The 57671-nt window shown below is 67.7% G+C and carries 35 protein-coding genes (1 of these 35 running past the window's edge); 21 read left to right on the forward strand and 14 right to left on the reverse strand.

Annotated elements, in window-relative coordinates:
* Positions 1–138: 138 nt before the first annotated feature.
* The 8 genes from QHF83_RS31055 (at position 139) to QHF83_RS31090 (ending at position 11172) form a co-directional block, all read left to right on the forward strand.
* On the forward strand, positions 139–2478 hold the full coding sequence (locus QHF83_RS31055; RefSeq protein ID WP_282421606.1) for a hypothetical protein: 2340 nt from the start codon (positions 139–141) through the stop codon (positions 2476–2478).
* A gap of 188 nt (positions 2479–2666) precedes the next feature.
* On the forward strand, positions 2667–3839 hold the full coding sequence (locus tag QHF83_RS31060; RefSeq protein WP_282421607.1) for a hypothetical protein: 1173 nt from the start codon (positions 2667–2669) through the stop codon (positions 3837–3839).
* A 132-nt stretch (positions 3840–3971) separates the two neighbouring features.
* The gene (locus QHF83_RS31065; protein ID WP_282421608.1) at positions 3972–4856 is read left to right on the forward strand and encodes an AraC family transcriptional regulator; all 885 of its coding nucleotides are present in this window, start codon (positions 3972–3974) and stop codon (positions 4854–4856) included.
* Positions 4857–5033: 177 nt separating this feature from the next.
* Positions 5034–5768, forward strand: a complete 735-nt coding sequence (locus QHF83_RS31070) for an SDR family oxidoreductase (RefSeq protein ID WP_282421609.1) — start codon at positions 5034–5036, stop codon at positions 5766–5768.
* 263 nt (positions 5769–6031) lie between these two features.
* Positions 6032–7759 (forward strand): sigma 54-interacting transcriptional regulator, encoded by a 1728-nt coding sequence (locus QHF83_RS31075; RefSeq protein WP_282421610.1) that lies wholly within the window; start codon positions 6032–6034, stop codon positions 7757–7759.
* A 143-nt stretch (positions 7760–7902) separates the two neighbouring features.
* On the forward strand, positions 7903–8823 hold the full coding sequence (locus QHF83_RS31080; protein WP_282421611.1) for a hypothetical protein: 921 nt from the start codon (positions 7903–7905) through the stop codon (positions 8821–8823).
* Between the two features lie 128 nt (positions 8824–8951).
* On the forward strand, positions 8952–10064 hold the full coding sequence (locus QHF83_RS31085) for a serine/threonine-protein kinase (RefSeq protein WP_282421612.1): 1113 nt from the start codon (positions 8952–8954) through the stop codon (positions 10062–10064).
* Between the two features lie 166 nt (positions 10065–10230).
* Positions 10231–11172, forward strand: coding sequence for a hypothetical protein (locus tag QHF83_RS31090; RefSeq protein WP_282421613.1), 942 nt, complete (start codon positions 10231–10233; stop codon positions 11170–11172).
* 22 nt (positions 11173–11194) lie between these two features.
* On the opposite strand, the gene QHF83_RS31095 is transcribed toward QHF83_RS31090, so the two are convergent.
* Positions 11195–14440, reverse strand: a complete 3246-nt coding sequence (locus QHF83_RS31095; RefSeq protein ID WP_282421614.1) for a serine/threonine-protein kinase — start codon at positions 14438–14440, stop codon at positions 11195–11197.
* A 219-nt stretch (positions 14441–14659) separates the two neighbouring features.
* On the opposite strand from QHF83_RS31095, the gene QHF83_RS31100 reads away from it, so the two are divergent.
* The 6 genes from QHF83_RS31100 to QHF83_RS31125 all read left to right on the forward strand — a co-directional run bounded on the left by QHF83_RS31100 (position 14660) and on the right by QHF83_RS31125 (position 29201).
* Positions 14660–15535, forward strand: coding sequence for an ATP-grasp domain-containing protein (locus tag QHF83_RS31100; RefSeq protein ID WP_282421615.1), 876 nt, complete (start codon positions 14660–14662; stop codon positions 15533–15535).
* 197 nt (positions 15536–15732) lie between these two features.
* Positions 15733–16443, forward strand: coding sequence for an SDR family oxidoreductase (locus QHF83_RS31105; RefSeq protein ID WP_282421616.1), 711 nt, complete (start codon positions 15733–15735; stop codon positions 16441–16443).
* Positions 16440–17153, forward strand: coding sequence for an SDR family NAD(P)-dependent oxidoreductase (locus QHF83_RS31110; RefSeq protein WP_282421617.1), 714 nt, complete (start codon positions 16440–16442; stop codon positions 17151–17153). Before QHF83_RS31105 ends, QHF83_RS31110 begins: the two co-directional genes overlap by 4 nt.
* 244 nt (positions 17154–17397) lie before the next feature.
* Positions 17398–19320, forward strand: coding sequence for a glycosyl hydrolase family 8 (locus QHF83_RS31115; protein ID WP_282421618.1), 1923 nt, complete (start codon positions 17398–17400; stop codon positions 19318–19320).
* A gap of 275 nt (positions 19321–19595) precedes the next feature.
* Positions 19596–24359: a pentapeptide repeat-containing protein gene (locus QHF83_RS31120; RefSeq protein ID WP_282421619.1), complete on the forward strand. Its 4764-nt coding sequence runs from the start codon at positions 19596–19598 to the stop codon at positions 24357–24359.
* 48 nt (positions 24360–24407) lie between these two features.
* Entirely contained in the window at positions 24408–29201 is a 4794-nt protein-coding gene (locus tag QHF83_RS31125; protein ID WP_282421620.1) for a pentapeptide repeat-containing protein, read from the forward strand.
* A 16-nt stretch (positions 29202–29217) separates the two neighbouring features.
* Here the strand turns inward: QHF83_RS31125 and QHF83_RS31130 are convergent, their stop codons facing one another.
* The 3 genes from QHF83_RS31130 to QHF83_RS31140 form a co-directional block, all read right to left on the reverse strand.
* Positions 29218–30903 (reverse strand): helix-turn-helix domain-containing protein, encoded by a 1686-nt coding sequence (locus QHF83_RS31130; protein WP_282421621.1) that lies wholly within the window; start codon positions 30901–30903, stop codon positions 29218–29220.
* 121 nt (positions 30904–31024) lie between these two features.
* Entirely contained in the window at positions 31025–31783 is a 759-nt protein-coding gene (locus QHF83_RS31135; RefSeq protein WP_282421622.1) for a hypothetical protein, read from the reverse strand.
* Between the two features lie 202 nt (positions 31784–31985).
* Positions 31986–33686: a sigma 54-interacting transcriptional regulator gene (locus QHF83_RS31140; protein ID WP_282421623.1), complete on the reverse strand. Its 1701-nt coding sequence runs from the start codon at positions 33684–33686 to the stop codon at positions 31986–31988.
* A 255-nt stretch (positions 33687–33941) separates the two neighbouring features.
* Here QHF83_RS31140 and QHF83_RS31145 point away from each other — a divergent pair, with 255 nt between their 5' ends.
* Positions 33942–34421, forward strand: a complete 480-nt coding sequence (locus QHF83_RS31145; protein WP_282421624.1) for a hypothetical protein — start codon at positions 33942–33944, stop codon at positions 34419–34421.
* Between the two features lie 12 nt (positions 34422–34433).
* Here the strand turns inward: QHF83_RS31145 and QHF83_RS31150 are convergent, their stop codons facing one another.
* Positions 34434–36446 carry a caspase family protein gene (locus QHF83_RS31150; RefSeq protein WP_282421625.1) on the reverse strand — a complete coding sequence of 671 codons (2013 nt, stop codon included), beginning with the start codon at positions 36444–36446 and terminating at the stop codon, positions 34434–34436.
* A gap of 214 nt (positions 36447–36660) precedes the next feature.
* On the opposite strand from QHF83_RS31150, the gene QHF83_RS31155 reads away from it, so the two are divergent.
* Entirely contained in the window at positions 36661–37341 is a 681-nt protein-coding gene (locus QHF83_RS31155; RefSeq protein ID WP_282421626.1) for a hypothetical protein, read from the forward strand.
* A 43-nt stretch (positions 37342–37384) separates the two neighbouring features.
* Entirely contained in the window at positions 37385–40588 is a 3204-nt protein-coding gene (locus tag QHF83_RS31160) for a serine/threonine-protein kinase (RefSeq protein WP_282421627.1), read from the forward strand.
* Positions 40589–40600: 12 nt separating this feature from the next.
* On the opposite strand, the gene QHF83_RS31165 is transcribed toward QHF83_RS31160, so the two are convergent.
* Positions 40601–41863, reverse strand: coding sequence for a PAS domain-containing protein (locus tag QHF83_RS31165; RefSeq protein WP_282421628.1), 1263 nt, complete (start codon positions 41861–41863; stop codon positions 40601–40603).
* Between the two features lie 1098 nt (positions 41864–42961).
* On the opposite strand from QHF83_RS31165, the gene QHF83_RS31170 reads away from it, so the two are divergent.
* Positions 42962–43195, forward strand: a complete 234-nt coding sequence (locus QHF83_RS31170) for a hypothetical protein (RefSeq protein ID WP_282421629.1) — start codon at positions 42962–42964, stop codon at positions 43193–43195.
* An 87-nt stretch (positions 43196–43282) separates the two neighbouring features.
* Here the strand turns inward: QHF83_RS31170 and QHF83_RS31175 are convergent, their stop codons facing one another.
* From QHF83_RS31175 to QHF83_RS31205, 7 genes are all read right to left on the reverse strand, one after another.
* Entirely contained in the window at positions 43283–45793 is a 2511-nt protein-coding gene (locus QHF83_RS31175) for an MMPL family transporter (RefSeq protein ID WP_282421630.1), read from the reverse strand.
* Positions 45777–47045: a GtrA family protein gene (locus QHF83_RS31180; protein ID WP_282421631.1), complete on the reverse strand. Its 1269-nt coding sequence runs from the start codon at positions 47043–47045 to the stop codon at positions 45777–45779. Before QHF83_RS31180 ends, QHF83_RS31175 begins: the two co-directional genes overlap by 17 nt.
* A complete protein-coding gene (locus QHF83_RS31185; protein WP_282421632.1) occupies positions 47042–47971 on the reverse strand; it encodes a phosphatase PAP2 family protein in 930 nt (309 codons plus the stop codon). The genes QHF83_RS31180 and QHF83_RS31185 overlap by 4 nt, the downstream gene beginning before the upstream one ends.
* Positions 47972–47999: 28 nt before the next feature.
* Positions 48000–49316: an inositol-3-phosphate synthase gene (locus QHF83_RS31190; protein ID WP_282421633.1), complete on the reverse strand. Its 1317-nt coding sequence runs from the start codon at positions 49314–49316 to the stop codon at positions 48000–48002.
* Positions 49317–49598: 282 nt separating this feature from the next.
* A complete protein-coding gene (locus tag QHF83_RS31195; RefSeq protein WP_282421634.1) occupies positions 49599–50795 on the reverse strand; it encodes a FecR domain-containing protein in 1197 nt (398 codons plus the stop codon).
* The gene (locus tag QHF83_RS31200; RefSeq protein ID WP_282421635.1) at positions 50792–51373 is read right to left on the reverse strand and encodes an RNA polymerase sigma factor; all 582 of its coding nucleotides are present in this window, start codon (positions 51371–51373) and stop codon (positions 50792–50794) included. Before QHF83_RS31200 ends, QHF83_RS31195 begins: the two co-directional genes overlap by 4 nt.
* Positions 51370–52257 carry a hypothetical protein gene (locus tag QHF83_RS31205; RefSeq protein ID WP_282421636.1) on the reverse strand — a complete coding sequence of 296 codons (888 nt, stop codon included), beginning with the start codon at positions 52255–52257 and terminating at the stop codon, positions 51370–51372. The genes QHF83_RS31200 and QHF83_RS31205 overlap by 4 nt, the downstream gene beginning before the upstream one ends.
* A gap of 194 nt (positions 52258–52451) precedes the next feature.
* Between QHF83_RS31205 and QHF83_RS31210 the strand changes: the two genes are divergently transcribed.
* Positions 52452–53546: an isoaspartyl peptidase/L-asparaginase gene (locus tag QHF83_RS31210; RefSeq protein ID WP_282421637.1), complete on the forward strand. Its 1095-nt coding sequence runs from the start codon at positions 52452–52454 to the stop codon at positions 53544–53546.
* Between the two features lie 89 nt (positions 53547–53635).
* On the forward strand, positions 53636–54619 hold the full coding sequence (locus tag QHF83_RS31215) for a hypothetical protein (protein ID WP_282421638.1): 984 nt from the start codon (positions 53636–53638) through the stop codon (positions 54617–54619).
* A gap of 3 nt (positions 54620–54622) precedes the next feature.
* On the opposite strand, the gene QHF83_RS31220 is transcribed toward QHF83_RS31215, so the two are convergent.
* Positions 54623–55756, reverse strand: coding sequence for a hypothetical protein (locus tag QHF83_RS31220; RefSeq protein WP_282421639.1), 1134 nt, complete (start codon positions 55754–55756; stop codon positions 54623–54625).
* Between the two features lie 796 nt (positions 55757–56552).
* Here QHF83_RS31220 and lanKC point away from each other — a divergent pair.
* Positions 56553–57671, forward strand: partial view of a class III lanthionine synthetase LanKC gene (gene lanKC, locus QHF83_RS31225; RefSeq protein ID WP_282421640.1) — the 5' portion only. The gene runs 1533 nt beyond the window's last position; 1119 of the gene's 2652 nt are visible here — the first part of the coding sequence; it begins with the start codon at positions 56553–56555; the stop codon falls past the right edge of the window.

Here is a 57671-nt window from a genome sequence, read left to right on the forward strand (position 1 = left end):
TTCGCTCCGCAGTACGCCGACGTCGACCTCCACATCTCGCCCTGCTTCGGGGTTTGTCCACGGGACATGCCCCCCGCCTTACACCATCGCGCGATGGTTTGGTAGAGAAAAACACCAGCCATCTAGGGTCGCTCACCCATGGATCCCAATGCAGCGTTGCACGACGCCCTCGCCGAGTTTTTCGCGGCTTTTTCAGCGAATTTCCTCCAAGGACCGCGCGAAATCCCCCCGTTCACTGCGAGGCTCGTCGGGACGTCGATCGAAGTGACCCTCCAGGTAGGCGAGGGCGAGCCGACCGTCATCCGCCAGCGGGGCTCCGCCCTTTACCTCCTCGCCGGGCGGCTCTGGGCCGTGGCCCGCGCGAGCGAGGGGCACGGCCAGCGTTGTCTGCTGCCGACACTCACCCCCTACCCCCTCAATTTCCCGACGGAATGGAAGAACTGGCAGAATCTCCAGAATGCGGCGCTGCCCGCGGTGGGCCGGATCGCGTTGGCGCTCGATGACGATGCGCACGACGAGGCGGTCCTCCTCGTCCGACACGTCCTCGACGTCGATTCCGGCTATTGGCTCGAGCTCGAGCGCGCCGTGCCGAACGAGCTCCGGAAGGAGGTGCTCGCGAAGCTGTCCGAGCTCAAGCAGCGGACCAACTCGACCTCCTCCCTCAGCGGCCACTTGAAAGTGCTCGCGTCTCATACCGGGAGCAGCGATCCGCGCGAGCGCCTCTTCGTGGCCAAGCATTATCGATACACCACGAAGCACCTCTCGAGCGACAATCACCTCACGTTCCTAAAAATTATCCAGCCTGCGCTCGAGGCGTGGCTGAAGGAAGAGGACGGCGCCATCTTCGAGACGGCGGTGGGGATCGCCGAGATGCTCGGGTACAAGCTGTTCGAGCGCGGCGCCTACGCCGAGGCCGAGCCATTGCTGTCGGCGGCGCTCGACGCGGGGATTGCCGGCGCGGAGCTGCTCCGCGCCCGCTGGGAATGCCGACTCTATCGCGGCGACGAACGCGCGGCCGCGGAGGACTGGCGCGCGGCCGAGCCGATCGACGACCCGGCGCAAGGACTCTCGTTCGGCTTCTTTCATCGGGGCGACCGGCAGGATCGAAAGGCGATGGGGCTCGGGCGGGTGGCGCGATCCCTCGGAAAACTCGCGAGCGGGGAAGACCCCTGCCGCGATCGGCCCAAGACCAAAAAGCCCAAGGCCATCTCCGCGACGGAGCGTTCGTCGCTCCTCGCGAGGGCGCGCGTATTCGCCGACGAGGCGGTCGCCCTCATCGACGAGCGCGCCCGAGGCGACGAGGCTCGCGCCCGCGCCGGCCAGGGGGTCACGGATCGCGGCTTCGAGTCGCGCATTTTCGCGGCGCGGGCGTTGGTCCGCGAGGCGTCGGGGGACGCGGCCGGCGCGCTCGACGATTATCGCCGGGCGCGGACGCTCGGCACCGCCGCCGGGCTCTCCTGGCAAGGTGACCTCCATGGAGAGGACATCCGGCGCCTCGAGGGTGCGGGCAAGGTAAATGGCGGCGCGATCCCGGAGAGCTTCGACCCCGTCTGGTTCCTTGCGAGCGAGCGCAACGACGACGAACGCAGCCGCGCGGCCGCCGCCTGGTGCGCACAGCCCTGGCGCGTGGTCCCCGATGCTCGCCAGCGCGGCACATCCATTCCGATCGCGTTCGCCCTGGTCAAGGCCATCGTCGATCATTCGGCGGCCCTGTGGAAGCTCGGCGAGGCGGACGGCGTGAAATTGCCCGATCGGCTCGAGTTCGTGCAGCGGGCCCGACCGCTCCTGGATCGCTTCGCCGACCGGCGCGACGCAGACCGTCTGGAAAGCGTCCTCGACGACGCGCACGAGATCGCGTTCGATGTCTTGCCCCGCAATGAAACGGCCGAGCGCGTGCCTTTCTTCACTTTCCTGCGAGCGCTCGGCGACGCCGAGACGATCGATGAGGAGCGTGTCCTCTCCGCGCTCGGCGACGACGCGTGGAGCCGCTTGCGGCGGCAACTCGAGGCCAAGCTCGACAAGCTCGACCCGCTGCGTGACGTCTTCGACGCGACCGTCCGCGCCGGCGCGCCGATGGCTGCGGTCGCCGCGGCGCTCGCCGCCTACCGGGAGCTCTTCCGGAACGATTGGGGATCCTTTGCCACGCCGCGGCCGCCCTGGGAGAAGCTCGCCAAGCCGCTCGAACAGGCGGACGGCGCGAAGCTCGCCCCGGCGCTGATCGAATGCATCCGCCGCGAGCAATCCGTGCCAGATCATTACGGCCTGACGCGCCTGCCGGCGAAGTCCCTCTGGCCGCTCTTCTACGCATGGCACCCCTCGACCGAGGCATTCCTGCTCGAGGTGCTCAAGGGGAAGCTCGACAATGGAAAGAGCCTCTCCGCGACGCAGCGCAAGACACGCCACGAATGCCTCTCCTGGTTTGCAGACGAGAAGAAGCTCGCCAAGCTCGGCGCGGCGCTGGCGAAGAGAGGCCGATAGCAGGGACGGTCGATTTTTCCCGTGATGGAGGAGGGCTCGGGCCCATTGTCTTCATGGGACCTACGAAAAACGCAAGCGCGATGGACCGTTCTCCGGCAAGGTGCGTGTTTCCAGGCCCCCGGAGCAGCATGGTTCCTGCGGCTCGGGAAAACGTCTCGATCTTTCACCACGAAACAGAGGTCCTTTTCATGAACTACGTTCATCGAGGAGCGTCCGGCGGAATCCTCATCGCCGCGCTGGCGACGCTCGTGGCATGCGGCGGCGGCGGCAGTAACCCCGGCGCCGGTGGCTCGGGTGGCTCGGGCGGCACCGGCGGCACTGGCGGAATGGCTACAGGGGGCAGCGCCGGCATGGGCGGCGGTGGGGGCGACATGCCCGACGCGGGGCCCGATGCATCGACGGGCGGGGGCACGCCCGGCGGCACGGTCGAAGTGCTCGCGGGCGCTGTGGGCGAGGCGGGGCACGTCAATGGCCCCAAGGGCACCTCCCGGCTCCGCGATGTCGGAGGGATGGTCTATATCGCGCCGACGCTTCATGTCGCCGACCGCCATGCTGCCATCCGCAAAATCGATGTGAACACCGGCGTCACGACCACCGCCCCCAACGACGACGGCCTCGACGCCGAGTTCTTTCAGCCTATCGCGCTGGCGACCGGCGGCGGGAACTCGCTCTACGTGCTCCAGGGGCTCAAGACCATGATGAATGGCGTCGTAGGGCAGGTCTCGCGGTACAACGTGGGGAGCGGCGTCATCGAGGCGGAAATCACGCTCGATTCTTACCAGGAGCTGCCTTATGACCTGTTCGACCCGGTGCCCTTCGCGGTCGAGCCGTCCGGGAACGTCCTCGTCGGGGAGAAGGCGCGCGTCTCACCTTCGACGCTCATGGTCTCGAATATCGGGATCCGGGAGGTCTGGGGCACGAGCGCATCGCTGACCGCGTGGGTGCCGGCGAATGGCACGATGTACACGGTGCATCGAGCGCCATCGTTCGTGCTCGAGAGCGATCTCGCCGCCAAGACCTGGAAGCTCGTCGCCGGCACCGACATGAACCAGGCCGAGCCTGCCGTCGACGGCCCCAAGGAAACGGCGCGATTCTCCAATCGCGTCGGCGGAGCGTCCCACGACGGCAATGGGCACCTCTACGTCGCCGACACCAACGCGAACGCCGTGCGCAAGGTGGATCTGGCGACGGGAGCGATCACCACCGTCATCGGCGAGCTCTCGCCCGTCGGGAGCATCGTGACCGGGGACCTGAAGACAGCACGATTGCACCACCCGCAATGGGTGACGTGGCTCGGCGACGGCAAGCTCGCCATCGGCTGCCCCGAGGATTTCGTCGTACTGATCGCCACCGGCCTTTGACCAAGCGGTCGTACGGGCGCTGCTGCAGACCCGTTTCCCCGACGTACGGCAATTCTCTTTACCGTATCACGGGCTGCAGTACGATCGGAGGTTGGGACGGCCATTCCCGTCACGCAGCGCGGAGCCCGATTCATGACGAGCCTCAGCCCCAGCCTGCACGCCCACCGCCACTTGCGCGCCGCGATGACCCTGTCGAGCTGGGAGGCGGGCTGGCGCTCACTGCTGCTGCGCGGGTATGTCGATCCGCCCGAGGTCGAGGAGTTCAAGACGCCCGCCACGGCCGATCACCTCATCGTGCTCGTCACGGACGGCGCCTGCGACATCGAGGCGCGCTACCGCGGACGCTGGCAATCGGCCCACTACGAGCCGGGTCACATCGGCATGACCGCCCCCGGCCAGGAGGCGACGCTCCGCTGGCGCGGCCAAACCACGCACAGCACGCTGCAACTGCACCTGCCCACGCCGACGCTCCAGCGCGTGTTCCGTGATCTCTCCGCCGGCGATCCCGAGCGGCTCGAGATGCCGAGCATGCTGGGGAGCGTCGATCCGCTCGTGCAGCAGATCATGCTCGGCCTCGCGCGCGCCCTCTCGGCCGGCGTGCCCGATCTTTACGCGGAATCGGCCGGCGAGCTTCTGGCCGCGCACCTCTTGGTCCACCACGCATCCCGGCCGGCGCCGCGGCCGGTGAGCGCGCGTGATACGCTGCGGCTGCGCCGGGTCGAGGCGTTCATGCGCGAGCACCTCGGCGAACCGCTCTCCCTGGAGACGCTCGCGCAGCAGGCGGGCGTGAGCCGCTTCCATTTGCTGCGGCTGTTCAAGCGCGCGAACGGGGAGACGCCGTTCGCTCGCCTGACGCGGCTGCGCATCGAGGAAGCGCAGTGCCGCCTCGCGCGCGGCCGCCAGTCGGTGACGGAGATCGCGCTCGCCTGCGGCTACCAGAATCCCGCGCACTTCGCCTCCGCGTTCCGCCGGCTGGTCGGCGTGTCCCCTACGAGCTACCGGCGCGGCGCCCGCTAGAACATCGAGCGGTTTGCAACCGGTCGATGCTCCAGCTCTCGCGCCCGTCCGGGCGGCGAGACCGCGCACGGCAATCGCGCGGTGCTCCACGGCAATCCCGCGAATGCCGCGGCGCGCGCGCGGACGCAGGATCCTCTCATCGAGACGCGGCAAGCGCTCGATCAGGAGAATGACGACATGGCAACCGAGAGAGTGGCGATCGTGACCGGTGCGTCCCGCGGCATCGGCGAGGCGGTCGCGAAGCGTCTGGCGCGCGACGGCTTCAGCGTCGCCGTCAACTACGCGGGCGAGGCGGCAGCCGCCGAGGCGCTTTCGCAATCCATCGAAGCGACGGGCGGCCGCGCGCGGGCGATCCAGGCGGACGTGAGCGATCCGGCCGCGGTGCGCGCGCTGTTCGACGCGACGGAGGCGGCGTTCGGCGGCGTCGACGTGCTGGTGAACAACGCCGGCGTCATGGTGCTCGGCGCCATCGCCGACGTCGATGATGCGACGTTCGCACGGCAGGTGGCGGTCAACCTCCAGGGCACGTTCAACACGCTGCGCGAAGCTGCGCGGCGCCTGCGCAGCGGCGGCCGCATCATCAACTTCTCCTCGAGCGTGGTCGGCCTGCTCCAGCCGACCTACGGCGTGTACGCGGCGACCAAGGCGGGCGTGGAGGCGATGACCAGCATTCTGGCCAAGGAGCTGCGCGGCCGCGACATCTGCGTCAACGCGATTGCGCCGGGCCCGACCGCGACGCGGCTGTTCCTCGACGGCAAGTCCGAGGAGGCGATCGATCGGCTCGCGAAGCTCGCGCCGCTCGAGCGGCTCGGGCAACCGGAGGACATCGCGGCGGTGGTCTCGTTCCTGGCGGGGCCGGATGGGGCGTGGATCAACGGACAAACGCTGCGCGCGAACGGCGGAATCATCTGACGTGCGCGCGAACGGCCGCCGCTCTTCGGGCACCGGCGCCACGACGCAGACGGTGACGTTCGGCGCGCAGGTGGGCGCGCGCCCTCGGCCTCCATGACACGCGTCGGCTTCGAGCGGACGCCGCAGCACGGAGCCTTCGGTGGAACGGGCTTGAACGGCGCCCGTGGAGATGCGAAGGTCGAACGGACGCGCGAAGCCGCCGCACGGCGCTGATCACCGTCCTCGCGGCGAGCGTCGACGACCACGGCGAACCGGTGTTGAGCATGGCCCCCAAGCAGCTACGGAGCTTCATCGCGCGCCTTTACGAAGCGAAACATTTCGAGGACGCGGCATTCCTGATCCTGCGCGAGGCGCTCGACGTGGCGAAAAGAGCGCTCTCGAAGAGCCCCTTCGTGAAGCACGGCCGCGTCCTGCGCGGCATGGTCCATTTGCGACCCGCGGACGGATACCAGCGGCTGGTCGTCGTGGACGAGCCGTCGCCGAGGCCCGCAGGCTCCGCTTCGCCCATGCATTTGCCGTCCGCGAGCGCGTGGCGATGGGTCGCGCGCCGCGTCGCGCCCGTCGCCATCGACGTGCCGCTCGGGCGCGTCCGCGTGTTCGCCGACGGGAACATCGACGTCGTGGCGGAGGGGGGTTTTCTGGAGAGCGAGAGCATGCAACGGCTGACGAGCCGGGAGGCGAGCCACCTCCTCGCCGTGCCGATACGATCCATGCGCGGCGTGGTCGAGGGAATGGCCACGGTAGAGATCGGCTGCCCGCGGGCCGTGGGGGAGGACTTCATCTTCGCGGCCGTGAGCGAGGAGCTTCAAATCCTCGCCGACGTCGCGTCACCCTACCTGGTGGGCCTACCGCTGCGGCCCGCCTCGACGTGCCCGACGGACGACCTCTTGCCCGTCGTCGGCCCGGCCATGGCGGCGCTCGTGGAGATGCTCCGGATCTTCGCGCAACAGGAGGAGACGCTCCTCATTGGCGGGCCCACGGGCGCGGGCAAATCACGGCTGGCGCTCTGGTGCCACGCGCAATCGCCGCGGCGTGATGGTCCGTTCGAGGTCCTCGACCTCATCACGGTCCCCGAGGATCTCCAGATGGCCGAGCTCTGCGGGTGGCGAAAAGGCGCTTTCACGGGTGCGGCGCGCGACGCGCCCGGCGCCGTCGCGCGCGCCCTCCGGGGCACGCTCTTCATCGACGAGATCGACAAGCTGTCCTTGAAGGCGCAGGCAGGGCTCCTGCGCCTGCTCGAGACCAGGAAATACCGTACGCTGGGGGATACGGGGCGCGAGCAGAGCGCCGATGTGCGGTTCATCGTCGGGAGCAACGCGAACCTCCTCGAGCTCGTGGAGCAGGGGCGGTTCCGGGAGGATCTTTATTACCGGGTCAATGTGCTACCTGTGAAGCTGCCTTCCCTCGACGAGCGTCGTGACGAGATATCGCAATGGGCGTGCTTCATGGCCCTGCGCCGGCATCGCGAGTCGGTCCCCAATGGGCACATCCGTGTCGCGGCGGGCGTCGATCGGCTCCTCTGCGAGCGAACGTGGCCCGGCAATCTACGCCAGCTCGATAACGTGGTTCGCCGCGCCTACGCGCTCGCGTTGATGAGCCAGGGGGCCACGGCCACCGAGATCGTCCTCGAAGAACGCCATTTCATTCGAGCGTTGGGCTACGAGGCCGGCGGCGGACGGCGCTCCCTGCTCGAGAGCATGCGGAGCGCGGCGGCCGCGTTCGTCGAGGAGGCCGAGCGGCTCGAAGAGCGGGGCCTGGGGCTCGATCTGGATCATGGGGATGCATTCCGGGGTTTCATCCTCGGCACCGCCGTCGAGCGGCTCGGCAACCGGGAGTCCGCGTTCCGGATGCTGGGCAAGGCGCAGCAGGTACAGAGCCGCAACCACCACAAGATGCTGCGCCGCGAGCTCGAGAAGGTGGACGCGCTCTGCAAGGCCATCCGCGAGGAAGACACGAAGCTCTTTTCAGCGCTCTCGGACGACGAGTCCTGAGCGAGGAGGGCCCCTTCCCGGCGCCGATGCGGCTTGAGGCTCACCGGAGGCGCGCCGCCGTATTCGCCGACAGGAGGGCTTGGCGGGGCAGGCGCGGAAGCGCCCCGGAAGACGTGTTGACAGTCGCTTGTCGGATAGGATACATGTTCAAACAAAACATGAACGACATTCTCTCGTCGAACCGTCCCAATCTCCTCGCTCTCTTTTTCGCCTGCCTGAGCCTCTACGGCATGGGTTGTGCGCTCGACAATGGCGAGAGCCAGGCCGATCCCGAAGATGTTCTGCTCGGCGTCGCGGAGCAGGGCGTTGGAGGGGATCCAAACACGGGTAACCACCTCCGGCCTGCATGCTTCTGGGATCACGGCGCCCAGCAGACCGCCCGGGACCTCAGCGCCGCCGCGCTCGTGGGAAGCACCGACCAGTTGCCTCCCATGCCCTACCTGCTCGCGCCTGACACGACGGGTGACCTGGAGAATTGCCGGCAGGACTTCCTGGAGGTCCTCGTTGGGTGCGCTCTTCCTGTGGGGGACCTCGTCGAGGATACGAGCGATGACAATGCGGTCAGCGGATACAAAACCTACGCCGGGTACGTCGGGATCGCTCCGGACTGGAAGACGCGAGCGCTCAACGCGACGGAGAAGGCGTTCATCACGGGCTGCATGCTCGAGCGCATCAATGCTCTTGGAATGCTCAACCCCATTCTCCTCCAGGGTGATCATGACGTGCTCGAACCTGATGACGAGCTTCTCGACCTTTATCCCATCGTCGAGTCCACCGCGTGGGGAAACCTGTTCGACTCTACGGTCACGCTCAACCCGATGCGTGACCCCGAGGAGCCGACGCTCCCGGCGTTCGGCGCATTCGTATGCAGCCACCTGGACACGTGCGCGACCATCCCGACGCTCGGCCGGACCTGCTATGAGGACGGCTGCGGCATGACGGCGCTTGGCTCGTGCGACGACGTCGACGCCTCGTGCCAGGCGAATCCGAATCAAGCTGCCTGCGCGGGGCGAACGAATGCAGTCAGCACGCGCCTTCTCGAAAGCGCGGTCGTTTGTGACTGAGGATCCGTAGGCCATCGAGCGGATCGGCAACCGAGAGGCAGCGACGAGTCTCGAGGGGCCAGGGCCACTCCCCTGCGCCGATGCGCCTTGATGTCCGCGCGAGGGTCCGTTACGTTCGTCGAAGCATCTTGGATTCCTTGTTGCTCGATAAGTACGAGATCCTGCGCGTCCTCGGGCAGGGCGGGATGGGGACCGTCTACGAGGCGCGCGAGGCCGGCTCCGGGCGCCGCGTGGCAATCAAGTGGATGCACACGCGTCCGTTCACCCAGGATGATCCGGACCTCCTGCGGTTCAAGCAAGAGGCGCGCATCGCGGGTACGCTCGACTCGCCGAACGTGACGGCGGTCCTCGAGCTCGCGCGGGACCCGAAGACGGATATCGTTTTTCAGGTGATGGAGCTCCTCGAGGGCGAGGACCTGCGGTCGCTCGTCGAGCGCGTCGGTCCGCTTGCGCCGGACGTCGCGCTCCGTATCACGGCGCAAGCGTGCTCGGGGCTTGCTGCAGCGCACGCGGCGGACGTGGTGCATCGGGACATCAAGCCGGAGAACCTGTTCCTCGCGCGGAAGGGGGACGGCGAGGTGGTCGTCAAGCTGCTCGATTTCGGGATCGCGAAGATACGCCGCTCGCACGGGGATGCGAGCGGGTCCGGTGGGAGGTCGGCACCTCCGGTGCCCATGACGACGACGGGACAGATGCTCGGGACGCCGCTGTACATGGCGCCGGAGCAGATCGACGCGGCGAAGCACGCGGACGCGCGCAGCGACGTGTATTCGATGGGCGTGACGCTTTACACGATATTGACGGGGGCGCCGCCGCGCGCGCACATAAAATCGCTCATGCAGCTCGTGCACGCCATCCTCACCGAGCCCGTCCCGCCACTCGCGGATCGCGCGCCCTGGGTGCGCCCAGAGGTCGTGGCGATCCTCGAGAAGGCGATGCACGCGGACCGGGAGGCGCGGTACGCGAACGGCGCGGAGCTTGCGGCGGAGCTCACGCAGCTCCTTCCGGGGGGAACGGCGCTCCGCGAGGAGATGCTCGTGGGGATCGGGGACGAGCAGCGGAAGGTGGCGGCCGCGTCCGCGGAGACGCAGCGGCGGGCAGAGACGGCGACGGCGCGAGGCAAGCCGGTGGAGGCGGCGCTGAGGGAGAGGCGCTCGCTGCCGCGGTGGGCTCTCTGGGCGGCGCTGGTCGCGGTGATGGCGGGCGGGATCGTGGCCGGGATGTTCGTCGTCGGGCAGTAGCGTACCTGAGGGACGCGGGTGGACGCAGGCTGCGTACCCAGGGGACGCAGCCGACCCGCGTAGCGCTCTTCATGCGGCGAGATGCTCTGGCGCGGCGCGGGTTTCGGGGCTGGCACGCGTCCTGCTCATAGGCCCGGCCGTGGGGCAACTTCGAGGAGCAATGGCCATGGCACACGCATATTCTTTGCATTTCCGCAATCTGATCAACCTCGGGCTCGTCGGGATGGCGCTTTATGGAATGGGGTGCGCCCTGGAAGACGCGGCAGTCGACCCCAACCTGTTCGATGATCCGACGCTTCACGGAGCCGGGGGCGAGCCGAACACGGGCAATACCCTCCTACCTGGATGTCTCAATGATCACGGCGTCCAGCAGACCGTTCGAACCCTCGGCGCTGCCCGGCTCTCGAGCTACCTGCTCGACACCTTGCCCTCCATGCCGTACATGCCCGCGGGCGACGCGGCGGGCACGCTTGCAGGCTGCCGGCGCGAGTTTTTGAAGGTCCTCGTCGGATGTGCGTTGCCCACGGGCGCGTCGGTCGTCGACTCGAACGACCCCATCGTGATAGGCACCGGGACGGTCACGAGGAAATACTGGGGACAGATCGGGCTCGCCCCGGACTGGGAGACACGAGCGCTGACCACGGAGGAGAAGGAGTTCGTCACGGCCTGCGTGATGGCACGCACGAACCGATTCGGGGAAGAGATCGATATCTTGCTCGACGGAGATCACCCGGAGATCGAGCCCGACTCGGCCTTACAACTCACTTATCCCTATGTGGAGTCCACGGTATGGGGAAACATGTTCGACTCCACCGTCCCGCTCAATCCGACGCACGACCCGAACCACCCCACCCTGCAGCCCTTCAATGCCCACGTGTGCAAGAACTACTCCGACTCGACCTGCCCGGATGCGGCCTTCCGAGTCTGCGACGAGAGCGACGACTGTGGTTTCATCAATCACGGCCCTTGCAGCTTGATGAATTGCATACCCATCCTGGGTGGCTCCGTCTCCGCCAGTTGCACCGCGTGGCCGAATCGCATCACGATCTATTTGACGGACCACGCGACGGTCTGCCCTATCCCGATCGATCCCCCGATCGATCCCTGAGCGGCCCGGACGCGCCTCGGCGTCACTCCACCAGCGAGGCTTCCTTGGCCTCCCGCGCGTACCTCACGGCGAGCCGCGGGTTTTCCCGAAATGATGCGGCGAATGCCTCGCTCGCCGCGCGCGCGGCCTCCCGTCGCGCCTCCCCCCGCGCGCTCCTCGCCCGGACGAGCAAGAGCAGGCCGCGCGATGCGAGCGCCATCGGGTGACGAGGGTTGAGCGCCAGCCCCTTCTCCACCATGCGCAGGCCCGCCTCGACGTCCCCGGCCGGGCTCTTCCTCTGCTCTTCGAGCCAGAGAGCCCGCTGTACATGAATCTCGGCGAGGAGCTGGTAGAGCCTCGGCTCGTCACGCTTCTTCGACAGGAGCGGCCGGAGGGGCGACATCGCGGCCTCGAAGCTGGCCTCGCTCGCGCGTTTTTCCTTCATGGCCACACGGGCCACGTAAAGCTCCATGCGCGCGAGCAACGCGGATCCGTCGATCGCCTCGCCGTCGGTTATGGATCTCCGGACGCTCTCCCGCTCGGTCGAGAGCTCCGGCAAGGGCGCGCGGCCCATCGCGAACGCGTGCTCCGCCTCGACGAGGCGGATCTCCGCCATCTCGCGGACGAGGAAGCCGCCCTCTTCGGCCTGACCCATGAAGGGCCGCAACGCCTCGACCGCCTTCGTGATGGATGGCCCAGGATCCATGCCGGCCGAGAGCTCGTACGTCGCGCGAACACGAAAGGCCTTTGCACTCCAGAACGCGGTGATCCAACCGCCGAGCTTCTGCCGCTCGAGCTGCGCGACGGCCTCCGACAGGATCACGAGCGCAGCCTCGGCGTCCGCGCCGATGTCTCGCTCGTACTCGACGCGATGAAGCCCTGCGCGGACCATCCCGTAGACAGGCAACGAGAAGCTCGGATCCACTACAATGGCACGCTCGAACTCCTTCGTCGCGCGCTCGAGCATGGGTCGAGGAGCGGTCCCGTACAGACGATCGACGGCCGACTGCAGAAGGTAGGCTTGCCCGAGCTCGTTCAAGGCCCACGAGAAGCGCGGGTCCACCTCGAGCACCCGCTGGAATGCGTCGATCGCCGCCGCGAACGACGCTCGCCGGCCGCGATCGCTCTGGAGCAGGGATTGCCGCATCAGCGTCGCCGCGCGCGCATAAAGGGCCATGGGGTCACGCGGGCGGACACGAACGGCGTCCTCCGTGGCGGAGAGCGCCGCGCGCTCGGCTTCGTCGACGTCGCCCCTCGTGTCGACTGCAACGGAGAAGCGCGCGTTCATCGCTTGCGCGCGCTGCACACGCGCCCGCGCGTCCCTCGAGCTCGAGGTCACCGCGCGGGCGCACGCCGCGTCGGCGGCCTCGAACTCGCGTAATGCCTTGCTCCCCTTCGCATAAGCCGCCCACCCCATCTTCTCCCAGAGCTCACACTCGGCCCGATACACCTCCGGATCGCTGCTCCCGATCTCCCTCGCCACCCTGTACGCCTCGGCCGCGGGCTCGAAGTACGACTTCATCTTCTCGTGATCGAAGGCGGCATCGTGCCGGTATTTGCTGCCCTCGGCGAAGAGCGCGTCTCCCTCGAGCTTCTTCGGCTCGTGCATCCACGGCGCCTGCTCGAACGCCATCTGCGCCTTCGCGATCGCCTCCTCGTTCTTTCCCTCGTACAGCGCGACGAGCCCCTCCGCATACGACGGCGATTCGAGCCTCACCCCCGTCGCCGCGCGGAGGTGCGCGAGCGCCGGATCTCGCAGCGACCGCTCGAGCTTCGCCACCTCCGCCTTTCGCTCCGCCTCGTTCGTGATCCGCTTCGTCTCCTCGACCGCCCGCCGGAAGAGCTCCCCGAGCGCGTGCCCGAGCGCATATTCGAGATCGGCCGACGAATACCCCGCCGCAATTGCGCGCTCCAGGTGCTCCCGCGCCTGCTCCGGATCCCCCAGCGCGAGGTGCCCCCGCCCGAGCGCATAATGCCGGGGCCCCTCCCCCACGCTCCCCGCAGAGACCGCGCGCTGCTCGATCTCGCGCAGCCTCGCGCGCACCACGTCCCGCTCGCGCTCGACATCGTGCACGGGCAGCGCGTACGCGGCGCGCAAGAAGAGCTCCATCTCCTTCACGCTCTCCCCGAGCTCCTGCGCCAGGCGCTCGCGCGCCGCCGCCTGCCTCTGCGCGCGCGCATAAACGCCCGCGACGGCGAGCGCGCCCAATGCGAGGACGACGAGCAGCGCCGTGAGCAGCTTGTTTTTCTTGACCTTCTTCAGGAGCACATACCCGAACGAAGCCCGCTTCGCCAGGATGGGCTCGCCGTCGAAGTACCGCTGCAGATCCTCCGCCAGCGCTCGCGCCGATTCGTAACGACGCGCAGGATCGCGCTCGAGGCATTTCATCACGATCGTCTCGAGCTCCTCCGGCACCCCCGCCTTCACCTTCCCGAGCGGCGGCGGGTCGTCATAACCGACCATCAGGAGGAGCCTCAACTGGCTGTCCGCGACGAAGGGAGGACGCCCCGCGATCACGTCGTACAGCGTCGCACCCAGCGAATACACGTCCGAGCGGCGATCCAGCGCCCGCACGTCCCCGCGCGCCTGCTCCGGCGGCATGAACGCGAGCGTCCCCACCACCGCCCCCGACTGCGTTTGCCCCTCGTCTTCGATCTGACGCGCCAGCCCGAAATCCATCACGTAAGGTTTCTTCGTCCCGTCCTCGCGCTCCTCGACGAGGATGTTGCCGGGCTTGATGTCGCGGTGGATCATCCCGACACGGTGGGCTTCGTGCACCGCCAGGCAGACTTCCTTCATCAAATAAACGCACTGCTCCAGGGCCAGCCGCTGGCGCACCACGGAGAGCGGCTCGCCGTCGATGAATTGCATCGCGATGTACGGCTCGCCGTCTGCCTGGCCGGCCTCGTAGATGGGGCAGATATGCTCGTGCTGAATACGCGCCTGCGAGCGCGCCTCGCCGATGAAGCGACGCCAGAGCTCGGGGTCGTCCCCGTGGAGGAGCTTCAGCGCGACCTTCCGACCGAGACGAGGATCCACGGCGCGGTACACCGTCCCCATGCCGCCTTCGCCGACGAATTCGATGTCCTCGTAACGCTCGAAGAGCGACTTGGGCACGGCCCGACGCGCAGGGCGTAGCTCGGGAAGGACGATAGGGGCCGGGTCTCTCCGCAGGCTCTCGTCGGTGCCCATGTCGCTCACGAAGACGGCATATCGACCCGGACTCGGGTCGTGGACCCTCTGGATCCAGTTGTGAACGGTAAGCCGGCCGATGTCGAGCGCGGACACGAGCCTCTTTCCCCTCGCGCGCTGTGACGCAAACCAGCAAACGTGGGCTGCCTCGCGTAGCCACCAGCTCCAGGGGAGCACACGCGGACGACCCGTTGAGCCTATCCTCTCGCAAATCACCAATCTTTACAAGACTGGTTCTTCGCGAACGTGGACCCACCTTGGTGAACCTCGCTGCGCCGACCCAGAGTCGGACGCGGCGCCACCCTGGAGGACTTCATGAGCGACGTCACCATCCTCTTCGGAAGACCCCATGTCCCTCAGTTCGGCGACGATCGTTTCGAGATCGACGTGCTGGCCGCCGAGGAGCTCGGCATCGAGTCGTACGCGATCCCGCTCGATCCCGTCGTGAATGGCGAGCCGGAGCGCGCATTGCGTCGGCTGCCGAAGCCCCGGTACCGGACGTGGCTTTACCGGGGATGGATGTTGAGCGAAGAAGAATACACCGGCCTGTACGAGGCCATGCAGGACCGCGGCGAGGAGCTCATCGTCGATCCCGAGAGCTTCGCAGAGACGATGTACATGCCAAACTACGTCCCGCTGCTGGGCGACGACACGGCGCCCACGCGTTGGACCGAAGACGAAGACATCCGGGAAGCGTGGGAGATAGCCCTGGAGCTCGGGCCTCCGCCGTGGGTGGTGAAGGACCACGTGAAATCGGTCAAAGAGCTCTGGCACCGCGCGTGCTTCGTGCCCGAGGGCGCCACGTACGATGATTTCGCCGAGGTCTGTGAAAAGATCCTGGAGTACCGCGGCGATCGCTTCGAGCGGGGGTTCGTCGTGAGAAAGTACCTCGACCTCGCGACGTTGCCCGGCTGGGCGCCAGGCCGCCGCCGCGTCACCGACGAACACCGCCTCGTGTTCTGGGAGGGGCGACTTGTGGCGCACGCGCCGTATTACGATGTGGAGTCGACACTGGAGGAGCCGGGGCAATTCGCCCATCTCGGGCAAACCATCGGCTCCCCATTCTTCACGGCGGACGTGGCCCGGCTCGAGCGGGGTGGGTATACCGTGATCGAAATCAACGATGGCGGCTGTTCGGTCTTCCCCGAGCAGATGGATCCGCGCGATTTCTACCGGGCGGTGCTGGGTTGATCGGTCGCATTCCCCTCGTGCGTTGCCTCGAAGGCCTCCAGCACCTCGCGAACAGGTCGCTCGCCCGGGCGGCAACGCTCGTTTGGGAAAAGGGCGCGCCGAGGAAGCCGCCCAACGCTCTTCATCGAAGCGCAGAGCCAACGCGACCCGAAGTCGATTGACGTGGACGTCCACGCGTGGTAACGCGTCTTCCCTTCATGTTACCCGGACTTCGTGACAAAGTCGCCATCGTCACTGGACATCGCAGCGGAATCGGCAAGGCGGTCGCGTCGTTGCTGAAAGAGCACGGCGCGCGTGTGCACGGTTTCGACCTCCCCGACGTCGACCTGCGTGATCTCGGGGCCATCGACGCCCACGTGAAGCGCGTCGCCACGCTCGAGGGGCGGATCGACATTCTCGTCAACAATGCCGGCGTCACGCACCTCGGCAATCTCGTGGACACCTCGCTCGAGGCGATCGACGACGTGCTCACCGTGAACCTCAAGGCGCCCTTCCTGCTCATGCAATCCGTGATTCCTTTCATGTTGCAGAACGGCGGCGGCGCAATCGTCAACAACGCGAGTGACCAGGCCTTCATCGGCAAGCGCGACAGCGCGATTTACGGCGCGTCGAAGGCGGCCATCGCGCAGCTCACGAAGAGCGCAGCCCTCGACTGGGGTCCCCGCGGCATTCGCGTCAACTGCGTCGCGCCGGGCAGCACCGATACCCCGATGCTGCGCCAGGTCCTCTCCGTGCTCTCCGAGCGAATGAAAGTGACGAGCGACGACGTCTACAAGGCCGCCGTCCCGCTCGGCCGTTTCGCGGATCCGAGCGAGATCGCCTGGGCCATCACGTTCCTCGCCTCGGACGCGGCGTCTTTCATGACGGGCGTCGTCATGCCGGTCGACGGCGGCGGGGTGGCGCAATGAGCGCGCGTGTCGCCCTCGTCACGGGCGCGTCGAGGGGGATCGGCGCGGCCCTCGTCGAGCGATTTCACGAAGGAGGGTTTTCCGTCGCGGCCCTCGCGCGATCCCGCGTGGATTCACCCCACGCGGCGGAGAGCTACGTTTGCGACGTCAGCGACGCGGGCGCGGTCGCGGAGACCGTACGCGCCATCCTCGCGCGCTTCGGCCGTATCGACGTGCTGGTGAACAACGCGGGGCTCGCCGGGGCGAATTCGCTCGATCCCGAGGGCGACGATGCGTTCTGGCACCAGGTCCTCGCGGTCAACCTGAATGGCACGTACTACCTGTGCAAGCACGTGCTTCCTCACCTGCCCGACGGGACGGGGCGAATCATCAATATTTCGTCGGTGCTGGGGCTCAAGGGCGCGCCGGATCAGACCGCGTACACTGCGGCCAAACACGGCGTGATCGGCTTCACGCGGGCCCTCGCGCTGCACGCCGCTCCGCGCCGCATCACCGTCAACGCGATTTGCCCTGGCTGGACACGCACGGCAATGGCCGAAGGCCGCATGCGCGAGCTCGGCCTGGACGAGGCGGCGCTCGCGAAGAGCGTGCCCCTCGGCCGCATGATCGAGCCACGCGAGGTGGCGAACCTGGCGTTCCATCTGGCGGCGGAAGATTCCGCCGGCATCACGGGACAGGCCATCACGATTGATGGTGGGGCCCTCGTTTAGGTCCTGGGACGAACTCCGTCGACGAATCCGGTTCGAGGTTTACGGGAAGAGCACACGCGCGCGTCGCAGGGGTGATCGAATCGATCACCCCTGCGATCGAGCGGATCGCAGGTCCCTCGCGGGGCCGCCGACGCTCCTCGTGAATCCCCGGTGATCTGGGAGGCTCTGGGCATGGCACGGGAGCTGCTCACGCTCCGCGCCGACGCCGGCCCGGAGCGGGCCGCCCGAGCCCAAGGAGCCTCCCATGAAGACGAATCGTGCCCTCTTCCACCTCGCGACGTACAGCCTCCTCGCGGCGACCACGGCGATTGGCTGCGGCGATATGGATGCGACCGAGCTCGACGAGGACGTGTGGGAGTCCGAGAGCCTGCTCATGGCGCCGAGCCAGGCCGACGCGGACAGCGCGATTAGCAGCGCTTACAGCACGTGGAAGACCCGATACGTGACGTCCTCGGGAGCGGGCGGCTTCCTGCGCGTGCAGCGGCCCGAAAATTCGAACGACACCGTGTCGGAGGGCATCGCGTACGGAATGCTCCTCGCAGCATACCTGGGCGACAAACCCACGTTCGACGGCCTGTGGGGTTATGCGAAGAGCCACCTCGACGGCAATGGCCTGATGCACTGGCAGATCAACGCGAGCAACTCCGTCATCGGCTGGAACGCGGCCACCGACTCCGACGAGGACATGGCGCTCGCGCTCATCGTGGCGGAGAAGGCCTGGGGCGCGGCGTACGGGGTCGACGCGAAGACGCTGCTCGGGCGCATTCTGCAGCACGAGGTGGAGAGCGGGACGAACGTGCTCAAGCCCGGCGACGCGTGGGGCGGCTCCTCCGTGACGAACCCGAGTTATTTCGCGCCCGGCTATTACAGGGCATTCAAGGCCTACACGGGTGATGCGCGGTGGGAGAGCGTGGCCGCGTCGTGTTATCAGATCATCGCGAACCTGAACGCCAACACGGGCGCGGGCACCACGGGCCTCTTGCCCGACTGGACGACCGCGGCGGGCGGTCCGGCCTCGGGAATGGGCTTCGATTACAAGTACGACGCGGCGCGCGTGCCGTGGCGCCTCGCGGTCGACGCGATCTGGTACGGGACGCCGCAGGCGATCGCGCAGCTCGACAAGATGAACACGTTCTGGAAGGGCGTGGGTGTCGGGAACATCAAGGACGGGTATACCGTGTCCGGGAACCTCATCGGTCAATGGCACAACGCGACGTTCGTGGGAATGGCGGCGGCCGGGGCGGCCGTGTCGCCCGACGCGGCCTTCAAGGCGGCGATGTGGAACGAGACGAAGAATTTCCAGGCCGAGAATTATTATAACGACTCACTCCGCGTGCTCGCGCTTCTCTTCATGGGCGACCGGATGCCGAACCCGGTGGGCGGGAGCACGCCGCCGCCTTCGCAGAACGCCGCGCCCTCGGTGAGCATCACGGCGCCCTCGAACGGGGGCAGTTTCACGGCGCCCGCGAGCATTTCGATCCAGGCGGCGGCGAGCGACAGCGACGGAACGGTGAGCAAGGTGGAGTTCTTCGCGGGCGCGGTGAAGCTCGGGGAGGACACGACGGCCCCGTATTCGTATACATGGAGCAACGTCGCGGCGGGCTCGTACGCGATCACGGCGAAAGCGACCGACAATGCGGGCGCGACGACGACGTCGAGCGTGGTGGCCGTGACGGTGAACGACCCTGGCCAGCCGCCGCCGGTCGGGGGCGGGTCGCTGTCGGTGCAATACAGGGCGGGCGACACGAACGCGAGCGATAACCAGATCAGGCCTCACCTCAATATCGTGAACACCGGGGCGAGCAGCGTGCCGCTGAGCGAGCTCAAGATCCGGTACTGGTACACGAGCGACGGCGCGAACGGGCAGCAGTCGGCGTGCGATTACGCGGTGGTAGGAAGCTCGAACGTGACGCGACAGTTCTCGGCGGTGAGCCCCGCGCGGACCGGGGCCGATACGTACGTCGAGGTGGGCTTCACGACGGCGGCGGGGAGCGTCCCGGCAGGCGGGCAGAGCGGCGAGATTCAGCTTCGGTTCAACAAGGACAACTGGTCCAATTACAACGAGGCGAACGATTACTCGTGCGATCCGGCGAAGACGAGCTTCGCGAATCACACGAAGGTGACCCTCTACAGGAACGGCGCGCTCGTGTGGGGGACGGAGCCGTAATCACGCGCGTTCCCGTTCCTGTCGTCAGCGAATGCTGCCTCGCTACCGCTCGGCGACGAGCAGGGTACGTACCTACGGCCCCCTGCTCGTCGATGCCCTCGAGCTCGCGGTACGTCCCCTCCCCGCCAAGCTGAAACACGGCGAATCAACGCCCCTCGGGCGTTGATTGCGCTTCCCTCGCTCGCGCAGGCTGAGTACGCTTCCGCGATGGCGCGCGGGGAGCCGTCCGAGGTTCGTCGCGAGCCGAGCGAGGCTTCTCCATCATGCCCATCGCCATGCCCTCGAAGATTCGGATCCTCTTCCTCGGAGCGAACCCTTCCGATACCACACGCTTGGCGCTGGGACGCGAGGTCCGCGAGATCACGGAGCGCCTTCACGCAACACCCGAGGGCGAGCGCTTCGAGATCGTGCAGGCGTGGGCCGTTCGCGTCAGCGATCTTCAAGCGGCGCTGCTTCGGCATAGGCCGCAGGTCGTCCACTTCTCCGGGCACGGACGAGGCGACCGGAGCGGAAGCTCCCCCGATTCGGTCGGCGTCAGCCGGGAGATGTTGCCCGCCGACGAGCCGCGCGCGAAGGATGTCGATGGCGAGATTCTGGTCGAGGACGATGCGGGGAGAGCCAAGCCGATCCCCGCGTCTGCATTGGCAAACCTGTTCGGCATCGTGGGCGGTGTTCGTTGTGTCGTGCTGAACGCCTGCCATTCTGCCGTACAGGCGGAGGCGATCCGGCAGCACGTGGATGCCGTGATCGGCATGAGCCGCAACATCGAGGATGCAGCGGCCATCAACTTCGCGTGGGCGTTCTATCAGGGGCTCGGGTTCGGGGAGTCGCTGAGCAATGCATTCGAGCTGGGCAAGAACCAGATCGAGCTCTCCGGATTCGGGGATGGTGAGGTGCCGAGGCTCCTGACACGAGAGGTCCTGAGCCGTGCCGGAGTCGTCGTGGCCGACATGCATCCCCGGGCGAGCCGCGACATGGAGGAGGACCGCGTCGATCCATTCCTCGCGAGTGTCGAGCGCGTGGCACGCTTGCGCCACGCTGGGGCGCGCGTCACGCGTCACGAGGGGCCCGCGCCATGGGCGGGCACGCTCGACATCGAAGTGCAGGAGGGAGCGATCTTCGAGCTTCGTGTCGTCGGCGCCATCGACAGGCCGATCACGGAAGAGCTCTTGACGCAATACATCAAAGAGGTGGTGCAGCCGCTCCGGCAGCGAGATCCCTACGGGGGAAAACCCACGCTGGTTCACGCGGGTGCGCCCGCCGCTTATGCCTTTCAGATCGAGGCAGCTCGCCGAGGTGTGCTCCTCAAGAGCTTCTCCGAGTACCAGGGTCTCCTCGATTTCACGCGTTACCTCGAACGACAAACGGAGCGCCTGGAGAGCGACGGCATTTATCCCCCGTGGCTTTACGTCGATCAGCCCGCGCGCGTGAGCCTCGCGGGGGCTCGCGAGGAGAGGCGGGTCGAGAGCGCGCTCGCGACGTTGTGGCAGGAGCTCGACACGCCCCTCCATCCGCGGTTTGCCCTCGTGCTGGGCGATTTCGGGGCCGGCAAGACGTTCCTGCTCCACGAGCTCGCGCGCCGCATGGCGACGGAGAAGCATCCGCTCGTCCCGGTGCTGGTCGAGATGAGCAAGCTCGAAAAGGCGCAGACGCTGAAGACCCTGCTCGCTCAGCATTTCGCAGCGACGGACATGGCCGGCTTCGATTTCGCGGCGTTCCAGTACATGCTCGCCGAGGGGCGGATCGCGCTGCTGTTCGACGGCTTCGACGAGCTCGCGTTGCGTCTGCCCTACGACCGAGCGGTCCAGCATTTCGAGACGGTCTTGCAGGCGGCGCACGGCCTCGCGAAGGTGGTCGTGACGAGCAGGCGGCAGCATTTCTTGACCGACCACGACGTCAAGCGCGCCCTGGCGGAGCACGCCGAGCGGACGCAGGGATACCGGTTTTTCCTCCTGGAACGCTTCGAGGAACCGCAGATCCGGAGGTTCCTGCAGAACACCTTGCAAGATCCGGCCGAGGCCGACGAGCGTTACCGGCAGCTCGACAACGTGAAGGATCTGCTCGGGCTCTCCCACAACCCGCGCATGCTGGGGTTCATCGCGAAGATCGACAAAGAGAAGCTCCGGCGGGCCGAGGAGAACGACGAGGAGGTCACGGCGGCGAAGCTCTACGAGTGGCTCGTCGATCAGTGGCTCGATTTCGAGTACGAGCGGGCGAACCCGCCCGGAGCGCCGCGAGGCGTGTCGCGAAGAGCTTTGCGGTCGGTGATGTCCGACCTCGCGCTGCTTTTGTGGGATCGGCCCGTCAAGACGGTCGAGATTCACGAGATTCGCGAGTGTGTGGTGTCGAGGATGCGGGCGCTCGGGGAGCCGGCGCTCGACGCGGGGATCCTGGAGCATCTCTTCGGGTCAGGGTCGCTCTTCGTACGGGATCGGGACGGCGTGTTCCAGTTTGTGCATCGCTCCGTGCTGGAATGGCTGGTCGCGGACGTTGCGGCGCGAGAGGTCACGGGGAGAAAAGACTCCAAGGCGCTCGCGCTCGACGAGATGAGCGAACTCATGGCGGATTTCTTCGCCTCGATGGTGGGGAAAGATGCCGCGCTGGAGTGGGCGTCGAGCAAGCTGTCCGGCGCGGCCGAGGGGCACGCCAAGAAAAACGCGGCGCTCCTGCTGAAGCGAATCGAAAAGACATGGGGACCGCTGCCAGAGGTCCAGGTCCCCGTGACGATGGACCTCGAAGGCCAGGATCTGCGGGGAGGCGATTACTCGGGGGTCGATTGGAGCGACGCCAACCTCGCGCGGGTGGATCTGCGGGGCGCGACGCTCGTGGGAGCCAATCTGTGGGGGGCTTCGCTGGTTTCGGCCAACCTGTCTCGCGCGAATCTGCGAAACGCCAACCTCGCGCGGGTGGATTTGAAGGAGGCCGATCTCTCGTTCGTCCGAGCGGAAGGCACCGACTTTTCAATGATCGGTCCCCTCGACCCGGCTCGGTTCCGCGGCGCGAACCTGCTCCGAGCAAAGGGCATTCCGGACGAAACGCAGCACGCCTTGCTCGCCGTAGGTGCCGTTCCGCCCGTGCTGCGGCATGTCGAGCCGATGTGGACGACAGCTTCGGCATGCCAGAGCGTCGCCTGGAGCGCGGATGGATCCATGCTGGCGACGGCGTACGCGAATGGCACGGTTTGGCTTGTGGACCCGGTCGCGTGTAAGGTCCTGCGTGTCCTGTCGGGACACGCAGCCGCGGTCCGCAGCGTGGCGTTTGCCCCGGGCCACGAGACGCTTGCCTCCGGTTCGGATGACAAGACCGTTCGTCTCTGGGACATCAGAACGGGCCGCGTCCTGGGCATCCTGGAAGGGCATGCGGACACGGTGAGGTGTGTGGCGCTCGCCCCCGATGGCAAGACGCTCGCCTCTGGTTCGTCCGACAATACCATCTGGCTCTGGGATGTCGTGACGAGGCGCGTCGTGCGTACCTTCGAGGGACATACGGCTCCGGTGAGGAGCATCGCGTTTGCTCCCGACGGCAAGAGCCTCGTGTCCGGTTCGTCCGACAAAACCGTTCGGCTCTGGGATGTCGTGATGGGACGCATGATCGGCGTCCTGAAGGGGCACGCAGGTGCGGTCACGAGTGTTGCGTTTTCTCCCGGCGGCAAGAGAGTCGCCTCGGGCTCGAACGACAGAACCGCTCGGCTCTGGGATGTCGCGACGGGACGCGAAATACGCGCCTTCACGGGCCAGGTAGAGCCCGTGAATTGCGTCGCATTCGCGCCGGATGCCAAGAGCCTCGCCGTCGGCTGCGACGACAAAACGGTTCGGTTGTGCGATGTCGCGGAGAAACGCGCCCGGGTCCTCACGGGTCATTGGAATCCGGTGACGAGTGCCGCGTTCGCGCCTGATGGCCGAAAACTCGCAACCGGCTCGGATGACAATTACGTTCGGCTCTGGGACGTCACGACGGGACGCGCGACGCATGTCTTCGATGGGTGCAGGCACTCCGTGACGAGCATCGTCTTCGCGCCCGATGGCAAGACACTCGCCTCCGGTTCGCATGACAAGACAGTTCGTATCTGGGACGTCACGACGGGACGCGTTCTGCGGACCATCAAGCGACATTTGCTGACGGTGACGAGCGTCGCCTTCGCGCCCGATGGCAAGGCACTCGTATCTGGCTCGTACGATAACACCGTTCGGTTGTGGGAAATCGCCACGGAGGGTGTTCCGTGCACGTTCACTGGTCAAAAGAGCCTCGTGACGAGCGTCGTCTTCGCACCCGATGGCAAGACAATCGCCTCGGGCTCACGTGACGACACCGTGCAGCTGTGGGACATGGGCACCGGACGCCACATATGCACGCTCGAGGGGCATGAAGACTCGGTGACAAGCGTCGCTTTCGCGCCCGATGGCAAGACCCTCGCCTCGGCTTCGAATGATACGACGATTCTGCTCTGGAATGTCGTCACGAAACGACCCTCGCGTATTTTGTCGGGCCACGCGAGCATCGTGACGAGCATCGCGTTTGCCCCGGATGGCAAGACCCTCGTCTCTGCTTCCGAGGACACGACGGTTCGGCTGTGGGACATCACCACGGGGCGCGAAGATCGGATCTACGAGGGGCACTCGGATTCCGTGACGAGCGTCGCGTTTGCCCCCGACGGCAGCCAGATCGTCTCCGGTTCGGCGGACAATACCATTCGGCTGTGGGAACGGTCGACGGGTCGCGCAAGGATGGTTCTCGCGGGGCACTTGTCTCCCGTGAGGAGCGTCGCGTTCTCCCCCGATGGCCGGACGATCGCCTCCGGCTCGTCCGATAACACCATCCGCCTCTGGGACGTCGCCACGGGCCAATGCCTCGTGCTCCTCCTTGCCGCGCCCGAAGGCTGGGTCGCCTTCACCCCCGACGGCCGCTACAAGCTCGGCGGCGACATCGCCGGCTCCTTCTGGCACGTCGCCGGCCTCTGCCGATTCGAACCCGGCGAGCTCGACGAATACCTCGATCTCCGCCTCCCCGACGACGCGCCCTTGCTCCCTGCCAAACCCTGACGGGTCGCCCGTTCCCCGAGTGAGCCTTCTCCCATCATGCCCATCGCCATGCCCTCGAAGATTCGGATCCTCTTCCTCGGAGCGAACCCTTCCGATACCACACGCTTGGCGCTGGGACGCGAGGTCCGCGAGATCACGGACCGCCTTCACGGAACACCCGAGGGCGAGCGCTTCGAGATCGTGCAGGCGTGGGCCGTTCGCGTCAGCGATCTTCAAGCGGCGCTGCTTCGGCACAGGCCGCAGATCGTCCACTTCTCCGGGCATGGTCGAGGCGACCGGAGCAGTAGCTCCCCCGATTCGATCGTCGTCAGCCGGGAGATGTTGCCCGCCGACGAGCCGCGCGCGGAGGATCTCGATGGCGAGATCCTGGTCGAGGACGATGCGGGGAGAGCCAAACCGATCCCGGCGTCTGCATTGGCAAACCTGTTCGGGATCGTGGGCGGTGTTCGTTGTGTCGTGCTGAACGCCTGCCATTCTGCCGCCCAGGCCGAGGCGATCCGGCAGCACGTGGATGCGGTGGTCGGCATGAGGCGATCGATAAAGGACGCGGCCGCCATCAGTTTTGCATGGGCGTTTTACCAGGGGCTCGGGTTCGGAGTGTCGTTGAGCCAGGCGTTCGAGCTGGGCAAGAACCAGATCGAGCTCTCCGGATTCGGGGATGGTGAGGTGCCGAGGTTTCTGACCCGCAAGGCCCCGAGCATGGTACGCGATTCCGTCGCCGAAGGCGCCGTGCCGGGCCCACCGGTGCAGGACGGGCCGGTTTCGAGGCGTGTCGTGACAGGTCGCGAGGAGGAGGACATCGTCGATCCTTTCCTCGCGCGTGTCGAGCGCATCGCGAAGCTGCGCCATCCGGGCGCGCGGATCACGCGCGGGGGCGCGCCTCCGCCGTTCGCGGGCGTGCTCGAGGTCGAGGTGGATGCCGGCGGGTTTTTCCGGATGAGCCTCGTCGCCGCGCTGGACCACGAGATCACGGAGGAGCTCGCGGCGCGTTTTTCCGCGGAGATCGACGGGCCCTTCCGCCGGGGCCATCCGCTGCTCCGCTCGACGCTGGTGCATCGAGGCCAGGCCGCGTCCGTCGCCCTGCGCGCAGAGCTCGATCGCCAGGGGATCGAGCTCAAGACGTTCGACGGGTACCAGGGGCTCTTCGACCTCGAACCTTATCTCGCCTGGCAAACGCGCGAGTTCGAGAAAAACCCGGCGTACATCCCGACCGCTTACGTCGATCCGCCGGCGTGGATCAAGGTCGCGGGCAATCGCGAGCTCCAGCACACCGAGAACGCGCTGCAATCGATGTGGGAGCTGCTCGCGACGCCGACGCAGCGGCGCTTTTTGCTCGTGCTCGGGGAGTTCGGGGCGGGCAAGACGTTCTTGCTCCGCGAGCTCTGCCGGCAAATGGTCAAGGACAAGCACCCCGTTTTGCCCGTGCTGCTCGAAATGAGCAAGCTCGAAAAACAGCACAGCCTCGCGGAGCTCCTCGGCGCGCATTTCTCTCGCGCGGACGTGTCCGGGTACAACTACAAGGCATTCGAGTACATGCTCGAAGAGGGGCGTGTCGCGCTGTTCTTCGACGGGTTCGACGAGCTCGCGGACAAGGTCACGTACGACAGCGCGACCGGGCACCTCGAAACGGTGCTCTCAGCCGCCCGCGGGCAGGCGAAGGTGGTGCTCTCCAGCCGTCGCCAGCATTTTTTGACGGAGGGCGAGATTCACAAGGCCGTGGAGCGCGAGTTCGCGCGGAAGGCCGAGAGCGCGGTGCAAGGGGGGTATCGGCTCATCATGCTGGAGCCGTTCGGCGAGCCGCAAATCCGGCGGTATCTGCGCAACGTGCTCACGTCGGCGGAGGCAGCGGACGCCCGGTATCGGTTGATCGGCGAGGTGAAGGATCTGCTCGGGCTTTCACACAATCCTCGCATGCTCTCGTTCATCGCGGAGATCCCGGAGGAGTCGCTGCGGGAGGCGAAGAAGGAATGGGGCGAGATCACCTCGGCGAAGCTCTACGAGCTGCTCGTGAAGCAATGGCTCGACTTCGAGCACGAACGCTCGCGACGTCAAGGCTGGTCGAAGGGTATCTCGCGGGAGGCGCTTTCGCGGGGCGTGGCTTCGCTTGCTCTATCCATGTGGCATGCGCGGGTGAAGACGGTTTCGGTGGGCGAGATTCACGAAGGGCTCGGGCAAGCACTCGCAGCGCTCGGGGAGCCGGCGTTCGATCCGGCGTTGCTTACACACGTGTTCGGGTCGGGATCGCTGCTCGTGCGGGACGAGGAGGGGCGGTTCTCGTTCGTGCATCGGTCGGTGATGGAGTGGCTCGTCGCGAAGCAAGCGGCCGATGAGCTCGTTTGGGGCCAGGATCCGCCAGCGCTCGTGGTGGACGAGATAAGCGCGCTGATGGCGGATTTCTTCGCAGCGATGGCGGGACGCGAGCACGCCGTGCCGTGGGCGCGGGAGAAGATGGCCGGCACCGACGAGGGCATCAGTCGGAAAAATGCAGCGCTCTTGCTCACGCGAATGAAAGAGCGGGTCGATCGGGTGAATTTCGAGGGGCAAGATCTCCGCGGGCGAGACTTCTCCGGGATAGATTGGCGAGGCGCAAACCTTCGCGCGGCGGACCTGCGTGGGGCCATGCTGAAGGGGGCAGACTTGCAGGGGGCCTCGCTCGTCGGAGCCAACCTGTCTCGCGCGGATCTGCGCGGCGTGAACCTCACGGAAGCAGACCTGGCGGAGGCGGATGTTTCGTTCGTCCGAGCGGAGGGCGTCGATCTATCCATGGCTGCGCACCTCGACCCGGCTCGGCTCCGCGGCGCGCACTTGCTTTCGGCGAAGGGTATCCCGGATGAACGGCACGACGCTTTGCTGGCCGTAGGAGCCGTTCCGCCGGTTTTGCGACACGTCGAGCCGATGTGGACAGCAGCTTCGCCGTGCAAGGGCGTCGCCTGGAGCCCGGATGGATCGATGGTCGCCACGGCGCACGAGGATGGCACCGTTTGGCTCGTGGATACGGTCGCAAACGCGGTTTTGCGGATCTTGCCTGGGCACAAGGGTGGGGCCAGCAGTGTCGCCTTCGCCCCCGATGGCAAGACGCTCGCCTGTGGTTCGTCCGAGAAGAGCGTGCGGCTCTGGGACGTCGCTACGGGTCGCATGCTGCGCGCCTTCGAGGGGCACGCGTCAGCGGTGTTGAGCGTCGCTTTCGCCCCCGATGGCAAGACACTCGCCTCTGGTTCTTATGACAACACCGTTCGGCTGTGGGACGTCGCTACGGGCCGCAAGTTGTACGCCGTCGAGGGGCACGCGTCCCCGGTGTGTAGCGTCGCTTTCGCCCCCAACGGCGAGACGCTCGCCTCGGGCTCCTATGACAATACCGTTCGGCTATGGGACGTCGCGACGGGCCAGATGCGGGGCACGTTTTTCGGGCATGTGGATCCCGTGTGGACCGTCGCGTTCGCCTTCGATGGCAAGACCCTCGCTTCAGGTTCGTCGGACAATACGGTTCGCCTGTGGGATGTCGCGACGGGTCGCGAGCTGCGCACCTTCGAGGGGCATACCTATCCGGTGCGGTGCATCGCGTTCTCTCCCGATGGCAAGACTGTCGCCTCCGGCTCGGAGGACAATACGATTCGGCATTGGGAGGTCGCAACCGGCCGCGCGCTGCGCGTCCTCGGGGGGCATACCTATCCGGTGCGGGGCATCGCATTCTCCCCCGATGGCAAGAGGCTCGCCTCTGGTTCGTCGGACAAGAGCGTGCGGCTATGGGACATCGCGACAGGCCATACCCTACATGCGTTCGAGGAGCATGCATCTCCCGTAAGGAGCATCGCGTTTTCCCCCGACTGCAAGACGCTCGCCTCGGCTTCGTATGACTCCACGATTCGCCTCTGGGACGTCATGGCGGGACGCGCTCTGTGCGCAATCCGGGGACATGTGTCTCCGCTGTGGAGCGTCGCATTCGCTCCTGATGGCAAGACGCTCGCCTCAAGCTCGTCCGACAGCACGATTCGTCTCTGGGACGTCGCGACGGGTCGCGAGCTGCGTTCGTTCGGGGGGCATGCGGCTGCGGTGTACAGTGTCGCATTCTCCCCCGACGGGAAGAAGATCGCCTCCGCATCGAAGGACAGTATCGTTCGTCTCTGGGACGTCGCGACGGGCCGCGCCCTGCGTTCCTTCGGTGCGACATCTGTTTCGGTGTACAGCGTCGCATTTGCCCCCGACGGGAAGGCGCTCGTCTCTGGTTCGGACGACGGAACGGTACATGTCTGGGACGTCGTGACGAGCCGCCCCCTGCGCGCCATCGAGGCGCATACATCCGCCGTGGCGAGTGTCGCGTTTGCTCCCGGGGGCAAGACACTCGCCTCCGGTTCGGATGACGATACCGTGAGGCTCTGGGACATCGCGACGGGTCGCGCATTGCGTGCTTTTGAGGGGCATACATCCGGCGTGAGGTGCGTCGCGTTTGCTCCCAACGGCAAGACGCTCGGGTCCAGCTCCGCGGACAATACCATTCGCCTTTGGGACGTCGGGACAGGGCGTGTTCTGCATACCTTGGAGGGGCATGGGTCCGAGGTGTTGAGCGTCGCGTTTTCCCCCGATGGCCGGACGCTCGCCTCCGGTTCGTCCGACAACACCATCCGCCTCTGGGACGTCGCCACCGGCCGCTGCCTCGCCATCCTCCTCGCCACCCGCGAAGGCTGGGTCGCCTTCACCCCCGACGGTCGCTACAAGCTCGGCGGCGACATCGCCGGCTCCTTCTGGCACGTCGCCGGCCTCTGCCGATTCGACCCCGGCGAGCTCGACGAATACCTCGATCTCCGCCTCCCCGACGACGCGCCCTTCCTCCCAGCAAACCTCTGAAGCGCCCGCCTCATCCTCACCGCATTCGGGCGAGCGCCGCGCGGCCCGCGTCCACGAAGACCTCCACCCAGCGCTCGACCTCGTCGCGCGAGACGCCCATCCGTGAGGCCATCGTCGCCGCGGTCGCCATGCCCCGCAGCACCGCGAGCACGGCGTCTTCCCTGCGAACGCTCTCCTCCGTGCTCGTCGAGGTCACTCGTCCCGGCGCCGCATGTCGAATGCCCGGGGGGCATCGCGCGATGGGGAGCCGCGCGGCCGGGTCGCCGAGGAGCACGTAGGCCGAAAGATCCTGTCTTTGCATCCAAAGGTTGGCACGACGTACCCGGCTCGCCTGGTCCTCCACGAAATCGGAGGAAAGGCTCGCTCGATGGGCGCGCTCCTCGTCGTAGATCGTGACCTCCGTGCTCACCGAACGAAAGAACCGGGCGAGCTCGTGGTGCGCGACGCCGAACCGATGCCCGTGCACGAGGGCTTGCAAGATCCCCTGGAAGCGCTCGGCGCGGCTCTTCGGGACGAGGCTTCCGCCCTCGATGTCGTAGTCGAGAAAGCTCCAGGTCCACGCGAGATCCACGTGCCCCACCACGCCGAGCGGCCCGTCGGGGTTCGCGAGCGCGGCCTGCGGCAGGGCCGCGACGAAGGGCGGATCGCCGCCTCGGGGCAATGCGGCGAGCACTTGGTCCGCCGCGCTCCCGATGACGCCGAGCTCGTGGAGCCTGCTCAGCCAAGGGAGATACGCGCTGCGCGAAGGGGTGCCGGCGCCATAACAAGCGAACATGAACCAAACGCCGCCGGGCAAAAATGGGCCGCGGCGAATGTCGTTCGCCGTGAGGAGGTCCCCCTCGCGGCCGAGGACCATCGCGCCTTGGTGGGCGTATTGCTCCTCGAGGGATCGCCATCCCGCCTTCGGGATCCCCGCGCCGTGGCTCATGGTGAAGAGCATCCCGGCGCGCGTACGTGCCGCCTCGCGCAGCAAGACGCCGGCGGCGCTCGACGAATCGAACGCCGTGCCCGCGGGATCCGTTGGGATCTCGACGATTTCATCGGCGTCGAATGTGCCCGCAGCCTGGCCCTGCCGCGCGATGGCGAGGCTGGGCTGCACGAGGTAACGATCTCCCTCCTGCATCGCGCGCGTGCCGTCCAGCACCGCATGATAAAGGACCCGCGCGCGCGGGACCTCCATCACGTCCGCAAAGCGAATCGCCTTGTCGACGTAGGCCTCGTATCCGCTGTCGTCCCTGAATGCGAGTCGACCGACGAACGCCTCGCCGCCGAGCATCCGTTGGAGGTCCCACGAGATGAGCTCGGGGCCTCCGAGCAGGAGGAGATACCGAGGCCGCTCCGCCTCGCGCCGACGAACGGCGTCGCGATATTCTTTTTGAATCCAGGCCCCGGCCGCGACGGGATCCATTCCGGGATCGACGCGGTACACGATCGCCTCCTCCCCCTGTTCTTCCTCGCGCTTTTTTCGGAGCGGCGCGAGGAGCGAGAGCAGGCGGTCGCCGGCAAGGCCTTTGGGAGCGACGAGGGCCCAGCGCTGTCCCGGCAGCGCGTCCGGCGACGCCTGGAGGTTTGCCACGCGCCGCAGAGTCTCGGGCGGCGCGTCGAGCCCCGGCGCATCGAGGGTCGCGGCGAGCGGGAGGCCGCCGTCGAGGACGGGGCGTTGATCGTCGGCGTGAGCGAGGAAGAGCTGCAGTTCGTTCAAGGGGCCCTCGAATGCAGGCACATCGTCGTCGAGACGGGCGGCGCGCGCAACAGATTCGTGGGGGACCGCGGAAGCCCGAACCTCGGGCGCCCGCGGTCCCCCATTGCACGGAAGCCGTGCATCAGCCGCAAAAACCGCTCCAGGACGACATGATGCCCGGAGGCGAGACGGACGCCGCGGACGAGCAGCTCGCGCCGTAGGTGCCGCTCTGCGTCACGCCATAGGTCCACGGGGTCGAGCAGACGAAGCGCGACGAGGAGTAGACCGGCGAGCAGCCGAAGTTCGTGCAGGCTTGCGCCGAGATCGTGAACATCTCACAGCCGCCGGTGCACGAGACCTGCGCGAGCGCCGCCGCGCCGTAAGAACCCGAAACGGGCGAGCTCGGGCCGGTGTAAAACCCGATGTTGCACGAGACCGTCAGCGACGCAGGGGCGGCCGCGATGTTCTTCGCAGTCTCCTGGAGGTTCGCGAGCTGCGCCTGGAGACGCTCGATCGCGTCGTTCGCGGCAGGATCCTCCTCCGCCTGCGCCTGGAGCTCCGAGAGCTCCTTTTCGGCTTGCTCGATCGCCCATTTGTGCCCCTCGGCGCCGGCGATGATGCGGCCCGCGCCTTCCTGCTCCCCGTTCTCCCAGACGCCCGGAGCGAGCTCCTTCCACGCCGCATTGGGCACGAGCGCGAGGGAATCGCCCGTCCGCTCCAGTTGCATTTCATTCTGCCCGGGGATGGACCGCGCCCCGCTCTCGTCGATGAGCGCCTCCGTGGCGCTGTCGATCGCTTCCTCGGGCTCCGAGGAGGCCACACAACCGGCCATCACGAAGCTGCCGGCGACGAGGGCCACGGAGAAGAAACGGACGGCGAAGATCGAATGTGCATTGTTCATGGCTGGACTCCTGTTTTTTGCTCGGCCGTGGTTGCGACCGCGTGTCCCTCCTATGTGCAGCGACCGTGCCAGCCGTGCCGTGGCGCGCCGCCACCGCTTTTCGTGCGCGCGACGGGCCTGACGCCTGGCGCTGACGCGTCAGAAGCCGAAATGGGTGTCTGTCGAGGGGGATTGTCGCGTCAGCGCGCGCGGACGCGTGGTGTCAGGCGAGGCCGAGCTCGCGCACGCGGCGCAAGAGCGCCCGCTCGGAGACCTCGAGCCGCTCGGCCATCCGCGCGAGATCGCCGCCGAGCTCACGGTGGCATTGGGCGATCTCTTGCTCCGTGAGGTCACCCGCGGTGCGAAACCCGGGGAATCGCTCGATGAGCAGGTACAGGGATGCCCGCGAAATGCCGAGTCTCTCCGCCGTGGCGGCGAGATCCCAGCGACATATGCGCAGGGCCTCGCGGAGCTCGGCCTCGGTGACGTCGGCGGGCCTTCGCCGAGCGACATTCCGTGGAGGAAGAGGCGGCGGCGCGAGATCGTCGTTCGGGGCCTTGGCTGCGGCCGGCGGCGGATCGGAAACGTGCACGTGCGGCGGTTCCGGCGGCGCCGGTTCGATGGGCCGCGGTTTTTCCGACTCGCGCGAAGGTTGCCTCACGAGAAGTCGCTCGACGGCGGCCGTGATCTCCGCGCGATTGCGCCCACGATTGCCGACGACGATCTGCCGAACGACGTTCCGGAGCTGCCGCACGTTGCCGGGCCAGTCGTAGTCGACGAGACGCGCGACGAGGGACGCGGGGAGCCACGGCTTCGCGTCGCTGGCCGGGGACGCGAGGCGGTGCGATTCCCCGATCTCCGCGAGCTCCTCGCGCAAGAACCGTACGAGCAGGCGCCCGATGTCGTCTCGACGGTCGCGCAGCGGCGGGATCCATATCTCGTACGCCGCGAGCCGGTTGAGCAGCGGCGCGCGAAACGAGCCCGTCGCGACCTTTCCTTCGAGGTCCGCGTCCGTCGCGGCGACGACACGCACGTCGGTTTTTTTTAGCTGCGTGGAGCCCACGGTCTGGATTTCGCCCGTCTCCAGCGTGCGCAAGAGCGCGACCTGGAGCTCGACCGGAGCCTCGCCGATCTCGTCGAGGAAGAGCGTTCCGCCGTGCGCCTGCTCGAAATACCCAATCTGACGCCTGACCGAGCTGGTGAACGCCCCCCTCTCCGCGCCGAAGAGCTCGGCCACGGCGAGCGATGGCGAAATGGCGCCCAGGTTGACCGGGATGAACGGCTTGTCGCGCCGCAGGCTCGCCCGGTGAATCGCGCGGGCCACGAGCTCCTTGCCGCTGCCGGTCTCCCCACGAAGCAAGACGGGCAGAGCGAGGTCGGCGACGCTGCGGATGTCCCAGAGTACGCGGCGGAGGCCGTCGCTCGCGCCGACGAGCTCGCGGGCGTCGTCATTTGCGCCTCCGTCGGGGACGTGCTCGGTCGTGCTCACGTGATGTGCGAGAAGGACAATCCGATGGCCGAGCTCGAGCACGACCCCGCGGGCGAGCTCCTTGGCGGAGAGCGTGGCACTGCCGAGGACGCGCTGGCCGCGCAGATTCAACGCGGTGCTGCTGTCGCCGATATCGATGCGCAGGCCGCCGTCGGGGGTGCCCGTGAAGTGGATGGGTTTGCGGCTGAGATGTTCGTCGCCGAGGGGCGCGCCGTCGCCGGGGGTGGCAGGAGGCGCGAACACGGGTTCGGTGCGGGAGAGGGCGAACGGCCGACCGGAAGAGCCGTCGACGAGGACGCGATCCCCCACGCGGTCGAGGACCGGGTGGTAGAGGATGGTCAACGCGAGGGCGGGCGTGTCGTCGCCGGATGCGGTGGCGGTGCCGCGGCCCACGAGGGTGGTGCGATGGAACCCGGTTGTCCTGCCAGTAGGCATGCACCGCCGATGGTAAGACGGGGCGTGCGGCGGGGGCAAGGGGAAGAGGAGCCCTCGCGGCATCTGACGCGTCAGCCCGCTCCTCCGCTGTCAGGTCCGTCCACGAACGCGTCAGCAATCGCTTGACGCGCCACCTCACGCGGCTAGGGCGCGAAAACCGTCGTGACCTGCCAGGCACGGAACCTGCTCGGGGGAGGACAACAACGACGCCCCCGTTCTTCGAGAGGTTTTATGCTCCACGACATTCGCAATCCGATGATGCTCCTCTGTGCCGCCTTCGCCGCGCTGGCGACGGGCTGCGGCACGACCGCCACCATTTCGCGGTTCAACGAGCCCGCGATCGAGGGAAAGATCATCTCCGCCAACGATGGCATCCTCACGGTCGAGACCCGGGCGGGAAATGATTCCATTGCGCTTCAGCGCGTGACGGACATCGATCATCCCGGAAACGTCGCCGGCACGATCGGCACCGTGCTCACCGGCTACGGCATCGCGAACATCGCCATCGGCGCAGAGAATTGCGAAAGGGGCGGGCCCGCGTACTGCCTGGGCGTGTTCCTGCCGGCGGCGATCGGAGTTCCGCTGATGGCGTGGGGCTTCGCGACATGGGGCAGGTCCGTCTACGCCGCGAGCCCAAGCACGAAGAGCAATGACGTGAGCTTCACCGTGCTGCCGACGGCGGCGATTCAGAAGAATGACAAGTTTTTGGGGGTGAACGCGACGGTCACGTACTAAGCCGCTCTCGGGCTACGGCCCTCCAATGCCCCGCACGATCTCCACCGTCACGAGCGTCGCCGTCCACCGCTCCGCGGGCTCGTCGTCCGGCACCATTTCCCTCCTCGCCACACCGATCGCCTCCGCGAGCGATTCTTCGACCCGCAAGAACCGCAGATCCACCTCCGGCGACGCCGTCCCCACGACGATCAGCCGATCCACATTGGATTCCCGCCCGGCCGATACCATGCACCGAAACGCCCGCCCAAGGTGCCCCCGGAGCCAGAACGTCTGCCGTCGCCACGGCGCGATCTCGAGCTGCGTCGTCCCGAGGATCTCCACCCTCCCGCTCGACGGGCAATTGAGCACCTGCGCATACATCGGCTCGCTCGAACGGTTCTCCACGGAAAAACACACCGGCTGCCCGTCGATCAACCGATATCGATACCGCCCGTGCGGGTCCGGCTCCGCCTCGGGGAGCGGCGGGTCCGCGAGCTCCTCCGGATCGAGCCTCCCCACATCCCGTGCGTCGAGCACCCGCACGCGCAGCACGCCCGGCCAATCGCGACATCGACGCGCGAGGCGCAGCGGCAAGTTGTATCGCGCATGATGCCAGAGCCCTCGGACGAGCGCTGCACGATCCCCTGACGGCACCCAGGCGAGCGGCGCCTGGTCCCCGATTGCACCCGCCCCGAACCCGTGTACGTCGTCCCCGATCCAGAAACGCCCATCCGGCGAGCGCCCCACGACCGCCTCCACCTCGCGCTCGCCATACGCGGAGACGGGCACGATCGAGAACGGCGCCTCCGCCTCCAAAAAACGCGAAAGATCGGCGTCGAACGGATCGAGCCCCACGACCAAAGCGTCGCCTTTCCCAGGTGCCACGAGGCGCCCCCGCGCCCCATCGCCGAGGACGAAATCACCTCCCACGGGCGAGGCCAGCGCCGAGGACGCGGTGGCGCTCTCGACTTGCAGGAGCCCGCGCCGGGCGGCGAACTCTTCCAGGGAATGAATCGGCGGGAAAAACGCCGGGCTCGGCCCATACACGGCGACCTTGGCCCCCACTCCGAGCCCTACCATCGTGCCCGCGTGGATACGGTAAAGCCCGCCTTCCCGGGTGATCGCATACCCGGGATCCTGCCTCCGAAATGGGCCCCCGAACAGGCGCCGCTCGGACCGACCGAGGAGGCACGGATGCTGGCCCGGAAATGCGGACGTGACCCGCGCGCGGAGGTTCTGCCAGAGATCCGCCCATCGCAGGGAGCGGAGCCTCTCGTCGGGCTCCGCGGCGAGCAGGTCGAGCAGCCCCGCGGTGAATGCGCCGTGACGAACACCGCCCGCGGATTTGCCCTCGCTGGCGGCTTCGCCCGATTGCGCGGATGCGACGACCAAGAAGCCTGGATCCGAGGGGTCGAGGGACGAAAAAAGCCCGGTGTCGGCCTCGCTGCCGCTCCGCTTGTTGGAGACCGAAGGCAACATCGGCGGATGTTCGATCGAGCAAAACCGAACCGCGCTCTCGCGCGTACGCAGCGCGCTGCGCGTCGCGCCCGCAGAGCAGCAGCAATCGAGGATGACGGTGAGGTCGTCGGTCCGCGCGGCGATGCGACGCAATACGTCGTTGATCCAGTGGTCGAACAAGAGCTCCCCGCCCGCGAGCGCGTCGACCGGGACGAGCGCCTCGCGCGCGGTCCGCGTGCCCCGCGGGAGCACCTGCGTGCCGTGGCCCGAATAATGAATGAATACCCGATCGCCCGGACGAACCCCCTCCCCTGCGAGCGCTTCGAGCGCGGCGCGGAGGTTCTCCGACGTCGGTTCGCGTTCCGGCAGGCGCGGTCGCCTCGACGATCCCGGGTGAGGCGCGACGAGCTTCGTGATCGAATCGGCCGGGACCGAGAGGCGGTCGAGGAGGAGCGCCTCCAGCGCGTCGACATCGTTGACGCAGCCGTAGAGCGGATCGACGCGCGGATAAGCGTCGATGCCGACGAGAAGGACGTGGAAGCGGGGTGATGCCTCGCTGGAGTCACCCTCTCGCGTTCGGTCGATCACGGTCATTTGTGTTCGATGGAAGCAAACGACGAGCCTCCCGTAAAGAAGGAGGTTCGGGTCAATCAAGGGTGCGTTGACACACATTGACATCGCTGACGCGTCAGACGTCAACCTCTGACGCGTCAGCCGGGGCCGCGCAGGCCGCGTTCCTGGGTGACAATCCAGGCACGAACGCTGCATGATGGTCCATTCAGACACGCCACGCGATGCAGGCGTGGACACGTCCGAACAGGAGAAGGACATGACGACGACGGGCCTGCTCGATCTCGGTGCTTCCGAGATCGTCGATCGAAACACGGGGGAGCTCCTCGGGTACGCATTCACCGTGGAGAACGGCAAGGGGCAGCTCCAGCGCTGGCTCTTGTTCCGGAACCCGCAGAACGAGCTCGAGATCCGGCCGCCCGCCCCAGCCATGGCAACCTGGTCCCTCGCGGACTGGCAGGCGAACGTGCCCAACCTTTGGAGGCCCAACGGATTTTACGTGTGGGCGCAGGCGAACGTGTATCGGCACGGCGAGACGCACAACGGCGTGACCTGGAACCAGATCCCGCCGCCGGCGCAGCTTCCCAGAGCCACGTTTCCGGAGCGCCCCGGGAGCAACTACCAGCTCGATTACACCGGCGGCAAGGTGATCGACGTGCTCCAGGAGGATTGGCGTGGCTCGGCGTACGTCGTCCGGGGTCTGTCGGAGGCGTCGAGCATCGAGTACTGGTCCTTGCCTGCACGATACGGCTCCGCGGGGAACAAGCGCGCGGTCGTCTCCGTCGGGACCGACGAAGTGACGTCGCTCGACGCGTTCGTCCGGCTCGCGAGCGGGTCCTGGGGGCCCGGATGTTCGTTCGTCATCACCGGCTGCCTCAATCACCACGGCGCCGCGGCTCCCTTCGCTCCCTGAGCTTTCGATTGCCTCTCCGCACGGAGCCCAGTAGCCTCACGGCATGTCGTCGGGGATCGACGCTGCCGGGACGCTGGCGGAGAACGAGGAGCTCGCCCGAACCTTCCCCGTCGAAGAACGAGCGCGCGCGAGTGATCCAGCGGTCGCTTCCACCGCCTCGCTGACCACGAACGTCGAGCCGCCCCCACCCAGCGACACGCAGCCGGGGCGCGTCCTCGAGGACCGCTACACCCTCGTCGAACGTCTCGGCAGCGGCGCGCACGGCGACGTCTGGGCGGCCGACGATCGTGTCCTCGGCGAGCGCATCGCGCTCAAGTGGATGCGCGTCGCGCACGGGTCGGCGCTGGCCCGGGTTCGCCGCGAGATCACGACATTACGCATGCTCCGCTTCCCGGGCGTGGTGCGGCTCATCGACGACGGGGTCGCGGACGGAAGGCCCTTCCTCGTCATGGAGTTCGTCGAAGGCCGACCCTTCCCCGGGGCGGAGCCCGGCGCCTCCACGCCGCGCCTTTCCTGGCAAGCCCTGGCGATCCCGACGCTGGCGCTCCTCGAGACGCTCTCGCACGTCCACGCGGCCGGCGTCGTGCACAGGGATCTCAAGCCCGAGAATGTCCTCGTTCGCCCCGACGGGCGCCCCGTGGTGCTCGATTTCGGGATTTCACAGCTCCACGCCCCTGGCTCCGAGCGGCTCACCGGCGCAGGGCAGATCGTCGGCACCCCGCTTTACGTGGCGCCCGAGCAGATTCTCGGGCGAACCGTCGATGCACGAACGGATCTCTATGCGATCGGCGTGATGCTCTACGAATCCCTCACGGGCCGCGTGCCTCACGAGTCGCCGGACGTCCCTTCGATGCTACGTGCGCGCCTCGTGAAGCCGGCACGACCTTTGCTCGAGCTCGCGCCGGATCTGCCTCCGGTCGTGGGTACCGTCATCGATCGATTGCTCGCTGCTCGCATCGAGGATCGATTCGAGTCGGCCGCGGACGTGCTGGCAGCCCTTCGAGGCGAATCGATGTCCGCTTCCGCGACGCTCCCTTGGCTTGGCCCGCGCAACCCCGTGCTCGAAATCATCGAGGCCGTACGAGCCAGGTGCTCCATCGACATCATCGGACCCCGAGGATCGGGGCGCTCCCGCTGCATGAGCGAGGCAGCGGAAGAGCTCGCCGCCCGAGGCTTCTCGGCGCTCTGGACACGTCCTTCCCGGGCGCCGCTCGGCAGCCTCCTTTCCATCGTGGGGGAACCACCGGGCGGGGACGAGCTGCGGCTCGAGGGCGCGCTCGCGCACGCTGAAAGCGCATTGAAGACAGCGCTGGGCGCGGGGACCGTGCTGTTCGCCGACGATGCGGAGCGGCTGGATCTCTGGTCGGCGGAGATCTTGAACCGGCATCGCAAAGGGTCGGGCGTCGTGATTCGCGCGGTCCTTTCGCCCTCCGCCAGCGCATCGAAGGACGAGAGCGTGGTTCTACCGCCTCTCGACGAGGCTTCGCTCGCGCCGCTCTTCGCCGGACCGGACAGGCTCTTTCATTTGCGCGAGGATGCCGCGCGTATCTTGTGGGAGCGAACCGACGGGCTTCCAGCGCGAATCGAGACGGAGCTCGTCATGTGGACGCGCCTCGGCCTCGCTCGCCGCGAAGCCGGGGTCTTCATGGTGGACCGAGATGCCCTGGGTCGGCTCCAGGCAGGGCTCGCAATCATCCCGGGCGCGCACACGGCGGCTCACGACCTCGTCGAGGACGACGTCCACGTGGAGGAAACGCAATCGTGGCTCTCGATCGCCGGGCGCCCCATGACCATCCTCCAGCTCGCGCGTGTCATGGGCTCTGCGCCCTGGCGCGTCGAGGCAGCTTGCCATGCGCTCCTGTCCCGCGGAGCCGTGAAGCTCAGCGGCTCCGAGCGATTCGAGGGGCGCGGGCGCATGCATCTGCCCTGGAGCGAGCAGCAACGCGTGGAGGCGCACCGCGCACTTGCAGCCGTCATGCAGCCCGGGGACGAGAAGCGATTGCATCATCTCCTGGCCGGGGGGTTCGTCCGCGAATCCGCGCGAGAGGCCGTCGATGTCGCGCAACGTCATGCCGTCGAGGGAGACCTCGGCGCCGCGACGGCAGCGCTCGCCGAAGGATTACGGGCGACACGTGAGCTCGGATCCGGCCCCGAACAAAGCCGGATCCTGACGGCATGGGCGAAGGTCGCATTTGCAGGGGGCGCGCCGCGCGAGCTCGATCGTGTCCTGTACGAGCTTTCACGGATACGCGATCGTGACGCGGCGCTCGATCGGCTCGAGGCCCTTCTCCGAGCGGCGATCGCCGCGCCCGGGGCAGGCGGGCTCAATGCCCTCGAAATGGCCGACGACATCGGGCCTTTCTCGGATCCGGAGCTCGAGCGGCTACGGCATCGAATCCGCGCGGTCGCGGTCGCGGCCCAGGCGTCGTCGTCGCTCATCGCGAAGGTGCTCGAAGAAATCGAGGCATGGGCGGAGAGCAGCGAACATCCGCTCGCCTTGCTCAGCCTCGCGGAGGGGCGCGCGCTCCAGCGATACCACGAAGGGCGCTTCCAGGAGGCGGCGGCTCTGCACGCGCAGGCCGCGGCGCTCGAACCGTGGACGACGGGGCGCATCGCGGCGATGCTCAACAGCGCCTCGGCATTGCTGGAGGCATTCCAGCACGAGGAGGCGGCCCTTCGAGCCGCGGAAGCGCAGGCGCTCGCGGCCCAGTGCCGAAACCCCTACTGGGAAGGCCGCGCCGAATGGCTGGCCCGGTCGGCGAAATACCGTACCGGCCAAACCCGAGGACCCGACCTCGAGCTCGTGGACGCCATTGCACGTGTCGGAGCGCAGGGCCTGGAAGCGCTGGTTTGTCTGAACGAGGCAGCAGCGGCCATGCGCGCGGGAATGCTGGGCGAGGGCGCGGCGCTCGCGACGCGGGCGGCCTCGATCTGGCACGGAATGGGGCGGCCCTTCGCGACGATGCTGGCCCGCGCGCTCGCCATCGCGTGCGGCGCGCCCCCGGACGCAGGAGAGGTGGAGGCGCTCGCCGAACGGGCGGTGGCATGCAAAGGCCCGGGCGTCGGGATCCAGGCGCTCGGCCTGCTCGGTCGAGAGTTCCCTGCGATGAGAGGTCGATGGCAGGATGCCGTCGCGGGGCTCGTGCGGGAGATCCCGAGGACGAACTGGGATCGGTGGATGGATGTGCTCTCCGTGAACGAGTCGCTGGAGGGAGCGATCGGGAGGTCGGAGGAGATCCTCGATTAACGTTTGGGTCGATCACGCGTTGACGCCACGCCGAGGCGCGGACGTTCGTCCCTTTCCTCGCACCGCATAAGCGATCCCGTCCTGCAACGACGCGAGCGTCACCACGCCGCCGAGATCGGCGCCGAGGTCGACGAGTGCCTGCGCCACGGCGGGCCGGATTCCCGTCATGATGACCTCCGCGCCGAGCAGGTTTGCCGCCCGCGCGGCGCGTACGAGCACCTCGGCCACGTGCGTGTCGACCGTGCTCACGCCGGTCACGTCGACGACGATGATATGCGCCCCGCGCTCCTCCACCCCGCGCAGCATCGTCTCCACGAAATGCGCGGCGCGCACCTCGTCGACGGCCCCGATGAGCGGAATGGCCACCGCCTTGTCCGTGAGCGGGACGAGCGGCGTCCCGATCTCCTGGATGGCCAAGCGCTGCGCCTCGATGACCTGCTCCTGGAGTCGCAACTGCTCCTGGGCAGCGCGCCTCTGTTCGGTCACGTCACGCCCATAAATCGCCAGGCGCGCGAGCTGTCCGTCCTCGCTCCGCACCGGATACGCGGTCACCTCGAACCAGCGCTCGTCACGCGCGGCGTCGAAGCGCGCAGGAGTATCGGTGCGCCGTATCTCCTCCACCAAAGAGGTACGGCGGGCGGGCTCATCGAGCGGGAATACGTCGCGCATCCCGGCCACCTCCGTCGGGATGCATCCAAGCCACCCCGCGGCCGCCCGGTTGGCCGTGACGACGACGCCCTCGAGGTCCACGAGCAGGAGCAGGTCCGTCGACGCGTCGAGCATGGCCTGCGCGCGCGCCTGGCTCTCGCGCAGCCGCTCGTCGGCCCGGCGCTCGGCCGTCACGTTCGTCGCGATGCCGCCGATCCAGCGAATGGTCCCCTCGCTGTCGCGTACGGGGAACTTGATGGATCGGTAGAAGTGGATGCCGTCTTCCCTCGGACCAGATTCCTCCGCCACGATGGCTTCGCCCTTCGCGGCGACGAGGCGATTGTTCTCCCTCCAGGAATCGAATACCTCGGGAGGAAAGAACTCCCTGGCGTTGTGCCCGACAATCTCGGAAATCTTCTCACGGCCCATGAAGAGCGCGCAGGATTGGTTCGTGTGACTGTACGTGTCCTCGAGATCCATCACGAAGATGAGCGCCGGGATGTGGTCGATGACCGTCTGCATGACCCGATCTCGTTGCCGGACGGTCTCCTCGAGCTCGGCCACACGCTTGCGTAGCGCATCGTTTTCGAGCGTCACCCTCTCGATGGTTTCCATCTCTTTCGTCATCACGTCTCCCGAGATGATGACTTTACCAGGCCCTTCCCCGACGCAACAGAGCGTAGATCACGATTGCGTTGCTCCTGCGGCCCGTGCGTTGGCGACGCATCCGTCATTGGAAGGGAAGGCACAACCAGACCTGCGTGTCGCATTTCGCCGTGCACGTGCAGTACCCGAAATTGCATTTCAAGCCGACGGGAAAATCGGTGCAGGTGGTCCCGAGGATGAACGGACCCAGGGCCGGGCATGGCCCTCGTGCGGCGAGCAGCCCCTGCGTGGTGCAGCAGATGTTCTGGCCCGGGGGGCGGCGACGGACAGGCCGCTTGGCATTGCTCGTGCGTCAGGCACGCCGTGCCGAAACCAGAATCCCGAGAATGATTGCGGCAAAGCGAAGACGATGGTTCATGGCGTTCTTGTAAGACTGTGGTTGGGCGCCCCATTGCACTCCATGCACGGCTGCACCCTTTTTCTGCGTACGAAATCGCCTCGTGAACCGTCGGTGCTTGACGGTACGCATGGCCTACGTATTTACCCTTCATCGGACACGTCATCGCCGCGAGAGCTGTGCGCTCTCCGCCGGCTGGGTGGGATCATGTCATCGGTCGCCTGTAGCGCTGGAAATACACGCGGGCGGATGCCGCCGCGAGATCGAGGATGTTCCCGAACACGAGGAATGGACTATGAAGCACGGTATGACGAACGTGTTCTCGCTCACGGGCCTCCGAGGGGGAGAAGTGGGTACGGGGCTCCAGGACTTGAAACGCGGGGACACGGACGACGGGTGAAGCCGAAAAAGGCTACCGCTGACCTCGTTGTCCGGGCAGAGGTCAGGTATGGGCGAGAGCCGCGACATAGAGCGGAGGCTAGAGGAAGCGAAAGGTATTTACGACGAGCTCGTGGGAATCCCGACGGCCCGTCAGGGGGCAATCTCGGTTGCCTTGCGGATGGCTGCGCGGTTCGGGCCAGCCTGCTTGGTCATCGTGATTTCCGTCATCGCCTACGTCATCCTGGGGGTCGCGAGGACGACCTGCTTGTTGCCGTATGGTGGGATCCTGGCAATGGCGGTGTCCTTCGTGCTCGTCGAGGCCATTGCACGAGGGAGGGGACATGCCGAGAATGGCCAGCAAAGACGAAAAAGTTCGGCTCAACCTGGAGGTACCGAAGCGCGTGCGAGAGCGGCTCGAGCGCGTGCAGGAAATGAGCGAGGCCGATAGCCTCACGGAGGTGATCAGGCGGGCGCTGACCCTGTATGACGCGCTGCTCATGACGACGCGCGAGGACGGGGGCAAGCTCCTGGTTCGATACGAAGATGGGTCGGAGCGCGAGCTGATGCTCGTCTGAGCGACCTCGCCAGCACAGCCGCGACGTCGAGCCCGCGCCGGTCCCCGCCGGTGGCGGGCTCGACGCTTTCGAGCGCTTCCGCGAGGGTCAGGACCCGGCTTGCGAGGGCGGCGCCGCCGAGGGCTCGGACGGGCGTTCGGCGGCGTTCGCGACGCGAGGCAGCGCCTTCCAGGCCGGGAGCAGGGCGAGCAAGGCCGGGAGCAGCACCACGCAGGCGACGAGGTTCACGCCGAGGCCGAGCAATGACAGCTTGCCGACGCTGGCGAGGCCCGGGTGCGTCGCGAGCGCGAGCACGCCGAACCCAAAGCCGTCGGTGAGAATGGCGCCCGTGACGTCCCAACCAGTATGTTGCCACACTTTTTCTAGCGACTCACCCGCGTCCACGCGCGCGAGCAGGTGCGCGCCGTCGTCCACGCCGATTCCGAGGAGGATCGGCAGCACGATCATGTTCAAGTAATTCAGCTCGGCGCCGAAGACGGGGAGCAGCGCGATCGTCACCGCAAGGCAGAGCAGGGCCGGCCCGAGCGCGAGCAACGCGAGCCGGAGACGACCAAGCGTGAGGTACAGGACGAGGAAGACGAGGACGCCGGTGGTCACGAGGATGCGCGGGGCGTCGCGCTCGATCGTCTCGAGCATGTCGGCGAGCACCATCGGCTCGCCGGCGGCCGCGCGCACCTCGCCCCCGGGCAGATCGACGCGGCGGAGCTGCGCCGCGAGCCGCTTGATCGCAGCGGCGTCGGCCATGCTCACCGTGGGGTAGAGCAGCACGAAGTGCACGGGGTCGGCGCCAGGCTTGGGCTCGAAGGTGTGCCGCAGCGCGGGCGGGAGGTCGGCCGGGCCGAAGGGCTCGGCCGCGGCCATGCGGCGAAGGCGCTCGAGCCGGCCGCGCGCGTCCTCGTCGAGGCTCTCGGGGCGGATCCGGGAGGTGATCTTGGCGATCTCGCGCAGGAGCGGGCGCTTCGCCTCCTGGTCTTCCGGGAGCAGGTCGGCGCGCGTGGCGATCAGGCCGATGGTGGCGCCTTCGCCGAGCGCGGTCATGCGCGCGCGCACGGCGGCGGAGACCTCGCGCGCCTCGGCCTCGCTGCGGGCGAGCACGACGAGCGGAGTCTGCGAGCGGCCGAGCAGCGCGTTCACCTCACGGTCGCGGCGGAAGCTCGGCAGGTCGGCGTCGTCGAGGTGGGAGAAGTCGGCGTCGAAGCGAGCGTGGGGGAGTTGCGTGAGCGCGAGGGCGCATGCGACGAGCAGGCCCCCGAAGAGCGCCGGGGCTGCGCGGTGCATGAAGCGCACGCCGGGGAGCGACACGCCGGCGCGCACGGGCGAGAGGCGCGGGGCGTGGCGCGCGAGCACGCCGAGCAGCGCGGGCAGCAGCGTCAGGTAGGCGAGCAGGACGAGGAGCGTGCCCAGCGCGGCGAGCAGGCCGAACTCGCGGAAGGCGCGGAAGTCGGTCCAGGTGAGGCAACAGAAGGCCGCGGCGGTGGTGAGCGCGGCGGCGAGCGAGACGCGGCCCGCCTCGCCGAAGGCGCGACGGATCGCCTCCTCCTCGGCAGCGCCGGCGCGGCGCTCCTCCTCGTAGCGGCCGAGCAGGTGGACGCCGTGGTCCATGCCGATGCCGACCAGGATGGCGCCGATGAAGGCGGTGAGGATGTTGAGCGTCCCGAAGAGCGCGCCCGCAGCGCCGTACGCCAGCGCGAGGCCCGCGTAGAGCGGCGCGAGCACCAGGCCGATGGCGAGCAGGCGCCGGAAATGGAAGGCCAGGTAGGCGACGACCAGGCCGAGCGCGAGCGCGGAGGTCAGCGCGAGGTCGCGCCCGAGCACCGCCTGGAGGTCGACACGCTTCGGGTACCGGCCGGTGAGCTCGACGCGGAGATCCGGCGCGTAGGCCGTGGGCTCGGCCTCGCGGAGCACACGCTCGACGTCGGCGACGACTTGCTTCGCGAAGGTGAGGTCGGAGGCGAGCCGGGTCGGCCGGACGAGGATGGCCAGGGTGCTGCCGGTCTCGTCCTCGTGGTACGGCCCGCGCCGCGCGCCGCCGCTGTCCTCGAGTCGCTTGCGGTACTTGGCTTCGAGGTCCGCGACGTCGACCGAAGGCGGCGGCTCGTCGTCGAGGTCGAGGTAGGAGCGCTCGATCTCCCAGCGCTGACGCGCGGCGAGGCGATCCCGGAGCGCCGTGAGGTCGGCCGGGTCCGCGAAGTAGAGGCCGCGGTCTTCGAAAAACTCCGCCGGGAAGCGGTGGTCGACGTACTGCACCGTCTCGAGCTTCTCGAGGCGGGGCGCGATCTCGTCCGCGAAGCGCCGCCGCGCGGCCCGATCCCCGCCCTCGACCAGCAAGACCACGTACCCCACCCCGCCGAAGCGCGCTCGCAGCGCCTCGATGCCCTGCACGCTCGGGTAGCTCGGCGGCAGGAGCTGGGTGATGTCGGGGTCGAGCTTGAGCCTTCCAGCGGACCAGGTGCCCAGCGCGGCGGCGAGGGCCACGAGCACGATGGCGAGGGCGGCATGTCGAAAGGCAAAGACCGCCACGCGCGCGAGGGCGGCGCGGATGGCGGCGGGCACGGAGCCGAGGCGCGCGTCGCCGTCGTGATCAGGCGCGGCTGACATCACGCTCCCTCGGGCCGCTCAGGGGGACCGCGTCGTTCGCGTCGTTCACAGCGGGCGCGGCCGGGAACACGTGGTTGCGCAGCAGGGGGTAGTTCCAGGTCGCGAAGACGACGAGGCGCGTGAGGGCCCAGGCGAGGCGGTCGTCCATGGCGGGCAAGAGGAGGAGCACGGCGACGCCGCCGGCGTTGAGGGCGGCGCTCGAACCGGAGACGAACAGGAAGCGCCCGGCCTGGCTGGCCCGCGGGCCGGCGGTGGCCTCGAAGGCCCACGCACGCGAGAGCGTGAAGGCCACGACCCCGCCCGCCACGCAGCCCGCGCCCGTGGCGAGCGGCGGCGGCGCGCCGGTCCCGATCACGAGCACCTGCACCACCACGAAGTCGAGCGCCGTGGCAAGCGCGCTCACGGCGATGGCGCGCGGCAACGCCCGGCGGTCGTCGCGTGGCAGCTTGCCACTGAGCGCGCGGACCAGGAAAGCGAGCCGCTGGAACGCGGTGGCGTGCGAGGTGAGCGCGATGAGGGTGACGCCTGCGGCCGCGATCCAGTGCGGCGGGCGCGGGTCCTCCGGCGAGACGATGGCCTCCAGGATGGGGCTCAGCGCGACCGAGAGGCCGAGCACGAGGATGCGCTCGGCGCGCTGCATGAAGCCCACGTCCTTCATGGTGGCGCCGAGCGCCTCGCCGCGGGCGCGCACGTAGGGGACGAAGAGCGAGCCGGTGAGCGCGAACAAGCAGGGCAAGAGCACCCAGCTCTCGCGGTAGTACCAGGCGAGGCCCACGAGCACGGCCGACTCGCAGTAACGATCGAGCACCGAGTCGAGCGCAGCTCCGCTCGGCGAGGCCTGCCCGGTGGCGCGCGCGACCCGCCCGTCCAGGTAATCGAGCGCGCCCGCGCTGACGTAGAGCCACCCGCCGAGGGCGAAGCGCCCCGCCGCGATGGCGACCCCCGCGCCCGCCGCGAGGCCCACCGCCAGCGTGGTGATGGCGTTGGGAGGCACGCCGGCGGCGGCGAGCCCCTGCCAGAGCGGGCGCATCAGCCAGGCGAAGAAGTGGCGCGCGCGCGCGGTGGTGAGCCCGCCGAGCCCGCGGCCGTCGGCCTCCTCGTCGTGGAAGCGACCGAAGGCCAGGGTGCGCACCGCATAGGCGGCGATGCCGATCAGCACGTACGCGATGAGCAGCAGCGCAGGCGCGGCCGCCGTCCAGATGCGCTGGGCGGTCGAGAGGCTGCCGGTAAGCAAGTCGGAGAGCGGGTTCATACCGAGACCTCCGGGGAGGCGCCGCCCTTGCGCGGCGCCGGATCGAGCAGCGCGCGTTGCGCGAAGAGGACCGCGCGATGGGCGGCGAAGGCCACCGCGGCGCCGGCGAGGATGTCGAGGATGTAATGGTGCCGCAGGTACATGGCGGAGAACGCCATGACCGCGGCCCAGGCCATGGTGAACACGCGCAGACGGCCGCCGAGCGACCACGCGGCGAGCGCGGGCAGCACGGCATACCCCACGTGCAACGAGGGCATGGCCCCGAACACGTTGGAGCTGCGGGCATAAAACGCGTGGAAGATGTGGACCCCGAACAGGGCGTCGAAGCGCGCCCCGCCGGCGGGATTCGAGGGCGCGTCGAGCACGGCCGGACCTGCGCCGTAAAGGTCGACGTACCAGGGCGGCGCCGCCGGCCAGACGATCCAGATGATCCAGCCGAGCAGGCTCGCGGCCGCGAAGCTCCACGAAAGCTGCTGCATGCGCTCCTGATCGCGGAAGTACAGATACGCCCCGACCGCGAAGACCTGGATCAAGTAGAGGAGGTAAACGACGCCGGTGAGCGCATCGAGCGCCGGGTGCGTCGCGTGCGCGACGATCTCCGAGATCGGCACCTTTCCCGCGCTCGTGCTCACGCCGAAGAGCGCGCGCTCGGCCTCGAGGAGATCGGCCACGTGGACCTCCCCGCGCAGGTGGATGAACAGGCGCAGGAAGTCGTAGGCGAGCCCCGTGAGCACGAACGGCGCGGCGATGGCCGCGAAGCGCCGCGCGCGCGGCCCGGTCCAGGCGAGGACCACGAACATGCCCACGAAAACGAAATGCTCGGGCCGGAGCCCCAGCGTCGTATGGATCACGAGGAGCAGGAGCGGGGCGCCTCCGAGGGACGCCCACGCCCACGTGCTCCCGTCGCCCGTCGGCCGCAGCTTCATCGCTCGCCTCGCCACGTCGCCGATGAAATCAGTCGTAGTACTCGTTGCCGAGGTGGGTGATGAGCTCCTCGCCGATCATCCACCGCAGCGTGTTCTTGAGCTTCATCGATTGGATGAAGAGGTCGTGCTCCGGATAGAGCTCCGGCGCCGTCATCGGGCTCTTGAAATAGAAGCTCAGCCACTCCTGCGTCCCGCGCATCGACGCGCGCGCCGCGAGGTCGAGCAAGAGCGCCAGATCGAGCACGATGGGCGCCGCGAGGATCGAGTCCCGACAGAGGAAGTTGACCTTGATCTGCATCGGGTAGCCGAGCCACCCGAAGATATCGAGGTTGTCCCAGCCCTCCTTGGCATCGCCGCGCGGCGGGTAAAACTCGATACGGACCTTGTGGTAGATCTGGCCATAAAGGTCCGGATAACGAGGGGGCTCGAGGATCTGCTCGAGCACGCCGAGCTTGGAGACCTCCTTCGTCTTGAAGCTGTTCGGGTCGTCGAGCACCTCGCCGTCGCGATTGCCGAGGATGTTGGTGGAGAACCACCCCTGCAATCCCAAGCTGCGGGCCTTGAGCCCCGGGGCGAGGATGGTCTTCATCAGGGTTTGTCCCGTCTTGAAATCCTTGCCCGCGATGGGCACGCCCATCTCGCGCGCGAGCTGCCAGGCGGCGGGGAAATCGACGCAGAGGTTCGGCGCCCCGTTGGCGAAGGGGACCCGCTCCTTGAGGCAGGCCCAGGCATAGATCTGGGAGCTCGAAATGCTCGGATCGTCCGCGGCGAGGCCCGCCTCGAACGCCGCAATGCTCTGGTGCACCGCGCCGGGGGCGATGAAGACCTCCGTGCTGCCGCACCAGATCGCCACGGCGCGCTCGGCCCCATGGCGTCGAATGAACCCGCGGATGTCTTCGCGGACCTCTTCGACCATCTCCGCCTTGGACCGGGCCGCCTTGACGTGCGTGCCGTGGAGGCGGCGCACGTACTCCGGATAGAAGGCGCCGCGCATGGGCTCGATCTGCGCGAGCTCCGCGGCGACTGCGTCGATGTGCCGCGCCTCGAGCACTTCCGCGTGTCGCGCGACCTCGAGCGCATTGTCGGGGAAGATGTCCCAGGCACCGAACACGAGGTCGTCGAGCGACGCCAAGGGGACGGCCTCGCGGACGAGCGGGGAGCGGTTCTCGGTGCGCTTGCCGAGGCGAATGGTGCCCATTTGCGTGAGCGAGCCGATCGGCTTTTCGAGCCCCTTGCGGGCGAGCAGCACACCGGCGATGAAGGTGGTGGCCACGGCGCCGAGGCCGGGAAGCAATACGGCGAGCTTGCCGGTGGCGGGGCGAATCGTTTGCGGGCGTTCTCTCACGGCTCTCCTCGATCCTTGGCAGCGGCGCAGCCAGGCACGTTCGATTTCATGGGGGTGGTCCGGCGAGGTTCTCGGCGCGCAAGATGCACGCGCGACCGGCGCCCAGGGACTTCGATCCGACGAGCCGTCCGATCCCTCCGACGAGCCCATGCATTTGGACCACGAACCAGCGGGCAGAGTGGATGACCTTCAGGGCGCTTGCTCGACATGTGGGTCGCCTCGTCCGTCTCCCCCTGCCACCTCCTTGCCCGCTCCGCGCCCAACCCTTCGCCCAAAGCCGCGTCAGTTTCCTGCCATGCGTTGCGCGTCGGCGCGATGCGCTCCCTTGGGCCGCGTGGCGAGGTATTGCTTGGCGACGGCGACGGCCTCGGCGGTACGGCCGGCGCGCTGGAGCGCGACGGCTCGCAGATAATCCGCCTCATCGGCCCGCGCATCCGCCGGGTACGTCGAGACGAACCGCTCGAACTTCTCGGCGCCGTCGGCGTAATCGCCCCGACGAAGTGAATCCATCGCGTCGGCAAACGCGCGCGACGCGGCCGATGGGACACGCGCGGGCGGCGGAGGCACGAAGGTGGGCGCGGAAGGCGGCGTCGCAGCCTCGGGGCTCTCTTCCGAGGCGGATTCGCTCACGGCTTCCGGGGAGCGCTCGTTCGTCCACCCGTTTCCGCGCACGACCGCGGCGCGCGACGACGTTTTTTCTTTTGCAGGCGCGCTCGGGACGACCGCGGACGACGTGGTGTCCGGCGCGGCCTTCTCCACGGGTTTTTCCTTTTCGAACGCCTCGTCCGTCGCCCGCCAGGATCCACCCGCGGGAATCACCGCCGTGAATCCCGCATACTGGACCTCGGCCGTGCCTTGCTCCACGGCCACGCTGCGGATCCGGCCTTCCTTTGCCTCGACCCGAAATGCGGTCGCGCGGACCTCGATTTGCGCGTCTTTCGTGCGCACGACGAACCGCTCCCCCGCGCCGAGCTGGTTGCGCGCCACGTCGAGCGCGCCGTCCTCGAGGATCACCTCGTCGAGGCCCGCGCTTCGATTGCGCGTGAAGCGTGCGTCGTCCGATGGGCGCAACTGCGGCTCGGACGCGCCTCGAAGGCGCGGCGGCGCGCTCATGTGCTGCGCGACTTCGATCCGGCTCGTCGCGGCGCTCCACTTCCCACCGAAAAAGCCGAGCGCCACCGCGATGGTCAGCGTCGCCGCCGCGAGCAGGAGCCGCGCCTTCTCGAACGAGGCACCCGGGGTCGGGAGCGCCGTCGCGCGCTCGAGGAGGCCCACGCGCGCCCGCTGGTGCGAAAGCGGCGTCGCCCGCTCGCGTGGCGCGCGCACGGCATCTCCGATTCGATGGAGATCGCGCGCGAGGCTCGTGCACACGGCGCAGCCTTTGAGATGGCGCTCCATCGACGCCGCCTCCTGCGGACCGAGCCGCCCGTCACGCAGGGCCTCCACGAGATTCATCCACGGGCAGCCCGTAGACGTCATCGCATCCCCCTTTCCAGCGTTCGCCGAAGCTCGGCCCGCGCCTCGTGCAGGCGCCGCCAGACCGTGCCGACCGGCGTGCCCAGGATCCGCGCCACCTCGGGACCGGACATGCCATTGTATTCGACCATCACCAGCACGATCCGCTTCTCGTCGGAGAGGCGCGCGATGGCCGCCTGCAGGAGCGCCTCCTCCTCGGCCTGGTTCACGTGCTCCTCCGGGCTCGGCCGGGACGCCGTGGGGGCCGCGCAAAACGTATCGTAGAGCGCGCGCAGCCGCGCGAACGTGCGCTTGCGCCGCCGGAGGAGCTGCACGGCGATGCCCATCAAAAAGGGCAATGCCGAGGCACGCCCGTCGAACGAGGCGGCCGCGCGGGTCGCCGTGAGAAACGTCTCCTGCACGAGATCGTCGACATCCGAGGCGTTTGGCGCGGCACGCAGGAGGAACTGGCGCACGGGTTCGTGGTAACGATCGAAGAGAATGCCCAGCGGCCCGAGCTCGCCCTGGGCGATCGCAACGAGCAGCTCCGCGTCGCTGAGAGCGGGGGCATTCGACAAACGCTTGGGGGCGAGCGTCGTCATGGAATCGCCACCTCGAGCCCGACCCCGAGGCCGACCGTGTAGCCCGGGAAAGGCACCGACGCCCACGCCCGCCCGCTCGGCGCGACTTCGCCGTCGACGGCGATCACGGCACGGAACGCGCCGGTGATCGGCACGACGACCTGGGCCTCCAGGCCGAGCCGGAAATAGACACGCGTATCCTGGTCGAACTTCTTGTCGCCTTCGAGCTCCTCCTCCGGCACCACGCTCGACACCACCGCGAGGGAAGGCCGGAGCGCGGGCCTGAGCTCGACGGATCCCACGGTGAAAGTGCGAAATGCCGAGGCGCCGATGCATAACTCCGCCGTCTGCGGCAGCCCCTCGACCAATGGCATCGAAAAACCATCTTGACGGATCCAAACACCACCCCCCCACGACCGGAAGGGCACCGCTGCCGAGAGGGTCAGCCCGCCCCAGATCCGGTGCGCCGGCCCCGCGTACCGTGGCCCGACGGCGGCGCTCAAGAGCACACGCGGCTCACGCGGCTGCGGATCCTTCTGCGACGTGGGAGGTGTCTCGGGGCTCGGAGGAAGCGGCTTGGCGAGGAGCGCCTCGCCGAGCGGCCCGACGTCGTCCGGCGACTCGACCTCGCGCGTGACGGCATGCCCGTCCGCGTCGACCACGGTGACCTGCGCCACGTCCACGCCGACGACCAGATCGACCTCGCCGCCCACGCAGCTCCAGGGCTGCCCCGGTTCGCCGGTCGCCGCGACCAGGTCCTCGACCGCGCGTCGCCATGCCTCGGGCTGGGCAGAGACGTTTGCCCCGACGCGCGCCGGCGCACATGGCTGCGGGGGCGCCGCGCTCGCCGCGGTGGGGAGCATCGCCGAGAGGCTCAGGCCGAGAAACGTCGTGCGCAACGTCAAGAAGTCAGGACTCCACCCCTCCTTGCCCGCTCGCCGGCGGACCCTTCGGAGAAAAATTGCACGGGCGTGGGAGCCGGGTCAAGCGAGGTCCCCTCCCATACACATTGGAAAAACCGAGGCATTCGTGTCCCGGCCCTCTCGCGGGCCGGCCGATCCATGGCTGCATACATGTAGGGAATGGTGTAGACCCGTGCATGCCTGCTGTTTGCCCCCGCGTCCTCGCGACCATTGCCCTGGGCGCCCTGTTCCCTTCGCTCGGCTGCTCGTCGGCTTTGCCGAATCCCCGCCCGGACGTCGAAACGACCGACGCCCCCCGCCCCGCGCCTCGCTGGGGGCTCGTCATTCACGGAGGCGCGGGCGTCCTCGATCGCGCCTCGCTCTCCCCCGAGCGCGAGGCCGAAATGCGCGCGGTCCTCGCGGCGTCGCTCGAGGCGGGGCACGGGCTCCTCGCGAAGGGGGGCAGCAGCCTGGATGCAGTCACGGCGGCCATCCGCATCCTCGAGGATTCACCTCTCTTCAATGCTGGCAAGGGCGCGGTCTTCACGCACGAGGGCACGAACGAGCTCGACGCGGCCCTCATGAACGGCCACACGCGCGAAGCGGGCGCGGTGGCCGGGCTGCGCCACGTGCGAAACCCGATCGCGCTCGCGCGAGCCGTGATGGGAAAATCGCCGCACGTGATGATGATTGGCGAGGGCGCCGAGCGCTTCGCCGAGCAAGAGGGGCTCGCGCTCGTGCCGGAGAGTTATTTCTACACGGAGGAGCGATGGCAGGCGCTCCAGCGCGCCCTCGCGGCGGAGAAAAAGGCGCCTCCGCCTCCGCCGCAGGGCAAACCGCAGAGCTTCTGGGAGAGCCCCGCCGGGCGTGAATACAAATTCGGCACGGTCGGCGCGGTGGCGCTCGATCAGGCGGGCCACCTCGCAGCGGGGACGTCGACGGGCGGGATGACGAACAAGCGATTCGGGCGCGTCGGGGATTCACCGATCATCGGGGCGGGGACGTACGCGGACGAAGGCTGCGCGGTGTCGGCGACGGGGCACGGGGAATACTTCATCCGGTACACGGTGGCCCGCGACGTGTGCGCGCGGGTCGAATATTCGGGAATGGGGCTCGGGGCGGCGGCGGATCGGGTGGTGATGGACATCCTGGTGAAGGCCGGGGGCGAGGGAGGCATCATCGCCATGGACGCGCAGGGAAACGTGGCCATGCCGTTCAATTCGAAGGGGATGTACCGCGGATACATGGGGGCGGACGGGGTCGCGTCGGTGGCGATCTTCCGGGATCGGTGAGGTGCGGGCGAAACGTCGCGCCGAGCACCCTCGGTCGCCAGGTGCAGACGCCGCGTGACGGCTCGTGATTCGTGCCTAGACTTCTCCCCATGAGGCTCGTCGGACAGATCCACGTGACGCTCCGGGGCGAGGTCATCCATCGGGAGCCGAGCATCTGGGAGAAAATCAAGCAACGGCTCGGCGGCTCGCCGGACCTCGCCACGGACCGCGTACGCGTGGCGTTCGAGGCGAGCTCGCTCGTCGACGCGATCAAGCGCGCGCTCGTGAGCCTGGGGTTCGACAACGCCGTGTCGCTCGTGGTCGACGATACCGTCGTTTTCCAGGACACGGACAGCAAAGCAGGAGATTTGCCGGATCTCATGATCGCGATGTCGGAACACACATCGCTGTTCGGCAGTGGATTCCGCGAGCTCCGGCTGGCGCTCGAGCACGAGGAGGCGGGCTTGCACCTGCTCGTGGAGACACGAGCGTTCACCGAGCACCACGCGGGAGAGCCTTCGGCGTACGTCTCGATTGGCGGGCGCATCCAGGAGCTCGAACCCAGGCGCGGCGAGTCCGCGGAGGAATACCGAAATCGTGTCGCGCCGCTCGTCACGGACAGCACGCGCCTGGAAAGCGCGCGGCTCCAGTTCGAATCGTTCGTCACGCGCCTCGAAGGCGCCTTGCGGGCCACGATGCCCGAGGCGATCATCTCGCAAAAGCGCGCCGAGGCGCTCGTCGTGCGGCCGTCGCGCGAGCCGGAGCAGGAGGCGAAGCTCGAACCGTCGAACCCTGCCTACGACCCTTACGCCCGGTATTACCCGAGCCCGATGGGGATGATGCTCGACGTCATGCTGATCTCGTCGTTCATGCACATGATGCACGCGCCGATGATCCACGTGGTGAACCCGTCCGGAGCGCACGTCGGGTCTGCCGCGGACGTCTCGCAAAACCCTGGGCTCGCGGAGGCCAATTCCACGGATACGGGCGACGGCGGGGACGTTGGCCACGATGACGCCGGAGGCGACGATTTCGGGGGCGGCGACTTCGGGGGCGGCGACTTCGGAGGCGACGACTTCGGCGGGTTCGACTGATTCTCACGGGTCATCGAGCAGCCAAACCGCCGGGCTCTGCTCGACACGCGCGCCGACGAGCTCCGCTGCGGTGTCGAGGATCTCGGGCCACGTCGACGCGGCGTAGCCAGCACGACGCGCCAGATCGGCGCCCCGTGCCGCGACGACCAAGGCGTGCGCGGCGGGCACGTTGTAGCCCGCGGCATAAAGCGGGTTGAGCTCGAGCACCACCGGCCCCCCACCTCGGACGAAGGCGAGATCCGCCACGTAGCTCGGCGGAAAATCCGCCGCGAGCAAGGCCGGCGCGAGCGAACGCACGGCGTCGACAATGATCTCGCGGCGATCGGCGAGCGCGCTTTCGAGGGCGCGCCGTGGTTCGTCGGCGAGGACCTCGAACGGGCCATGATAACTGGCCATCAGGACGCGACCGCACAGCACCGTGAGCCGCACCTCGAGGGGTACACGCACGGCATCACGCGCACCCGGGAGCGCAGGCAGCTCGATTCGCTCGAGCTCGAGGTGCTCGCGCAATGCGAGGCCGCCGACGTCGAGGGACACGCGCAGGCGGCGGATCACCTCGAACACGGTAGCCTCGATGTCCGCCTGGTTGCTGCCGAAGTAATGCTCCGGGTTGGTCGACTTGGTCGAAGTGTAGAAGCCACGAATGAAGATGCCTTCATGCGGCTCGATCTCCGCATCGAAGAGGGCATTGTAGATCGCCTCGGTCAACGAGCTGCGCACGGCCGCCGGCGAATCGATGGCCGCGGCGCACGCGTCGTCCACCGGCAGAAAGGCCGTCCGCGGCGTGGGAATGCCGGCGCGCACGAGGACCGGGTACGAGCGATCGAGCCCGAGGACGCGCTCCACATCGTCGGGAGGGTCGAGGACACACGCGGGCAGAAGGGCGAAGGCGCGATCGAAGACGGTCCGGTAGTTCTCGCGCGGCAGCATGGGCAGATCGATCCAGCACACGCTGCCGCGCACGTCGCCCGAGGCATCGTCCAGCGCGTTCGCGTGACGGATGGCGATGTCCCAGCATCGCAGGCGGGCGAGCTCGGTCCAGAAGGCGTGGCGGCGCTTGATCATGGCCACGTTCCGAGGGTCGGCGTGGGGGTCGAAGGCGCGGTCGAGATCGGAGATGAGCGCGATGCGAGGCACGGGAGGAGCTTCGCACATCTCGAGCCAGCCAGGCCGGGGACCTGTTAACCATTCCGGAATGGCTCCCCTCCCCGACGTGACCATCGAAGATGCGCGCCCTGTCGATCACGCAGACGTAGTGCGTCTCCTCGCACGACAGCTCGCCGAGCACGACGTCGTTCTCGCGCCGGATCGACTCTCGGGCGCGGTCCACGGCATGCTGACGACGCGCGGCGCGGCCGAATCCTCGTGGCGCGGGATGGCGCGACCATCATCGGCGTGGCCGTGTTCGCATACACGTGGACGCTCGAGGTTCGTCCGGCCATTACGCTCGGCGAGCCCACCGGTCGTCGCGTCGTCAGGGGTCATGCCACACGAATGACCCGAGCCGATCGGTGCAAGGGATCCGGTACGCTCCGGCGCCTCTCCATGTCCTGAGGCTCTTCCATCCCGACAACATCCACGCCCCACTGCGTCACCACCTGGTCCGAGGCTCCCGGGATCGGGACGGCGGCACCATAGCCGTCGATGACGGGCCAACGGGGCTCCGTCCATTCTGGAGGGATACGGCCATGAACAACGTCCTCGCGTTGCAGAAGATCTCCGTCGACCGCCACGATAACCCCGAAATGTGCTTCTCGGTCATTAGCAGCATCATCGCCTGCGTCCGCCCCAGCTGACGTTTCCAGGCTATCGAAGCAAGCTTCCGCAGACACGGCCGAATCGTCTTTTTTAGCTTCATGGCGGCCTGCGGCAGCTCTCGTGTCGCTGCGCGCAGGCCGCCATGAACTCGTGTGTTTCACGAGGAGGGCGGGACATGTCGGATATCGAGCGGAGAGCGAGACACAATCTGATCCTCTTCACGTTCAACCACCCGGAGGAGTACTCGAGCCTCGAACGATATCAATCGACGACGGCCGACTTCCAGGCGCTGGTGAAGGAATTGCTGCCGCCCGGCTGGATCCTGGACGACGGTGTCGGGATCTGGTGCAGGGTCAGGCCGCCGATCGACCGGACGCCGGAGGCGGGTTTCAAGATTCACCTCTCCGCGACGGACGAAAACGCGAGGGCCCTCCTCGCGACGGTCGTGCCCATCCTCACGGCAGAAGGCGCCGCGTTCAAGTTCCTCGCCGATCGGGCCATGCTCGATCTCAACAACTCCAGCGGCCGGGACCGAGGATCGTGCGGCAAGTTCATCACGGTATACCCCGCCGACCTCGACCGTTTCCGTACGTTGATGCAGCGCCTTCACGAGGTCACGAAGGGCTTTGCAGGGCCCTATATCCTCTCCGACAAGCGGTACGAGGGCAGCAAGGTCCTGTTCTATCGCTACGGCGCATTCAGGAGCACGCTCCGCGTGAGCACGTACGGCGAGATGGAACCGTTTTTCGCGACGGCGGACGGCCGGCAGATCCGAGATCAGCGGTTGCCCTATTTCTCGCTGCCCGACGGAATCGCCGATCCCTTCCCGACCTCCGCGAGCGACAGCGCCGAGCCCATCCTCAAAGGCCGCTACCGAGCAACCCACGCGATGAGCGTCTCGAGCAAGGGAGGAGTCTATCGATGCACCGACCTCGAGACAGGCGCAGAGGTCGTGGTCAAGGAGGGACGCCCTTTCGTGAACCGCGGCAGGACGAACCCCCACGACGCTGCCGATGGCCTGAAGAACGAATACGAGATCCTGCGATTGCTGGAGAACACGGGCGTGACGCCGAGGGCGCTCGACTTCTTCATGGAGTGGGAAAATAGCTTCCTGGTCATGGAGCTCGCGCAGGCGAGGCCTCTGTCTACTCACATGGCATCCAACGAGGGCACCTCGATTTTGCTCACGACGGGGACCACCGTCGCCGACGTGAAGCGGTACTGCGCGGATTTTCTCGGGATCTCCGAACGGCTCATCGCCGGCGTTCGAGCCATCCATTCGCGGGGTGTCGCG

This window comes from Polyangium sp. 15x6 (assembly GCF_029960785.1).
Classification (GTDB): Bacteria; Myxococcota_A; Polyangia; order Polyangiales; family Polyangiaceae; genus Polyangium.

What these genes read in the sequence shown, in the direction of transcription:
- QHF83_RS31180 (WP_282421631.1), bottom strand. Translation starts at nt 47,045, where the DNA reads ATGAACCCGCTCTCCGACTTGCTTACCGGCAGCCTCTCGACCGCCCAG.
- QHF83_RS31175 (WP_282421630.1), bottom strand. Translation starts at nt 45,793, where the DNA reads ATGTCAGCCGCGCCTGATCACGACGGCGACGCGCGCCTCGGCTCCGTG.
- QHF83_RS31090 (WP_282421613.1), top strand. Translation starts at nt 10,231, where the DNA reads ATGGCACACGCATATTCTTTGCATTTCCGCAATCTGATCAACCTCGGG.
- QHF83_RS31125 (WP_282421620.1), top strand. Translation starts at nt 24,408, where the DNA reads ATGCCCTCGAAGATTCGGATCCTCTTCCTCGGAGCGAACCCTTCCGAT.
- QHF83_RS31195 (WP_282421634.1), bottom strand. Translation starts at nt 50,795, where the DNA reads ATGACGTCTACGGGCTGCCCGTGGATGAATCTCGTGGAGGCCCTGCGT.
- QHF83_RS31200 (WP_282421635.1), bottom strand. Translation starts at nt 51,373, where the DNA reads ATGACGACGCTCGCCCCCAAGCGTTTGTCGAATGCCCCCGCTCTCAGC.
- QHF83_RS31055 (WP_282421606.1), top strand. Translation starts at nt 139, where the DNA reads ATGGATCCCAATGCAGCGTTGCACGACGCCCTCGCCGAGTTTTTCGCG.
- QHF83_RS31105 (WP_282421616.1), top strand. Translation starts at nt 15,733, where the DNA reads ATGTTACCCGGACTTCGTGACAAAGTCGCCATCGTCACTGGACATCGC.
- QHF83_RS31210 (WP_282421637.1), top strand. Translation starts at nt 52,452, where the DNA reads ATGCCTGCTGTTTGCCCCCGCGTCCTCGCGACCATTGCCCTGGGCGCC.
- QHF83_RS31110 (WP_282421617.1), top strand. Translation starts at nt 16,440, where the DNA reads ATGAGCGCGCGTGTCGCCCTCGTCACGGGCGCGTCGAGGGGGATCGGC.
- QHF83_RS31140 (WP_282421623.1), bottom strand. Translation starts at nt 33,686, where the DNA reads ATGCCTACTGGCAGGACAACCGGGTTCCATCGCACCACCCTCGTGGGC.
- QHF83_RS31165 (WP_282421628.1), bottom strand. Translation starts at nt 41,863, where the DNA reads ATGACGAAAGAGATGGAAACCATCGAGAGGGTGACGCTCGAAAACGAT.
- QHF83_RS31215 (WP_282421638.1), top strand. Translation starts at nt 53,636, where the DNA reads ATGAGGCTCGTCGGACAGATCCACGTGACGCTCCGGGGCGAGGTCATC.
- QHF83_RS31070 (WP_282421609.1), top strand. Translation starts at nt 5,034, where the DNA reads ATGGCAACCGAGAGAGTGGCGATCGTGACCGGTGCGTCCCGCGGCATC.
- QHF83_RS31100 (WP_282421615.1), top strand. Translation starts at nt 14,660, where the DNA reads ATGAGCGACGTCACCATCCTCTTCGGAAGACCCCATGTCCCTCAGTTC.
- QHF83_RS31060 (WP_282421607.1), top strand. Translation starts at nt 2,667, where the DNA reads ATGAACTACGTTCATCGAGGAGCGTCCGGCGGAATCCTCATCGCCGCG.
- QHF83_RS31185 (WP_282421632.1), bottom strand. Translation starts at nt 47,971, where the DNA reads ATGAAGCTGCGGCCGACGGGCGACGGGAGCACGTGGGCGTGGGCGTCC.
- QHF83_RS31080 (WP_282421611.1), top strand. Translation starts at nt 7,903, where the DNA reads ATGTTCAAACAAAACATGAACGACATTCTCTCGTCGAACCGTCCCAAT.
- QHF83_RS31160 (WP_282421627.1), top strand. Translation starts at nt 37,385, where the DNA reads ATGTCGTCGGGGATCGACGCTGCCGGGACGCTGGCGGAGAACGAGGAG.
- QHF83_RS31075 (WP_282421610.1), top strand. Translation starts at nt 6,032, where the DNA reads ATGGCCCCCAAGCAGCTACGGAGCTTCATCGCGCGCCTTTACGAAGCG.
- QHF83_RS31135 (WP_282421622.1), bottom strand. Translation starts at nt 31,783, where the DNA reads ATGAACAATGCACATTCGATCTTCGCCGTCCGTTTCTTCTCCGTGGCC.
- QHF83_RS31145 (WP_282421624.1), top strand. Translation starts at nt 33,942, where the DNA reads ATGATGCTCCTCTGTGCCGCCTTCGCCGCGCTGGCGACGGGCTGCGGC.
- QHF83_RS31065 (WP_282421608.1), top strand. Translation starts at nt 3,972, where the DNA reads ATGACGAGCCTCAGCCCCAGCCTGCACGCCCACCGCCACTTGCGCGCC.
- QHF83_RS31170 (WP_282421629.1), top strand. Translation starts at nt 42,962, where the DNA reads ATGCCGAGAATGGCCAGCAAAGACGAAAAAGTTCGGCTCAACCTGGAG.
- QHF83_RS31115 (WP_282421618.1), top strand. Translation starts at nt 17,398, where the DNA reads ATGAAGACGAATCGTGCCCTCTTCCACCTCGCGACGTACAGCCTCCTC.
- QHF83_RS31120 (WP_282421619.1), top strand. Translation starts at nt 19,596, where the DNA reads ATGCCCTCGAAGATTCGGATCCTCTTCCTCGGAGCGAACCCTTCCGAT.